55 protein-coding genes (1 of these 55 cut by a window edge) are annotated in these 56,719 nt (G+C 70.7%); 41 read left to right on the top strand and 14 right to left on the bottom strand.

The features are described 5' to 3' along the window. Both rbfA and OOZ19_RS22150 read left to right on the top strand, forming a co-directional pair. Positions 1-58, top strand: the final stretch of a protein-coding gene (rbfA, locus tag OOZ19_RS22155) for a 30S ribosome-binding factor RbfA (protein ID WP_266092067.1). 452 nt of this gene lie to the left of the window's left edge; only the last 58 of its 510 coding nucleotides appear in the window; its start codon lies beyond the left edge, outside the window; its stop codon occupies positions 56-58. A gap of 140 nt (positions 59-198) precedes the next feature. Next, the gene (locus OOZ19_RS22150) at positions 199-1,176 is read left to right on the top strand and encodes a DHH family phosphoesterase (protein ID WP_266092105.1); all 978 of its coding nucleotides are present in this window, start codon (positions 199-201) and stop codon (positions 1,174-1,176) included. 23 nt (positions 1,177-1,199) lie between these two features. On the opposite strand, the gene OOZ19_RS22145 is transcribed toward OOZ19_RS22150, so the two are convergent. Further along, complete coding sequence (locus OOZ19_RS22145) at positions 1,200-1,712, bottom strand: CGNR zinc finger domain-containing protein (RefSeq protein WP_266092066.1); 513 nt, start codon at positions 1,710-1,712, stop codon at positions 1,200-1,202. A gap of 94 nt (positions 1,713-1,806) precedes the next feature. On the opposite strand from OOZ19_RS22145, the gene OOZ19_RS22140 reads away from it, so the two are divergent. From OOZ19_RS22140 to OOZ19_RS22070, 15 genes are all read left to right on the top strand, one after another. Further along, complete coding sequence (locus tag OOZ19_RS22140; RefSeq protein WP_266092104.1) at positions 1,807-3,102, top strand: MATE family efflux transporter; 1,296 nt, start codon at positions 1,807-1,809, stop codon at positions 3,100-3,102. A 177-nt stretch (positions 3,103-3,279) separates the two neighbouring features. Next, entirely contained in the window at positions 3,280-4,215 is a 936-nt protein-coding gene (gene truB, locus OOZ19_RS22135) for a tRNA pseudouridine(55) synthase TruB (RefSeq protein ID WP_416309481.1), read from the top strand. Between the two features lie 37 nt (positions 4,216-4,252). Beyond that, positions 4,253-5,239, top strand: a complete 987-nt coding sequence (locus OOZ19_RS22130; protein WP_266092064.1) for a bifunctional riboflavin kinase/FAD synthetase — start codon at positions 4,253-4,255, stop codon at positions 5,237-5,239. Between the two features lie 131 nt (positions 5,240-5,370). Further along, entirely contained in the window at positions 5,371-5,856 is a 486-nt protein-coding gene (locus OOZ19_RS22125; protein WP_266092063.1) for a helix-turn-helix domain-containing protein, read from the top strand. A gap of 54 nt (positions 5,857-5,910) precedes the next feature. Further along, positions 5,911-6,507 carry an RNA 2',3'-cyclic phosphodiesterase gene (thpR, locus tag OOZ19_RS22120; protein ID WP_266092062.1) on the top strand — a complete coding sequence of 199 codons (597 nt, stop codon included), beginning with the start codon at positions 5,911-5,913 and terminating at the stop codon, positions 6,505-6,507. A gap of 330 nt (positions 6,508-6,837) precedes the next feature. Then, the gene (gene rpsO, locus OOZ19_RS22115; protein WP_184481475.1) at positions 6,838-7,107 is read left to right on the top strand and encodes a 30S ribosomal protein S15; all 270 of its coding nucleotides are present in this window, start codon (positions 6,838-6,840) and stop codon (positions 7,105-7,107) included. A gap of 232 nt (positions 7,108-7,339) precedes the next feature. Continuing rightward, complete coding sequence (locus OOZ19_RS22110) at positions 7,340-9,601, top strand: polyribonucleotide nucleotidyltransferase (RefSeq protein WP_266092061.1); 2,262 nt, start codon at positions 7,340-7,342, stop codon at positions 9,599-9,601. A gap of 111 nt (positions 9,602-9,712) precedes the next feature. After that, positions 9,713-11,089 (top strand): M16 family metallopeptidase, encoded by a 1,377-nt coding sequence (locus OOZ19_RS22105; protein WP_266092060.1) that lies wholly within the window; start codon positions 9,713-9,715, stop codon positions 11,087-11,089. Further along, entirely contained in the window at positions 11,086-11,859 is a 774-nt protein-coding gene (gene dapB / locus OOZ19_RS22100) for a 4-hydroxy-tetrahydrodipicolinate reductase (RefSeq protein ID WP_266092059.1), read from the top strand. The genes OOZ19_RS22105 and dapB overlap by 4 nt, the downstream gene beginning before the upstream one ends. Beyond that, positions 11,860-12,345 (top strand): tetratricopeptide repeat protein, encoded by a 486-nt coding sequence (locus OOZ19_RS22095; protein WP_266092058.1) that lies wholly within the window; start codon positions 11,860-11,862, stop codon positions 12,343-12,345. It abuts the gene before it with no gap. A gap of 620 nt (positions 12,346-12,965) precedes the next feature. Continuing rightward, positions 12,966-14,798 (top strand): hypothetical protein, encoded by a 1,833-nt coding sequence (locus OOZ19_RS22090; protein ID WP_266092057.1) that lies wholly within the window; start codon positions 12,966-12,968, stop codon positions 14,796-14,798. 162 nt (positions 14,799-14,960) lie between these two features. Next, positions 14,961-16,709, top strand: coding sequence for a hypothetical protein (locus OOZ19_RS22085; protein ID WP_266092056.1), 1,749 nt, complete (start codon positions 14,961-14,963; stop codon positions 16,707-16,709). A 17-nt stretch (positions 16,710-16,726) separates the two neighbouring features. After that, entirely contained in the window at positions 16,727-17,974 is a 1,248-nt protein-coding gene (locus OOZ19_RS22080) for a YeeE/YedE family protein (RefSeq protein WP_266092055.1), read from the top strand. A 207-nt stretch (positions 17,975-18,181) separates the two neighbouring features. Continuing rightward, positions 18,182-18,385 carry a hypothetical protein gene (locus tag OOZ19_RS22075; RefSeq protein ID WP_266092054.1) on the top strand — a complete coding sequence of 68 codons (204 nt, stop codon included), beginning with the start codon at positions 18,182-18,184 and terminating at the stop codon, positions 18,383-18,385. A 22-nt stretch (positions 18,386-18,407) separates the two neighbouring features. Next, positions 18,408-18,653, top strand: coding sequence for a hypothetical protein (locus OOZ19_RS22070; protein ID WP_184481458.1), 246 nt, complete (start codon positions 18,408-18,410; stop codon positions 18,651-18,653). 128 nt (positions 18,654-18,781) lie between these two features. Here the strand turns inward: OOZ19_RS22070 and OOZ19_RS22065 are convergent, their stop codons facing one another. Both OOZ19_RS22065 and OOZ19_RS22060 read right to left on the bottom strand, forming a co-directional pair. Next, the gene (locus tag OOZ19_RS22065) at positions 18,782-19,273 is read right to left on the bottom strand and encodes a YqaA family protein (protein ID WP_266092053.1); all 492 of its coding nucleotides are present in this window, start codon (positions 19,271-19,273) and stop codon (positions 18,782-18,784) included. A 307-nt stretch (positions 19,274-19,580) separates the two neighbouring features. Then, positions 19,581-20,147 carry a GNAT family N-acetyltransferase gene (locus OOZ19_RS22060; RefSeq protein WP_266092052.1) on the bottom strand — a complete coding sequence of 189 codons (567 nt, stop codon included), beginning with the start codon at positions 20,145-20,147 and terminating at the stop codon, positions 19,581-19,583. Positions 20,148-20,298: 151 nt separating this feature from the next. Here OOZ19_RS22060 and OOZ19_RS22055 point away from each other — a divergent pair, with 151 nt between their 5' ends. Beyond that, positions 20,299-21,528: a winged helix-turn-helix domain-containing protein gene (locus tag OOZ19_RS22055; protein WP_266092051.1), complete on the top strand. Its 1,230-nt coding sequence runs from the start codon at positions 20,299-20,301 to the stop codon at positions 21,526-21,528. On the opposite strand, the gene OOZ19_RS22050 is transcribed toward OOZ19_RS22055, so the two are convergent. Both OOZ19_RS22050 and OOZ19_RS22045 read right to left on the bottom strand, forming a co-directional pair. After that, positions 21,512-22,486 (bottom strand): DUF4097 family beta strand repeat-containing protein, encoded by a 975-nt coding sequence (locus tag OOZ19_RS22050; RefSeq protein WP_266092050.1) that lies wholly within the window; start codon positions 22,484-22,486, stop codon positions 21,512-21,514. The two genes, OOZ19_RS22055 and OOZ19_RS22050, sit on opposite strands and share 17 nt — an antisense overlap. A gap of 25 nt (positions 22,487-22,511) precedes the next feature. Further along, a complete protein-coding gene (locus OOZ19_RS22045) occupies positions 22,512-23,084 on the bottom strand; it encodes a toxin-antitoxin system HicB family antitoxin (protein ID WP_266092049.1) in 573 nt (190 codons plus the stop codon). 186 nt (positions 23,085-23,270) lie between these two features. Between OOZ19_RS22045 and thyX the strand changes: the two genes are divergently transcribed. From thyX to OOZ19_RS22010, 7 genes are all read left to right on the top strand, one after another. Next, positions 23,271-24,023: an FAD-dependent thymidylate synthase gene (gene thyX / locus OOZ19_RS22040; RefSeq protein ID WP_266092048.1), complete on the top strand. Its 753-nt coding sequence runs from the start codon at positions 23,271-23,273 to the stop codon at positions 24,021-24,023. A gap of 73 nt (positions 24,024-24,096) precedes the next feature. Beyond that, a complete protein-coding gene (locus OOZ19_RS22035) occupies positions 24,097-25,545 on the top strand; it encodes a serine/threonine-protein kinase (RefSeq protein ID WP_266092047.1) in 1,449 nt (482 codons plus the stop codon). 88 nt (positions 25,546-25,633) lie between these two features. Next, positions 25,634-27,103: a serine/threonine-protein kinase gene (locus tag OOZ19_RS22030; RefSeq protein ID WP_266092046.1), complete on the top strand. Its 1,470-nt coding sequence runs from the start codon at positions 25,634-25,636 to the stop codon at positions 27,101-27,103. Between the two features lie 19 nt (positions 27,104-27,122). Then, positions 27,123-27,749 carry a TIGR03085 family metal-binding protein gene (locus OOZ19_RS22025; RefSeq protein WP_266092045.1) on the top strand — a complete coding sequence of 209 codons (627 nt, stop codon included), beginning with the start codon at positions 27,123-27,125 and terminating at the stop codon, positions 27,747-27,749. A 277-nt stretch (positions 27,750-28,026) separates the two neighbouring features. Continuing rightward, positions 28,027-28,968, top strand: coding sequence for a 4-hydroxy-tetrahydrodipicolinate synthase (gene dapA / locus OOZ19_RS22020; protein WP_266092044.1), 942 nt, complete (start codon positions 28,027-28,029; stop codon positions 28,966-28,968). Between the two features lie 32 nt (positions 28,969-29,000). Further along, a complete protein-coding gene (locus tag OOZ19_RS22015) occupies positions 29,001-30,689 on the top strand; it encodes a ribonuclease J (RefSeq protein ID WP_266092043.1) in 1,689 nt (562 codons plus the stop codon). 158 nt (positions 30,690-30,847) lie between these two features. Then, the gene (locus OOZ19_RS22010; RefSeq protein WP_266092042.1) at positions 30,848-31,084 is read left to right on the top strand and encodes a hypothetical protein; all 237 of its coding nucleotides are present in this window, start codon (positions 30,848-30,850) and stop codon (positions 31,082-31,084) included. A 157-nt stretch (positions 31,085-31,241) separates the two neighbouring features. Here the strand turns inward: OOZ19_RS22010 and OOZ19_RS22005 are convergent, their stop codons facing one another. Next, positions 31,242-31,892, bottom strand: coding sequence for a hypothetical protein (locus tag OOZ19_RS22005; RefSeq protein WP_266092041.1), 651 nt, complete (start codon positions 31,890-31,892; stop codon positions 31,242-31,244). A gap of 135 nt (positions 31,893-32,027) precedes the next feature. Between OOZ19_RS22005 and OOZ19_RS22000 the strand changes: the two genes are divergently transcribed. After that, positions 32,028-32,639 (top strand): TetR/AcrR family transcriptional regulator, encoded by a 612-nt coding sequence (locus tag OOZ19_RS22000; protein WP_266092040.1) that lies wholly within the window; start codon positions 32,028-32,030, stop codon positions 32,637-32,639. Positions 32,640-32,686: 47 nt separating this feature from the next. On the opposite strand, the gene OOZ19_RS21995 is transcribed toward OOZ19_RS22000, so the two are convergent. The 3 genes from OOZ19_RS21995 to OOZ19_RS21985 form a co-directional block, all read right to left on the bottom strand. Continuing rightward, the gene (locus OOZ19_RS21995) at positions 32,687-33,427 is read right to left on the bottom strand and encodes a DUF4190 domain-containing protein (RefSeq protein WP_266092039.1); all 741 of its coding nucleotides are present in this window, start codon (positions 33,425-33,427) and stop codon (positions 32,687-32,689) included. Positions 33,428-33,728: 301 nt separating this feature from the next. Beyond that, positions 33,729-35,318 (bottom strand): alpha/beta hydrolase, encoded by a 1,590-nt coding sequence (locus OOZ19_RS21990; RefSeq protein WP_266092038.1) that lies wholly within the window; start codon positions 35,316-35,318, stop codon positions 33,729-33,731. Positions 35,319-35,626: 308 nt separating this feature from the next. Continuing rightward, positions 35,627-36,370, bottom strand: a complete 744-nt coding sequence (locus tag OOZ19_RS21985; protein ID WP_416309480.1) for a lysophospholipid acyltransferase family protein — start codon at positions 36,368-36,370, stop codon at positions 35,627-35,629. 235 nt (positions 36,371-36,605) lie between these two features. Here OOZ19_RS21985 and OOZ19_RS21980 point away from each other — a divergent pair, with 235 nt between their 5' ends. Both OOZ19_RS21980 and OOZ19_RS21975 read left to right on the top strand, forming a co-directional pair. After that, on the top strand, positions 36,606-39,104 hold the full coding sequence (locus OOZ19_RS21980) for an FtsK/SpoIIIE family DNA translocase (RefSeq protein ID WP_266092036.1): 2,499 nt from the start codon (positions 36,606-36,608) through the stop codon (positions 39,102-39,104). A gap of 194 nt (positions 39,105-39,298) precedes the next feature. Next, the gene (locus OOZ19_RS21975; RefSeq protein WP_266092035.1) at positions 39,299-40,579 is read left to right on the top strand and encodes a sialidase family protein; all 1,281 of its coding nucleotides are present in this window, start codon (positions 39,299-39,301) and stop codon (positions 40,577-40,579) included. 227 nt (positions 40,580-40,806) lie between these two features. On the opposite strand, the gene OOZ19_RS21970 is transcribed toward OOZ19_RS21975, so the two are convergent. Together OOZ19_RS21970 and OOZ19_RS21965 are read right to left on the bottom strand one after the other, a co-directional pair. Then, on the bottom strand, positions 40,807-42,024 hold the full coding sequence (locus tag OOZ19_RS21970; protein WP_266092034.1) for an alpha-hydroxy acid oxidase: 1,218 nt from the start codon (positions 42,022-42,024) through the stop codon (positions 40,807-40,809). 136 nt (positions 42,025-42,160) lie between these two features. After that, on the bottom strand, positions 42,161-42,727 hold the full coding sequence (locus tag OOZ19_RS21965; protein WP_266092033.1) for a phospholipase: 567 nt from the start codon (positions 42,725-42,727) through the stop codon (positions 42,161-42,163). 204 nt (positions 42,728-42,931) lie between these two features. Between OOZ19_RS21965 and OOZ19_RS21960 the strand changes: the two genes are divergently transcribed. The 3 genes from OOZ19_RS21960 (at position 42,932) to OOZ19_RS21950 (ending at position 45,671) form a co-directional block, all read left to right on the top strand. Continuing rightward, entirely contained in the window at positions 42,932-43,663 is a 732-nt protein-coding gene (locus OOZ19_RS21960; protein ID WP_266092032.1) for an alpha/beta fold hydrolase, read from the top strand. Between the two features lie 113 nt (positions 43,664-43,776). Then, entirely contained in the window at positions 43,777-45,090 is a 1,314-nt protein-coding gene (locus OOZ19_RS21955; protein WP_266092031.1) for an AAA family ATPase, read from the top strand. Further along, positions 45,087-45,671 carry an RloB family protein gene (locus OOZ19_RS21950; protein ID WP_266092030.1) on the top strand — a complete coding sequence of 195 codons (585 nt, stop codon included), beginning with the start codon at positions 45,087-45,089 and terminating at the stop codon, positions 45,669-45,671. The genes OOZ19_RS21955 and OOZ19_RS21950 overlap by 4 nt, the downstream gene beginning before the upstream one ends. A 6-nt stretch (positions 45,672-45,677) precedes the next feature. On the opposite strand, the gene OOZ19_RS21945 is transcribed toward OOZ19_RS21950, so the two are convergent. Then, positions 45,678-46,214, bottom strand: a complete 537-nt coding sequence (locus tag OOZ19_RS21945) for an amino-acid N-acetyltransferase (protein ID WP_266092029.1) — start codon at positions 46,212-46,214, stop codon at positions 45,678-45,680. A gap of 130 nt (positions 46,215-46,344) precedes the next feature. Between OOZ19_RS21945 and OOZ19_RS21940 the strand changes: the two genes are divergently transcribed. The 8 genes from OOZ19_RS21940 (at position 46,345) to OOZ19_RS21905 (ending at position 53,247) form a co-directional block, all read left to right on the top strand. Next, positions 46,345-46,533, top strand: coding sequence for a hypothetical protein (locus OOZ19_RS21940; RefSeq protein ID WP_266092028.1), 189 nt, complete (start codon positions 46,345-46,347; stop codon positions 46,531-46,533). Positions 46,534-46,580: 47 nt separating this feature from the next. Next, positions 46,581-48,023 carry a 30S ribosomal protein S12 methylthiotransferase RimO gene (gene rimO / locus OOZ19_RS21935; protein ID WP_266092027.1) on the top strand — a complete coding sequence of 481 codons (1,443 nt, stop codon included), beginning with the start codon at positions 46,581-46,583 and terminating at the stop codon, positions 48,021-48,023. After that, positions 48,020-48,646: a CDP-diacylglycerol--glycerol-3-phosphate 3-phosphatidyltransferase gene (gene pgsA, locus OOZ19_RS21930; RefSeq protein ID WP_266092026.1), complete on the top strand. Its 627-nt coding sequence runs from the start codon at positions 48,020-48,022 to the stop codon at positions 48,644-48,646. The genes rimO and pgsA overlap by 4 nt, the downstream gene beginning before the upstream one ends. Beyond that, complete coding sequence (locus tag OOZ19_RS21925; RefSeq protein WP_266092025.1) at positions 48,643-49,119, top strand: CinA family protein; 477 nt, start codon at positions 48,643-48,645, stop codon at positions 49,117-49,119. The genes pgsA and OOZ19_RS21925 overlap by 4 nt, the downstream gene beginning before the upstream one ends. 188 nt (positions 49,120-49,307) lie before the next feature. Further along, positions 49,308-49,799, top strand: coding sequence for a helix-turn-helix domain-containing protein (locus OOZ19_RS21920; protein WP_266092024.1), 492 nt, complete (start codon positions 49,308-49,310; stop codon positions 49,797-49,799). A 321-nt stretch (positions 49,800-50,120) separates the two neighbouring features. Beyond that, positions 50,121-50,942: a PspA/IM30 family protein gene (locus OOZ19_RS21915; protein WP_266092023.1), complete on the top strand. Its 822-nt coding sequence runs from the start codon at positions 50,121-50,123 to the stop codon at positions 50,940-50,942. 12 nt (positions 50,943-50,954) lie between these two features. Next, complete coding sequence (gene pspM, locus OOZ19_RS21910) at positions 50,955-51,794, top strand: phage shock envelope stress response protein PspM (RefSeq protein WP_266092022.1); 840 nt, start codon at positions 50,955-50,957, stop codon at positions 51,792-51,794. Between the two features lie 175 nt (positions 51,795-51,969). Further along, entirely contained in the window at positions 51,970-53,247 is a 1,278-nt protein-coding gene (locus OOZ19_RS21905) for a uracil-xanthine permease family protein (protein WP_266092021.1), read from the top strand. A 49-nt stretch (positions 53,248-53,296) separates the two neighbouring features. Here OOZ19_RS21905 and OOZ19_RS21900 read toward each other — a convergent pair whose 3' ends face one another. Continuing rightward, the gene (locus tag OOZ19_RS21900) at positions 53,297-54,067 is read right to left on the bottom strand and encodes a DNA-formamidopyrimidine glycosylase family protein (RefSeq protein WP_266092020.1); all 771 of its coding nucleotides are present in this window, start codon (positions 54,065-54,067) and stop codon (positions 53,297-53,299) included. After that, the gene (locus tag OOZ19_RS21895; RefSeq protein ID WP_266092019.1) at positions 54,067-54,954 is read right to left on the bottom strand and encodes a ParA family protein; all 888 of its coding nucleotides are present in this window, start codon (positions 54,952-54,954) and stop codon (positions 54,067-54,069) included. Before OOZ19_RS21895 ends, OOZ19_RS21900 begins: the two co-directional genes overlap by 1 nt. Positions 54,955-55,057: 103 nt before the next feature. Here OOZ19_RS21895 and OOZ19_RS21890 point away from each other — a divergent pair, with 103 nt between their 5' ends. Next, positions 55,058-55,783 carry a class I SAM-dependent methyltransferase gene (locus OOZ19_RS21890; protein WP_266092018.1) on the top strand — a complete coding sequence of 242 codons (726 nt, stop codon included), beginning with the start codon at positions 55,058-55,060 and terminating at the stop codon, positions 55,781-55,783. 254 nt (positions 55,784-56,037) lie between these two features. Further along, positions 56,038-56,454, top strand: a complete 417-nt coding sequence (locus OOZ19_RS21885; RefSeq protein WP_266092017.1) for an SCO2097 family morphological protein — start codon at positions 56,038-56,040, stop codon at positions 56,452-56,454. Positions 56,455-56,719 lie beyond the last annotated feature (265 nt).

The raw sequence follows: 56,719 nt of genomic DNA, 5'->3' as shown, positions 1-56,719 counted from the left end.
TGACGAGTCGCTGACCGGCACGGATGCCGATCTGCGGCGTCCGCCACACAGTGGTTGAACCGGCCGCTCGAATGCGGTGCGTTATGGGCGGCGTCGTGGTCGTGCGGCGCGTTCGGCGTGGAGGTGAACCCTGTGAACGGGCAACCCGGAACCGCTCAGCCCGGTGAGGGCACCGGCGCCGAGTCCCTCTCGGCGGAGGTGGCGGCGGCAGCGAAGCTGCTCTCCGGAGCCTCCGACGTCACGCTGCTCGCCCACGTCAACCCGGACGCCGACGCGCTGGGCAGTGCGTTGGCGCTGGGCCGGGCGCTGCGGGGCAGGGGAGCCCGGGTGCGGGTGTCGTTCGGGCATCCGGGTGCGGTTCCCCGGTCGCTGCAGGTGCTGGACACCGACGGCCTGATCGTGCCCGCCGACGAGGTGCCCGCGGCGCCGCCACTGCTGGTGGTGTGCGACGCGGGCAGCCTGCAACGGCTCGGGGCGCTGGCGGGCCGGGTGCGGGCCACCATCGACGCCGGTGGCTCGGTGCTCAACATCGACCACCACGTGGCGAACCCCCGGTTCGGCACCCACCACGTGATCGACGAGACGGCCGTGGCGACGGTGCTGCTGGTGCTGCGGCTGCTCGACGAGCTCGGCGCCCCGCTGGACCTGCCGATCGCGCGGTGCCTGTACGCGGGCCTGGTCACCGACAGCGGCAGGTTCCGCCGCGCGCAGGCGTCCACGCACCTGGTGGCGGCTCGTCTGCTGGAGGCCGGGGTCGAGCCGGACGAGCTGACCCGCTCCCTGATGGACACCCACCCGTTCGCCTGGCTGCCGATGCTCTCCGGGGTGCTGGGCCAAGCCGGGCTGGAACCCGCTGCGGCGCAGGGACTGGGGCTGGTGCACGCGGTGGTGCGGCTCGCGGAGTCCGAACCGGTGCGCAGCGAGGAACTCGACAGCGTGATCGACATCCTGCGGACCACGGCGGAAGCCGAGGTGGCGGTGGTGCTCAAGGAGATCGCCGCGGACCGCTGGTCGGTGTCGTTGCGCGCGGACCGGCGCGTCGACGTCGGCAAGGCCGCGAACCTGTGCGGGGGCGGCGGGCACCGGCTGGCGGCTGGGTTCACGGCGGACGGGTCCGCCGAGGACGTCCTCGAATCGGTGCGCGCGGCTCTGGAGCAGGCCCCGCTGCTGGAGTGAACGCCGGGCGTTCGCGAGAGGGGTCAGTTCTTGCGCCGGGCGCGGAAGGCGGCCACGTGGACGCGGTTCGCGCAGCGGGCCGAGCAGAAGCGCTTCGCCTGGTTCGTCGAGGTGTCCAGGTAGTACGTGGCGCAATCCGCGGCCTGGCAGCGTCCCCACCGGCCGGTCCCGTGCTGCACGACGCCCTGCGCCAAGCCCCAAGCCGCCGCGGCGGCGACCTCCGTGGCGGGCGGGGCGTCCGGGCCGGCCACGTGCACGTGCCAGCTCGGCCCGTGCCCGGACAGCCGAGGTCGGGGCGGGTGCCGTTCGAGCAGGTCGTTGGTCGCCGCCTGCACCCGCGCCACGTCGCCGTCGATCATGGCGTCGAACGCGTCGCGCAGGCCGGTCGCGACGGTGCGCAGCACTTCCAGGTCGTGTTCGAGGACGCGTTCCGACCACCACGGCTCGTCGTGCAGCGCCGCGCGCAGCCGGTCCAGGCCGGTGAGGTCGGCGTTCGCGAGCCGCAGTGCCAGCTCCGTGTAATCGGCGCTGTCCATCTGAGCTCCTTACCGATAGCCTGCGTCAGGGGCGGATGCCGGAATCACAGCTTACCGGGAGGGTGTCGTGAGCGAGGTCGCCGAGCGGGTGCCGATGCGGACGGTGCTCGGGCTGGCCGTGCCCGCACTGGGCGTGCTGGCGGCGGAGCCGCTGTACGTGCTCGTCGACACCGCGGTGATCGGGCACCTGGGCGCGGTGCCGCTGGCGGGCCTGGCCCTCGGCGGCACCCTGTTCACGCTGGTGTCCAGCCAGCTCACGTTCCTGTCCTACGGCACCACGGCGCGCACCGCCCGCCTGCACGGAGCGGGGCGCCGCAAGGACGCCGTCGCCGAAGGGGTACAGGCCACCTGGCTCGGCATCGCCGTCGGCGTGCTGCTGCTGGTGCTGGCGCAGCTGTTCGCGGTGCCCATCGCCGAACTGCTCGCCGGGGAGGGGCCGATCGCGGACGCGGCGGCGCGGTGGCTGCGGGTCGCGCTGCTCGGGGCACCGCTGGTGCTGATCACGATGGCGGGCAACGGCTGGATGCGCGGGGTGCAGGACACCCGGCGACCGCTGTGGTTCGTGCTCGCGGGCAACGGCACCTCGGCACTGCTGTGCCCGCTGTTCGTGTACCCGCTGGGCTGGGGGCTGGAAGGGTCGGCGGTGGCGAACCTGATCGGCCAGTCCATCTCGGCGGCGCTGTTCCTGCGGGCCCTCGTGGTGGAACGCGCCGGGCTGCGGCCCGACCCGGCGACGATGCGCGCCCAGCTCGGCATGGGCCGGGACCTGGTGCTGCGCACGCTGGCGTTCCAGGCGTGCTTCCTGTCGGCGACCTCGGTCGCCGCCCGCACCGGAGCCGAAGCCGCCGCCGCGCACCAGGTGGTGTGGCAGCTGTGGTCCTTCCTGGCGCTCGTGCTGGACTCGCTGGCCATCGCCGCGCAGTCGCTGGTGGGCGCGGCCCTCGGCGGCGGTGCGGCGCGGCGGGCGAAGGGCCTCGCGCGGCAGATCAGCTGGTACGGCCTCGCGTTCGGCGTGCTGCTCGGCGCGGTGTTCGCCGCGCTGGCGACGGTGCTGCCGAAGGTGTTCACCAGCGATGCCGCGGTGCTCGCGCAGCTGCCGTACGCGTGGTGGTTCTTCGTGCTGCAGCAGCCCGTCGCCGGAGTCGTGTTCGCGCTCGACGGCGTGTTCCTCGGAGCCGGCGACGCGCGCTACCTGCGGACCGCGACGATGCTCAGCGCCGCCGTCGGCTACCTGCCGCTGATCTGGCTGTCGCTCGCCTTCGGCTGGGGCCTGGCCGGGATCTGGACAGGGCTGAGCCTGTTCATGCTGCTGCGGTTGATCACCCTGCTGCTGCGGGCGCGGTCGGGGAAGTGGGCCGTGGTCGGTGCCGAGGTGGGCGCCGCGGCGTAGCGGGCGCGCGGATCGCGTTCGCCGCGCGTTCAGGGGTGGAGCACCGCTTCGACGGGCCGCCGCCACCGCGCCGGAACGGGTCGGGGATGATTGCCAGCCGTGTCCGAGCACTCCCGAACAGCACGCAACCGTCCCGCCGTCCCGCCAGGTCTGCTCGTGGTGGACAAACCGGCGGGCATGACCTCGCACGACGTGGTGTCCCGCGTGCGGCGCATCATGGGCACCCGCAAGGTCGGGCATGCCGGAACGCTGGATCCGATGGCCACCGGTGTGCTGGTGCTCGGCCTGGAACGGGCCACGAAGCTGCTGGGGCACCTGGCGCTGGACACCAAGGCCTACCTGGCGACGATCCGGCTCGGCGCGGCCACCAGCACCGACGACGCCGAAGGCGAGCTGCTCTCGCAGGCGGACCCGGACGGGGTGACCGAGCAGGCGATCCGGGACGGCATCGCCGAGCTGACCGGGGACATCCAGCAGGTGCCGAGTTCGGTGAGCGCGGTCAAGGTCAACGGCAAGCGGGCCTACGAGCTGGCCCGCGCGGGCAAGGACGTGGAGCTGGCCGCGCGGCCGGTCACGGTGTCGCGGTTCGACCTGCTGGCGATCCGCGAGCCGGAGGCGGTCCACGCCGAGGCGGAAGCGGGCGCCGCGGAACCCGAAGCCGCTCCCGTCGAGCCGGAAGCGGCGGCGGACGCCTCGCCGACCGCCTGGCCCACCCGGATGATCGAGCTCGACGTGATCGTCGAGTGCTCCTCCGGCACGTACGTGCGGGCGCTGGCGCGCGACCTGGGCGCCCGGCTCGGCGTCGGCGGCCACCTCGGCCAGCTGCGCCGGACCCGCGTGGGCCCCTTCGGACTGGCCACCGCCCGCACCCTGGACCGGCTCGAAGCCGAACCGGGCCTGTCGATGGACCTGGACCAGGCCATCTCCACCGCCTTCGCCCGCCATGACACCGACGCGAGCACGGTGCGCGCGCTCACCCACGGGCAGACCATCCCGGCGACGGGCGTCGCGGGCACCTGCGGCGTGTTCGGGCCGGACGGTCGCGCGGTGGCGCTGGTGCAGGACGAGGGGCGTACCGCGCGACCGGTGCTGGTGCTGACCCCGGCGGGCTGAACGACCTGTCCGGAGGCAGGCAGTAGGCTTGCCAGCCGTGCAGCGTTGGCGCGGTTTGGAGCAGCTCCCTGGCGGTTGGGGCCGGTGCGTCGTCACCATCGGCGTCTTCGACGGGATCCACCAAGGACACCAGCAGTTGATCACGCACGCGGTGCGGGCGGCGCGGGAACGCGGCGTCCCCTGCGTGCTGATGACTTTCGACCCGCATCCGGCCGAAGTGGTGCGCCCCGGCAGCCACCCCGCGCAGCTGACCACGCTGCGGCGGCGCGCGGAACTCGCCGAAGGCCTCGGCGTGGACGTGTTCTGCGTGCTGCCGTTCACCGCCGAGCTGTCCCGGATGCCCGCGGCCGAGTTCGTGCACGAACTGCTCGTGGAGCGGCTGCACGCGGCCGTGGTCGTGGTGGGCGAGAACTTCACGTTCGGCCACCGCGCGGCGGGCGACATCTCGGTGCTGGCGGAGCTGGGCGACCGCTTCGGCTTCGAAGTGGCCTCGGACCGCCTCGTCAGCGGCCTGACCGAACGCTCCGACGGGGCCACCGAGGCGCCGGTGACGTTCTCCTCGACCTACATCCGCTCGTGCATCGACGCCGGGGACGTGGTGGCCGCGGCCTCGGCGCTGGGCCGCTACCACCGCCTGGAGGGCATCGTGGTCCGCGGTGCCGGCCGCGGCGGCAGCGAGCTCGGCTTCCCCACCGCGAACCTGTCCAGCCCCGCGTACTCCGCGGTGCCCGCCGACGGCGTGTACGCCTGCTGGTTCACCCATCGCCGCCGCGGTTCCTCCGAGCCAGGTGAGACGCTGGCCGCCGCGGTCTCGGTGGGCAGCAATCCCACGTTCTCCGGTACGGAACGGACGGTGGAGGCGTTCGTGCTCGATGTGGACGCCGATTTCTACGGCGAGCACGTGGCGTTGGACTTCGTGCGCAGGCTGCGCGGCATGGAGCGCTACGACTCGGTCGACGCCTTGATCGCGCAGATGAACCAGGACGTCGTGCACACCCGTGAGATCCTCAGTGCGCGCGGTTGATCCACTCCGTGGGGGCGGAGGAATTTCGCAAACCGGTCCGGCGGCACGTTGCGACCTGGCAGTATTCAGTACCGGCCGCTTCCGGGGATCTTCCGGTGGCGGCGTTCGACGGTGGCACCGGGGGAGCTGAGGTGGCGGAACACAAGAGCGTCCAGCGCAATCTGGAGCTGCAGCGGGAGTGGTACGGCGAACCGCTGGGCGACCGGGTGCGCCGACTCGTGGTGGCGTTCCGGATCTCGCAGGCCCAGCTCGCGGAGGTGCTCGGCATCAGCGCCCCGATGCTCAGTCAGGTGATGAGCGGTCGCCGCGCCAAGATCGGAAACCCGTCGGTGCTGGCCCGGCTGGTGATGCTGGAGCGCAAGGTGCTCGTTCCCGGCGTGACCGCGGGGGAGTCGGAGGCGATCCGGGCGGCGCTGGCCGACGTGCGCGACTCCCGGCCCTCGGTGGGGCGGGACACGCTGCCGGTGATGGGCGCCAACGGCGAGGAAGCGGCGTGGCCGGTGCTGCGCGGCGCGGCCAAGCCGAGCGAGCTGGAGGCCGCCGCCGCGCTGATCGACGGGCGCTACCCGGCGCTGGCGGGCTTATTGCGCCGCGCGGCCAGCGGTGACCCGGCCTGAGGTCCGTCCGGCGTGGACCCCGCCGCGCCCGGCGACGCTGGGACACTGCGCGGTGTGAGGAGAATCGGTGACGAGCCAGGGCTTCCGCGCCTGTTCACGGCGGTGTGGCCGCCGCGGGAGGCGATCGACCACCTCCTCGGCGTGCTCGACGAGACCGGGCTGGAGCGGGCCGGAGCGGGATTGCGGCGCTTCCGACTCGTGCCGTCCCGGCAGTGGCACCTGACGCTGTGCTTCCACGGGCCCGCCGACCCCGCCGCCCGGGCGGCCCTGCTGGACGACCGCGTGCCCGAGGCGACGGCGCCGCGGCTGCGGCTCGCGGGAGCGGGGACGTTCCGCGGAGTCCTGTGGGCGGGCGTCGAGCCCGCCGCCGACTCCGACGCCCGCGCGCTGCGGGCGCTGGTGCTCGCGGCGGGAGGCGACCCGGACGGATTCCGGGCGCACCTCACCCTGGCCCGGTGGAACGCGGGCAGGCCGGACCGGCGCGCGCTGCTCGCCCGGCTCGGCGACTGCGCGGGCCCGTGGTGGGACGCGTCCGAGGTCGCGCTGGTGCGCAGCGATCAAGAGCCGGCCGGGTCGGTGTACCGGACCGTGCATTCGGTGGCGGTGCCACGCCGAGCCGCAGGGGAGCAGGGTGGACGGGGGAGCCCCTGATACCCTGGCCTCGGATCCGGCTGTAGTCCGTGGCGGCCGTGTCCGGTGTGCCTGTACCCGGTGAGACCGGCCGGTCCGGGGTTCCGGTCCGATCAGTGTCCTGGTCGGTGCCGAACCTGGGGGTCGGAGCCGTCGAAGACCGGGATCCCGGTGAGTCCGGGGTCGACGAATCCGGTGTGGGCCGCCCGGTGTGCGAGGTGTGGCGATGGCCGTGAGTCGTGTCCGGTGCGTTCCCACCCGGTGTTCATCCCGGCTTCGAGCTCGGCGCTCGGTGCCAGGCGCACCCGAAGCAACACTTGACACGGCACGCGAAACAAGGAGAGTTCACCCGTGGCGCTGTCCACTGCTCAGAAGAAGCAGATCCTGACCGACTTCGGTCTGCACGAGTCCGACACCGGCTCGGCGGAGGCCCAGGTGGCCCTGCTGACCAACCGGATCTCGGGCCTGACCGAGCACCTCAAGATGCACAAGCACGACCACCACTCGCGTCGTGGCCTGCTGCTGATGGTCGGTCGGCGTCGGCGTCTGCTGAACTACCTGACCAAGGTCGACATCGAGCGCTACCGCTCGCTGATCCAGCGGCTCGGTCTGCGTCGTTGACCTACGTCGGGGGAGCGATCCACAGTGGATCGCTCCCCCGATGCACAACTGAACGCATGAAGGCGGGCCACTAGGCCCGCGCACGAAAGTGGGTCCACGCCCACGGCGGGTCATCATCCGCCGGTCCTCGGTAGTGGCTTCCGGGCATCCGCCCGGTGGCTTCGATCGATGACCGGCCTCGTCGGAAAGATTCCCCCGCGCGACCGTGGACCCCTGAAACGAGGAGTTCCACTTGACACAAGCGCACAACGTTGACGAAGGCGTCTACGAAGCGACCGCGGTGCTGGACAACGGTGCCTTCGGCACCCGCGAGGTCCGGTTCGAGACGGGCCGGCTGGCCAAGCAGGCCGCGGGCAGCGTCGTCGCCTACCTGGACGACGACACCATGCTGCTGTCGGCCACCACGGCCTCCAAGCACCCCAAGGACAACCTCGACTTCTTCCCGCTGACGGTGGACGTCGAGGAGCGCATGTACGCGGCGGGCCGCATCCCCGGCTCGTTCTTCCGCCGGGAGGGCCGCCCCTCCACCGACGCGATCCTGACCTGCCGGCTGATCGACCGGCCGCTGCGCCCGTCCTTCGTGGACGGCCTGCGCAACGAGATCCAGGTCGTGGTCACGGTGATGAGCCTGGACCCGAAGGACCCGTACGACGTGCTCGCCATCAACGGCGCGTCCGCTTCCACCCAGCTGTCCGGCCTGCCGTTCTCCGGCCCGGTCGGCGGCACCCGGATGGCGCTGATCGACGGGCAGTGGGTGGCGTTCCCCACCTACGAGCAGCTCGAGCGCGCGGTGTTCGACATGGTCGTCGCCGGTCGCATCGTCGGTGACGACGTCGCGATCATGATGGTCGAGGCCGAGGCCACCGACAAGACCGTCGACCTGGTCGGCCAGGGCGCGCAGGCGCCCACCGAAGAGGTCGTCGCCGCCGGTCTCGAGGCCGCGAAGCCCTTCATCCGCACCCTCTGCCAGGCCCAGCAGCAGCTGGCCCAGACCGCGGGCAAGGCCACCGCCGAGTACCCGCTGTTCCCGGCGTACCAGGACGACGCCTACACCGCCGTCGAAGGCGCGGTGTCCGGCGACCTGGCGCAGGCGCTGGCCATCGCGGGCAAGCAGGAGCGCGAGTCCCGCCTCGACGAGATCAAGCAGGTCGCGCTGGAGAAGGCCGGCATCGAGGAGGGGCAGCCCTTCGCCGGTCGCGAGAAGGAGATCGGCGCGGCCTTCCGCTCGCTGACGAAGAAGCTGGTGCGCCAGCGGATCATCACCGAGAAGGTCCGCATCGACGGTCGCGGCCTGACCGACATCCGCAGCCTCTCCGCCGAGGTCGGCGTGGTGCCGCGGGCGCACGGTTCGGCGCTGTTCGAGCGCGGCGAGACCCAGATCATGGGCGTCTCCACGCTGAACATGCTGCGGCTGGAGCAGACGATCGACTCGCTCGGTCCGGAGACCAGCAAGCGGTACATGCACCACTACAACTTCCCGCCGTACTCGACCGGTGAGACCGGCCGGGTCGGTAGCCCGAAGCGCCGCGAGATCGGCCACGGCGCGCTGGCCGAGCGGGCGCTGCTGCCCGTGCTGCCGACGCGCGAGGAGTTCCCGTACGCGCTGCGCCAGGTTTCCGAGGCGCTGGGCTCCAACGGTTCCACCTCGATGGGCTCGGTCTGCGCCTCGACGCTGTCGCTGCTCAACGCCGGTGTGCCGCTGAAGGCCTCGGTCGCGGGCATCGCGATGGGCCTCGTGTCCGACGTCGTCGACGGCGAGACGCACTACGTGGCGCTGACCGACATCCTCGGTGCCGAGGACGCGTTCGGTGACATGGACTTCAAGGTCGCGGGCACGAAGGAATTCGTGACGGCGCTGCAGCTGGACACCAAGCTCGACGGCATCCCGTCGGCCGTGCTGGCGCAGGCGCTGGGCCAGGCCAAGGACGCCAGGTTCACGATCCTGGAGGTCATGGACGAGGCCATCGGCACGCCGGACGAGATGAGCCCGCACGCGCCGCGCGTCACCTCGGTCTCCATCCCGGTCGACAAGATCGGCGAGGTCATCGGGCCGAAGGGCAAGATGATCAACTCGATCACCGAGGAGACCGGCGCCGAGATCACGATCGAGGACGACGGCACCATCTACGTGGGTGCGGCCGACGGCCCGTCCGCGGAAGCGGCGATCGACAAGATCAACGCCATCGCGAACCCGCAGCTGCCGAAGGTCGGCGAGCGCTTCCTGGGCACCGTGGTCAAGACCGCGGCGTTCGGCGCGTTCGTCTCGCTGCTGCCGGGCAAGGACGGCCTGGTGCACATCTCCAAGCTGGGCAACGGCAAGCGCATCGGCAAGGTCGAGGACGTCGTGAACGTCGGCGACAAGCTGCGCGTGGAGATCGCCGACATCGACAACCGCGGCAAGATCAGCCTCATCGTCGTCGACGAAGAGGGCGACACCGCCGCGCAGGCCGAGGACACCCCGGCCGAGGCTCCGGCGGAAGCGCCCGCCGAGTGATCCGATGAATCGCTGAGATCAGCAGCGAGGCGAAGGCGGCCCGTCCCGGACAGCACGTCCGGGGCGGGCCGTATCGTGTGGCAGGGCGTACGGCGACGAGACCCGGAGAAGATGAAGCAGAACCAGACACGTGCGGGACATCTCCAGCGGCCGGGCACCACCCGCGTCCTGGGGCGCAGCGGAGCGGAATCGGTGCGGCGCACAGTGCTGCCCGGCGGCCTGCGAGTGGTGACCGAGGAGGTGCCGGGCGTGCGCTCGGCCTCCGTGGGCATCTGGGTGGGCGTCGGATCGCGCGACGAGACCAGGCCGCAGGCCGGTGCCGCGCACTACCTGGAACACCTGCTGTTCAAGGGCACCGCCCGCCGCACCGCCGTGGACATCGCCCAGGAGATCGACGCCGTCGGCGGCGAGCTCAACGCGTTCACCTCCAAAGAGCACACCTGCTACTACGCCCACGTCCTCGACGAGGACCTGCCGCTGGCCGTGGACATGCTCTGCGACGTGGTGTTCGACGCGGTCAACGCCGCCTCCGACGTCGACGTCGAACGCAGCGTGGTGCTCGAAGAGATCGCGATGCGCGACGACGACCCCGAGGACCTGCTGCACGAGCTGTTCTCCGCGGCCGTGCTCGGCGATCATCCGCTGGGGCGCTCGGTGCTGGGCACCGAGGAGTCGATCACCGAGATGAGCCGCAGCCGCGTGCACGGCTTCTACCGCCGCAGCTACGCGCTGCCGAAGATGGTGATCGCGGTCGCCGGCAACGTCGAGCACACCAAGGTGCTGCGGCTGCTGCGCAAGGCCGTCGGGGATCGCCTCGGCGGCGAGGACGCGCCCGCTCCGCCGCGCACCGGCCGCACCCGGCTGCCCAAGCAGCAGGCGCTGGTGCTGGAGCACGACGACACCGAACAGGCCCACCTGCTGCTGGGGTGCCGGGCGCTGAACCGGCACGACGACCGGCGATTCGTGCTGGGCGTGCTCAACGCGGCGCTGGGCGGCGGCATGAGCTCCCGGCTGTTCCAGGAGATCAGGGAGCAGCGGGGACTGGCGTACTCGGTGTACTCCGCGGCCACCGCCTACGCCGACGCCGGAACGTTCTCGGTGTACGCGGGCTGCCAGCCGGACCGGCTCGGCGAGGTCGCCACCGTGATTCGCGACGTGCTGGAATCGGTCGCCGCCGACGGGCTCAGCGAGGACGAGGTGGCGCGCGGTCGCGGCCAGCTGCGCGGCGGCCTGGTGCTCGGCCTGGAGGACACCGCGTCCCGGATGAGCCGCATCGGCAAGAGCGAGCTGAACTACGGGCGCCACCTCAGCGTCGAGGACACCTTGGCGCGCATCGAAGCGGTCACCGCCGACGACGTCGCGGAGCTGGCGCGGGACCTGCTGCGCCGCCCGCTGACCACCGTCGTCGTCGGGCCGTACGAGAACGTCGATGAGCTGCCGGACTCCATCAGCCGGCCGGACCAGACCAGAAAGGCGGCACGTTCGTGACATCTCCAGAGACCTCGGTCGCATCCCCGGTGCGAGTCGGTGTGCTCGGCGCCCGCGGGCGGATGGGCTCTGAGGCGGTGCGCGCCGTCGGCGAGGACCCCGGCGCGGAGCTGGTCGCCTCGGTGAACCGGGAGGACCCGCTGCAGGTGCTGGTCGACTCCGGCGCGCAGGTGGCGGTGGACCTGACGCACCCGGATTCGGTGCTGGAGAACGTGCGGTTCTGCGTGGAGAACGGCATCCACGTCGTCGTCGGCACCAGCGGGCTCGGTGCCGCGGAGCTGGAGACCGTCGGATCGCTGCTGGCCGAACACCCGCAGGTGGGGGTGCTCGTGGCGCCGAACTTCGCGCTCGGCGCGGTGCTGTCGATGAAGTTCGCCGAGGTCGCCGCCCGGTTCTTCGAATCGGTGGAGATCGTGGAACTGCACCACCCGAAGAAGGCCGACGCCCCGTCCGGCACCGCGGCGCGCACCGCCGAGGTCATCGCGCAGGCGCGCGAGTCGGCGGAGCTGGACCCGGCGCCGGACGCCACCACGAAGGAGCTCGACGGCGCCCGCGGCGCGAAGGTCGACGGGGTGCCGGTGCACTCGATCCGGATGGCGGGGCTCGTCGCGCACCAGGAGGTGCTGTTCGGCACCGAAGGGGAGACGTTGACCATCCGGCACGACTCCTACGACCGGCGGTCCTTCATGCCGGGCGTGCTGCTGGCGGTCCGCGAGGTCGGCGGGCGACCGGGCCTGACCGTGGGCCTCGACGCGGTTCTGGGGCTGTGAATGTCCGACGGTGAGCGGCGGCGCGGGCTCGGCCCGCGCACCGCGGCGTTCGTGGTCGCCGCGGTGCTGCTGGTGTACCTGGTGCTGATGGGCGGCCGGGCGATCACGATGATCGTCACCGGTCGGCCGATCTTCGTGGCGCTCGGCGTCGCGATCTTCGTGCTTCCGGTGCTGGGCGCGCTGCTGGTGGTGGACCAGCTCCGATTCGGGACGCAGATGGAGCGGCTCGCGCGGCTGCTGCACGACGAAGGCTCGCTGCCGGACGTGTCGCACCTGCCGCGCCGCCCGTCCGGCCGCGTGGAGCGGGAAGCCGCCGACGAGTGGTTCGACGCGAAGCAGGCGGAGCTGGAAGAATCCCCGCGCGATTGGCGGGCCTGGTTCGCCCTCGCGCAGGCGTACGACCTCGCCGGGGACCGCAACCGAGGGCGCAAGGCGATGCGCCGGGCGATCGAGCTCCAGCGGGGCGAAGCGGACGCGGAACGGTAGTTCGTCCGGCTCATCGCCGGTACCCGCATCCGGGTGATGGTTGCCGTTTCGCAATGCTTTCGCCTGGGATTCGCGGCCTTCATCTCATGCTGTGGTCGGTCAGTTGACATCGTCTGCGCAGGCGCCGCATGATCTATCGCATGTCGAGGTTCGCCACTCTGGTGGTCCGCCTGCACGTAGATTTGCAGCAGCAATCCAGCGCCCTCTGTCGTAGTTTCTGATTACTGCGTTCGCCGGGGTGGCGCGGTTCCGCGCATCCGCGGTCGATCCGCTGAGCAAACGCATTTCGCGGTCGTTTCCGATGACCTGACCAGCACCCGATCCGGACGAAATCCATCCCCGGATCGGCAGCCGCATGAACGGGTGCCGGACGCCGGGAAAGCAGCATCGGGCCGCATTCTTCCCTGATCCGATTTCGACCCCGTCGGCTCGTCGATTCATCCGATTCCGGAACGCGACCGCGTGGTCCGGTGACCCCGTGTGCCCTGAAGCGGTTTCCACTCGATTCTGATCATCGGGAAACCGGTTGTGGGGACACCTGCGTGTCCGAATCCCGTAGTCCGAATGAGAAGAAATGGTGTCGAGACGTTGGTGGAAATCAGTTACAGACCGGAGAGAAGATGAGAACCCAGTCGCGTGCATGGCGCAAGGGACTGACCGGGGTGGCCGCCGCGCTGCTCGCCGTCGGTGCCGTCACGCTGCCGGTCGGTGATACCGAGGCCTACGCGGACGTGCAGGTCACGACGCATCAGGTGCCCGGAGCCGACGGCAAGAACTACTCGGTCACCAACCATGTCGTGAGCCGGAACGCCACCAAAGCAGCCGACGGCAAGCGCAAGGAATGGCTGGTGGTGTGGGCCGGTGACGAGAACATCGCCGACACCGCCGTCAAGGACGTGAAGAATCTTCCCGGTTCGATCGGAAACCCCGTCGACAAGGTGAAGAACGCCCTTCCCGGTCCCGACTTCCTCGCCGTCATCGACGCGACCAAGGGTTCGTCGACCTACGGCAAGGTCGTCAACACCGCGACCGTCGGGCCGTTGGTGGAGAACGAGCCGCACCACATGCAATACGTGTGGCACAAGGGCGACACCATTTTCGCCGGTGCCCTGTTCCTCGGTGCCACTTACGCGTTCGACGTCACGAAACTGCCGAACCTGGAGCTCAAGGGCGTCAGCCTGCCGACCCAGACGCTCGGCGGTTCCGTTCCGGACGCGTATTGGACGCTGTCGGACGGCACTTCCTACGGCACCTACATGGGTGGTCCCGTCGCACCCGGTCCTTACCGGTACGACGACGGATCCGTGCACGTCGGAAATGGTTTCGCGGGCAGTCCCGGGGAAGTCGTGCGATTCGACCCGAACGGGAAGGTGCTGTCGCAATCCCCCGCGGCGACACCGCAGGGCGACGACCCGAAGCTGTGCGACAACCTGCCGCGACTCGGCAAGCCGACCTGCGCCAACCCGCACGGCATCCAGGCTCGCGAAGACCTGGACACGCTGATCACCAGTGACTACGCGGAACCCCGCAACATCATCCTGGACCCGGTCAAGCAGCCGTCGCCGTACCTGCGCAGGCCGACCGTCCGAACCTGGGACATCTCCGACCGCAACCACCCCAAGCTGCGGGCCGTGTCCTACCTGCCCGACGGGCCGCGGGCCGACCCCGCCGACCCGCTGCACTCCGAGAGCCGCGCGGTGATGGAAACGACCGTCACCAACCTGCCCGGTCACAAGGGTGCGTTCGCCCAGACCATGCAGGGCGGTGCGGTGTTCTACACGCCGGACATCACCGCACCGGCGCCGCGCTGGACCCAGGTCTTCGACGACGGGCAGGCGTTGAAGGCCATCGACCCGGCCAACAACGACGCCAGGGGCAGCAGCTCCAACGGCGGCTGGATCCAGACCAGCCCCGACGACAAGTTCCTGTACCGCGCGGTGCAGGGGCGGCAGAAGGGCGCGCTCGGCCCGGACGACCCCGGATCCACCGGTGGCGTCTACACCCTGGACGTCTCCAAGATCGTCAACGCCGGGACCGACTTCAAGTGCACCATCGACACCGTCGAGAAGGCGGAGAACGGTGGCGGCCAGGACTGCCCGACGCTGGCCGGCGCGGCACCCATCAACCCGGGACAGCCGGGCGCGGGGCCGCACTGGGGCGCCTACGACAACTTCACCGAAGGCGCCGACGGACGCTACGAGGAGACCAAGCAGCCGAGCAGGCTCGCCGTGTCGAACTACTTCGTGGCCCGTTCCGGACTCGACGGCGACCACAAGGTCAACATGGTCGACCTGGCCAAGGACGGCAAGGTCAGCGTCGACGAGACCTTCAAGGACGAAGTGACCGGTGAGACCGGGATCAACTTCAACCGGAAGTCGTGGCCGCACGGACCGTTCGGGAACGCCAAACCGCACTCCGAACTGTTCGTCGTCGCGGATGAGGATCTGAAGTAAGTCCGCGGCATCGGTGGGGAGCCGGTTCGACACCGCGCTTCCCACCGATGCCTGCCCGGAACGTGCGTCGCAAGCCCGGCACGCTGATCTCGCCAGGGCGCGACACCTGATTTCCCCCGCTGCGCCGGGAAATTCTGCTGGAGTGAGGTTCTCTCGATGGACATGAGCGGTATGCATTCGGGCACCGGGGTGGCCGGGGTGGACGCCGCGGGGCTGGTGCTGCGCGTGCTGCTGCTCGGGGGCACCGCCGTGGCCGCCGGGCTCGGACTGCTGCGCCCCACCGTCCGCGCGACCGGCCGCGCCACGACGTGGACGGCCTGGGCCGCGGCCGGAGCGGGCGCCGCGGCGAGCCTGCTGTCGATCCCCGTGCTCGACGTCAACGGCATCGTCGCGGTGCTGCACGCCGTGCTGCTGCTGGCGCTGCCGATCGCGCTGCGGTGGCCCACCCCCGCCGCCTACCTGGGCTTCGCGCTCACCGTGCTCGTCGTGGTGGAGAGCGCCATCGGGCACTCGCCCGCCGAGTTCTTCGTCACCACCATCGTCACCGCGGCCGTCGTCACCTGGTTCGGGCTGACCGGCATCGGGCTCACCGTGCCCCCCGAACAGCGCTCCGAAGGCGGCCTGCGGCCCGGACCGCTCGCCCTGGCGCTCGCCGCCGTGCTCGTCGTGGCCGCCGCCGTGCAGCTCGTGCTCATCGGCGTCGCCGACCGGCGGCTGCTGACCGGATTCGGCGCGGTGCTGCTGCTCATCGTCGTCGCCGCCCTGGTCGTGGCGGGCGTGGCGGTGCTGCTGCGGCGCGGCGACCCCTGGCGGATCTACCGGTACGGCGCCGCCGCCGTCGCCGTCGCGTTCGTCGCGTGGACCGTGCTGCCCGGCATCCCGAAACCGGGCGAACTGCCGCTGCCCGGAGTGCCGCGGCTCGCCCACGCCGTCGTCGCCGACCAGGACGTGCCGGTGCTGATCACCCCGCACCGCCCCGGCCGCAACCTGGTGCACCTGCCCGACAGCGTCACCGACGACATCACCGTCCACGCCGGCGGCACGCCCGTGCGGGCGCAGCCCCGGCCCGGCACCTCCGGGACGTGGGCCGAAGTGGACCTGCCCGCCGGGCGCAGCGACATCGAACTGCGGCGCACCGGCGGTGACGAGCAGGGCAGCGTCGAAGTCGACACCGGCGACGGACCGGCCGTGCCCGGCGCCACCGGACAGGACGGGCCGGAATGCGCCAGCGTCGCGCTCGCCGGACTCGTCGCCGGGCAGCGGGCACCGCTGCACTCCTGCCCCGCCGAGGCGCTCGCGGACGACGACGCCGAGGCGCTGCGCGGACTCGTCGGTTACATCCACCGCAACGGCGCACCCGGCATCACCGTGCTCGGCGACGACTCACCGCGCTCCCGGCAGGCGGCGGACGTCGTCCGCGCTGCGGCGGCGCAGGCCGGGCTGCCCACCGGCGACGCGCCGCACCCCGACCGCGCGCTGATCCTCGTGGGCGGCTGGACGCACGCGGCCGAACACCTCGATTCGATCGCGGCATCGCAGAACGAGGCACCGCTGCACCTCTACGGCGTGCACCTCGCGCCGTGGCTGATGCACAGCCCCGTCACGACGGCCACCGCCAGCTCCGCCGTGCCGCTGCGCTTCGACCCCCGCGACTACCGCTCCCTCGAATACGGGATGGCGCTGTCCGAGGCGTTCGGCGGCGAACCGCCGTCGGTCGCCGGGTTCGACACCTGGCTCGCCGCCCGCGGCCAGGTCGTCGACGACCCCGTCGTCGTCTACGCCTCCGCCAAGGTCGACGCGATGCAGATGAACATGCCGGGGATGAGTGGCGGAATGCACGGCTCCGAACCTGCCGGTCAGTGGGTTCCACGTGGCACCGTTGTTGCCGTCTCCGGCCCCCTGACCCCCTGAAACCAAGGAGAGCCCGCATGTCCGCAGTGGACACGATCAGCGAACAGAGAACCCCGCCGCCGGCACCGCCCGCGGCTCCGCCCGCGCGGCCCGGCGTCGTCACCATCGGCGTCCTGCTGGCCGTCGTCGTCGGCCTCGCCGTCGCCCACGAGGCGGGCTGGAAGCTCGCGGTGCTCTACGTCGTCGGCCTCGCCCTCGGCACCGTGCTGTTCCACTCCCGGTTCGGCTTCACCTCGGCGTGGCGGCAGCTCGTCGCCGTCGGGCAAGGCCGGGCACTGCGCGCGCACATGCTGATGCTCGCCGTGGCCTGCGCGCTGTTCGCGGTGATCCTCGGCGCGGGCCTCGGCCTGTCCGGCGCGCCCGAAGGCACCGTCGCCCCCGCTGGCCTCGGCGTGATCCTCGGCTCGTTCCTGTTCGGCGTCGGCATGCAGGTCGGCGGCTCGTGCGCCTCCGGCACGCTGTTCGCCGTCGGCAGCGGTCAGACCGCGATCCTCTACACGCTCGGCGGGTTCATCGCCGGATCCGTGCTCAGCGCGTTCCTCGCCCCCTGGATCAGCGCGCTGCAGAAGACCGGGCCCACCGTGTCGTTCGCCGACACCCCGCTGGGGTATCCGGGCGCGCTGCTGATCTCCCTGGTGATCATCGGTGCGGTCGTCGCCGTGTCGCTGGCCGTCGAACGCCGCCGCACCCCGCCGCCGGTCGAAGCACCGCCCACCGCACGAGGCCTGCTGCGGGTGCTGCGCGGTTCCTGGCCGCTGTGGGCCGGGGCACTGCTGCTCGCCGGGCTCAACGCGCTGACGCTGTTCATCTCCGGCGGACCCTGGGGCATCACCTCGGCGTTCGGGCTGTGGGGCGCGAAGTTCCTCGGCTGGATCGGCATCGACATCTCCGACGCCCCGTTCTGGGCCATTCCGGAGAACGCCGCGAAGCTCGACGCGTCCGTGCTGGCCGACAAGATCTCGGTGATGGATTTCGGGATCATGATCGGCGCGTTGATCGCCTCCGCCGCTGCGGGCGCGTTCGTCCTGCACCGCCGCATCCCGTGGCGGCTCGCCGTCGGCGCCGTGCTCGGCGGCGTCCTGATGGGAATCGGGGCTCGGCTCGCGGGCGGCTGCAACATCGGCGCCTACTTCTCCGGCATCGCCTCGTTCAGCCTGCACGGCTGGCTGTGGGGCGTGCTCGCCATCGCAGGCACGTACGCCGGGTTGCTGCTGCGTCCCCTGTTCGGCCTGGGAAACCCGAAACCCACCGACGCCGTCTGCTGAGAACCCGCCGTGCTCCGGCCGCTTCGCCGTTCGGGCGCTGAGGCGACGACGGCGGCGGCCGGAGCGATCGGTGCGCAACGAGCCGGACACGGGCAGGTCCGCCGCTCAGCGCACGGCTTGCCGAGATAGGCGCCGCACCGCCTCGGATCCACCGGGGCGCCGGAGACTTCCCGCCGCTCGGCGGGATGGAAGAAGAAGGAGAACACCATGTCGAGAAGTGCCGCCAGGGTGACGGCCGCGGTCGTCACGAGTCTCGCCCTGCTCGGGCTAGGGGCCGGTGTCGCGCAGGCCGAACCGCCGTCCATCTGGATCATCCCCGGCGTCGACGCGGGCGGCCTGCTCAGCCCGACCGTCGGTCTGCCCACCGCCGCCCTCAACCCCGTCGTCGGCCTGCTCGACGCGCTGAGCTGACCCTCCGGAAAGGAACCTCGCCATGAACGCCTCGTTGCGCCGCGGCCTCGCCGCCTCCGCACTCGTCGGTACCGCCCTGCTGGGGTCCGCCGCGACCGCCGTCGCCGCACCGCAGCCCGCCCCGGAAGAGGACGGTGTCGTGATCGTCGACCAGCCGGACACCGGGGACCTGCACAACAAGTGGACCTTCGCGCCGCTGGGCATCCCGGTGCTCGGGCTGCTCGATTCCGTCGCGGGAGTCCCCGGGAAGCTGCTGCCGCTGCCCTGACCCCGATGAGCACCGATCTCCCGTGCTGTCGCCGCGGCGCACCGCGCGGGATCAGGAGCGGACGGTCGCCGCCGCACTGGGCACGAACGCGTGGTCCACGTGCGGCGGCGTCCGTGCGTTCCCGGTCGTCAGAGCCAGGCGATCATGATGCCGGGGGCGACGGCCAGCGCGGCGAAACGCGCGAAGCGGCCCACCAGCCCGGTGATCAGGAAGGTGCTCACCGGCACCCGCGCCCAGCCGGCGATCACGCACGTCGCCAGGAACGGCGGCAGGCTCGCCGTCGCGCTGAGCAGCAGCACACCACCGGCCCACACCGGGCGGGTCTGACAGCTGAAGCGGAAGCGCTCCAGCCACGCGGCCCACCGACCCCGGTGCCGTCCAGGATCGCTCTTGCGCTGCATGAAGCGCGGTAGCTGAATCAGGCCGCGGGCCGCGTAGTAGTACAGCAACTTCCCGCCGATCTGGCCGACGGTCACGACCAGCGCCAGCAGCCACCACGGCACTTCCGGGCTCTTGAGGACCAAGCCGACCACGAAGATCTCGACGCTGATCACCGGCACCAGCGCGGAGGCCACGGACATGCCGAAGGCGGAGGCGATCAATCCGATCGAGGTCAGCACATGTCCACCCGAATGTCGGAGTGCGGTCCGCCACAGGCTAGCAACACAGCGGTAGCGCTACTCGGCGCACGGGTATTCGGCGCCGCGTTTCCCCGCCGTGGAACCAATTCCTCGAGTAGTTCCACTACGCAGCGAAAATTGCCATTCGTCCGGGAACCTGAGCGTTCGGGTTCAGCTCGATCGGTACTCGCCGAGAAGCGCGGCGAGCGCGTTGTGCATTTGTCGCCGGGTCGTGGTTTCGCGCCCGACAAGATGAATTTCCGGTGAATGCGCGGATTCGAGATCGCCGTCGTGCGCGGCGCCCGGATCATTCGTGGTGGTGCAATTGCAGGTCGAGCGGGCCGGAGAGTCGCAGCTCGCGCACCGGACGGCCGCCCGCGTCGAGAGTGCGCACCGTTCCGTCCGGGCCCCAGCCCGCGTGCTCGAAGAAGGCCTGGGACACCGAGTCGGCCTCCGGGATCCAGCTGATGCCGCGCGTCGCCCCGCCCTCGGTGAGGCGCCGCGCCATCGTCGCCAGCAGCCGCCCGCCGTGTCCGCGGCGGCCCCAGCGAGGTTCGACGAGCACCGCGCTCACCAACGCGACGGTCGCCAGGTCGGCCGGTGCCGCACCGTCCGCAGCCGCTGCTTCCTGCTCGGGAGCGGGGCCCGCCACGCAGAACCCGACGAGCCAGTCGCCTTCGGTGGCGACCAGCACCGTCGTCGGCCCGTCGCTGAGGGCCTCGGTCCACTGCTGAGCCGTTTCCGCTTCATCCAGTCCGGCGAGCACCTCCGGTGGCAGCAGCTCCCCGTACACGCTGCGCCAGGTCGCGAGCTGGATCCGGGTGATCTCGGGGGCGTCGGCGGGCGTCGCGGCCCGCACCTCGGCATCAGCCATGCGCGCCAACCTAGCGCCCGCGCTCCCCGGCGTGCGGGGGCAGGGGATCACCGGGGCTGCGTGAGCGGCGGACGTGGTGCCTCGGGGGAATCCGGCAGGACGGCCGGTTCGGGCGCCGGAACTGTCAGACCGGGATGGCACCATTCCGCGGATGCAGACCATGAGCGCCGCGGCGGCTCGGCGCACCGCGCTGGCAGCCCAAGGTTTCACCGATGCCCTGCCCACCGGGCAGGTGACCCGCCAACACCTGAACCGGGCGTTGGGCCGCACCAAACTGCTGCAGCTGGATTCGGTGAACGTCGCGGTCCGGGCGCACTACATGCCGCTGTTCAGCCGACTCGGCGCTTATCCCGCTGCGCTGCTCGACGACGCGGCCTGGTCGTCGACCGCGGCCAAACCGCGGTTGTTCGTCGAGTACTGGGCGCACGAGGCATCGCTGATCCCCGTGCGGGACTGGTCGCTGCTGCGATGGCGGATGCGGATGTACGGCGGATCCTGGCGCAGCCGATCACGGGAACTGCTGGAGAACTCGCCCGGCCTCGTCGATGACGTGCTCGCGGCCGTCAAAGACCTCGGCCCCGTCGGTGCGGGCACGTTGGAACGGGAGATCGGGGGCGACGTCCGCCAAGGGCGCGGTCCGTGGTGGAACCGCACCGACACCAAGCGGGTCTGCGAGCTCCTGTTCGCGATGGGCGAGCTCACCACCGGCAGCCGCAAGGGGTTCGAACGGCTCTACGACCTGCCGGAACGGGTGCTGCCGTCCGAGGTGCTCACCCACGACCCGGCAGAGGAGGACGCGGTTCGCGAACTGGTGCTGCGGTCCGCCGCGGCGCTCGGGGTGGCCACCGAGTCCGACCTCCGCGACTACTACCGGCTGAGCCCGTCGCAATCCCGGCGAGCCGTGGCAGAACTCGTCGACGGCGGCGAACTCGAACCCGTGGCCGTAGCTGGCTGGCGGCAGCAGGCGTACCTGCACACCGCGGCCCGCACGCCCCGCCGCGTGCGCGGGCGCGCCCTGTTGTGCCCGTTCGATCCGCTGATCTGGGAGCGGTCCCGCGCCGAGCGGTTGTTCGGCTTCCGCTACCGCATCGAGATCTACGTCCCGGAGCCCAAGCGGGAGTACGGCTACTACGTCTTCCCCTTCCTGCTCAACGGTGAACTGGTCGGCCGCGTCGACCTGAAGGCCGACCGGGCGGCGAAGGTGCTGCGGGTTCCCGGAGCCTTCGCCGAACCCGGTCAGGACCCCGCGGTGATCGCACCGGAACTCGCCGACGCCCTCACCGAGATGGCCGGTTGGCTGGGGCTGGACGGGGTCGTGATCGGGTCGCGCGGCGACGGTCGCCTGATCGACCCGCTGCGCGCCCTCACACGGCGGACGTGAGCAGCGCGTCCCCGCTGCCGCTGCGGCCGAAGATCCGCAACGCCGGTTCCTGAGCGGTGGGTTCCTCCGACACCGCCAGGTCGCTGTGCACGGACCCGGTGGTGGACGTGAGGTCGACCTCGGCGTCGATCCCGTGCCGCAGCGCGACCCGCAATCCACCCGACCCGGTGATGAGCTCGACCTGGCCCGCCGCGGCGTCGGCGATGGCGATGTCACCGCTGCCCGAACGCACCAGCACGTCCGATTCAACGGCGCCCAACCAGACCGAACCGCTACCGGTCACCACCGAGGACGCCGCCTGCACGGACACGATCTCCACATCGCCGCTGCCGCTGCGCGCCTGCACTCCGGCGGCCATGTCGCCCAAGCGCAGCGCCCCGGAGCCGGTGCGGGCGATCGCGTTGCCCGCGGCCTGCTCGACCGAGACCGCGCCGCCGCCGGACTGCACCTGCACCCGGCCCGCCGACCCGGTCACCCGCACCTCGCCGCTCGCCGAGCGGAGCCCGAGTTGGGATTCCGCCGGTGCCCGGACGGTGATCGCCAACGGGACCGTGCGCAGCGGCACCGTGCTCGGAGTGCGCACCGTGAGCCGGTTCCCGGTCATGTCGACGCGGGTCTGGCGCACCGCCTCGGCCATCGGTTCGCGGAGACCGCGCTCGCCGAAGGCGCGTTCACCGAGACCGCCGCGCTGCGCCGCGTCGCCGAACTGATCGCTGACCCAGCTCAGCAGGCCGGTGAGCCCGCTGCGCCAATCGGTACCGCCCGCCGCGGAGTCGTGGCGCACCTCGACGTGCGTGACGTCCGTCGTCGCCAGTTCGACCGTGATCGACCCGATGCTGTTGCCGATGTCGACCTCGATGGGAGCCGCGGTGTCGAAGTCCTGCGTCCGCACCAGATCGTTCGGTTCCCGACCGGCGGACTCCTCGGAATCCGGCCCGCCCGTGCTGTTGCCGCTCATCGCCTCTCCCGCCTTCCCGTCGCGCTCAGCCGTGCACCCAGCCGTGGAGCCGTGAACCGGGGCCGTCGTCCGGCCCGTCCGGCCGCCAGCGGCCGGATCCGGGCGGGCCTCCCCAACCCGGGCCGCGCCCAGGGCGGTGGTCCCACGGGCCGCGCGGCCGGCCGCCGTGCAGCGCGCCCTGCACGGCCTGCGCCACCCAGGTGTTGAGCGAGACGCCTTGCGTCGAAGCCGCCTGCTCGGCCTGCGACTTGATCTCGTCGAGCAGCCGCAGGGTGATCCTGCTGATGTCGCCGCCGTCGGCGCCGGGCGGCGGAGGTGGTGGTCGTTCCTCCTCGGCCGCGGTCGAACGCGCGGTGCCGCCACCGCTGACGACGACGCGGACATCGCGGCCGTCCAGTCGGACGTCGACGACCTGGCCGTCGAGGTGCGTCGTCACTTCCGCGGCGAGGTCGGAGAGCGCGTTCATGATCGCGAGCCGGGTGGCGGGCTCGATCGCCGCCGACAGCGCGGCGGCGGTCTGCCGGGTGTGCTCGTCGCCCGCCGACGCGGCGGAGCCGAGGTCTTCCCGAAGCTGGGCGATGTAAGGGCTGAGGTCCATGACGCCACTATGGCGTCGTCGATGACGTCGCGCAAGTGACACAATGGTGTCAGCGATCGTCATCGGAGCCGTCGTGGCGGTCGGGCCGGGACGTCGGTGCAGCCGGTTACGCTCGAAACCGCCAGCGCCCGGCCGCGGGCAAGCGGGCAGAACATCCGCACTCCAACCGAGAAGGGTCCGCGCACCGTGACCGACATCGTGCCGCCGAATGTCCAGCTGATCGGCAAGACCGAGTTCTTCCCGCCGGCCGACGTGGAGTGGTCCACCGACGCGGACGGCGGCCAGGCGCTCGCGGAGTTCGCCGGCCGGGCCTGCTACCAGTCCTGGCACAAGCCGAACCCGGCGACCGCGACCAACGCCGGGTACCTCCGGCACATCATGGAGGTCGGCCACCTCTCGGTGCTGGAGCACGGCTCGGTCACCTTCTACCTGACCGGGATGTCGCGGTCGCTGACCCACGAGCTGATCCGGCACCGGCACTTCTCCTACTCGCAGCTGTCCCAGCGCTACGTGCCGGAACGCGACGCCGCGGTGGTCGAGCCCGACGTGATCGCCGAGGACCCCGAGCTGCACGAGAAGTTCGTGCGGGCCACCGAGGCCAGCGTCGCCGCCTACACCGAGCTGCTCGACGCGCTGCAGGAGAAGTTCGCGGACGAGCCCAAGGCCACGCTGCGCCGCAAGCAGGCGCGGCAGGCCGCGCGCGCGGTGCTGCCCAACGCCACCGAGACCCGCATCGTCGTCAGCGGGAACTACCGCGCGTGGCGGCACTTCGTGGCGATGCGCGCCAGCGAGCACGCGGACGTCGAGATCCGCTCGCTCGCCGTCGAGTGCCTGCGGCAGCTGCAGAAGGCCGCGCCGAACGTGTTCGGCGACTTCGAGATCACCGCCCTCAAGGACGGCTCCGAGGTCGCTTCCAGCCCCTTCGTCAGCGAAGGCTGACGGGAACCGCGCTCGGCCTCCTTTCGTCCGATGGGATGAACGTTCTAAGACAAGGTCGGGGGAGGGGGCGGGCGTGGTGGAACGGACGGATGCGCTGACGCGCACCATCGGGCGCCGCTACCAGGTGACCGGTGAGCTCGGTCGCGGCGGCATGGGCATCGTCTGGCGGGCCTGGGACCAGGTGATCGGCCGCGAGGTCGCGATCAAGCAGCTGCACGTCCCGGACGGGGTGCCGCCGGCGGAGCGGGCCGTGTTCGAGGAGCGGGTGCTGCGGGAGGCGCGGGCCGCGGGCCGGCTCAGCGACCCGGCGGTGGTCACGGTGTTCGACGTGCTCAGCGAAGCGGGCGGCACCTTCATCGTGATGGAGCTGGTGCTGGCGGGCACGCTCGCCGAGGTCGTCGGCGAATGCGGCCCGATGCCGCCGGAGCAGGTCGTGGAGCTGGCCCGGCGGTTGCTGTCCGCGTTGGAGGCGGCGCACGCGGCCGGGATCGTGCACCGGGACGTCAAGCCGAGCAACATCATGATCTCGGACAGCGGGGTGAAGCTGGCCGACTTCGGCATCGCGCAGACCCTGGACGACACGCGGTTGACCACCAGCGGGAGCATCATCGGCTCGCCGTCGTTCATGGCTCCGGAACGCATCCAGGGCGCGGATGCGACGCCCGCGAGCGACCTGTGGTCGCTGGGCGCCACGCTGTTCTTCGCCGCCGAGGGCTGGTTGCCGTTCGATCGGCAGACCACCGCGGCGACCCTGCACGCGGTGCTGAGCGAGACCCCCAGGATGACCCGGACGCAGGGCCCGCTCGGGTCGCTGATCATGGGCTTGCTCATCGCCGACCCGCGCGCCCGGTTCACCCCCGCGCAGGCCCGCGCACTGCTGGCCGCCGGACCCGGTCCGACGGCGACGGCGCAGGTCCCGGCAGGTCCCGGTGCGGTGCGGTCGCGATTTCCCGCTCGCGCGAAGGACCTCGGCCGCGGCCCGCTGATCGCAGCGGCGGTGGTGCTGTTCGTGGCCGGTCTGCTGCTCGGCCGGTTCGCGCTGGTCCCCGGTGCCCCGGCGGCGGAGGAGGCGACGCTGAGCTACGGGCCGGGCGGTGATCTGGAGACCTTCGCGCCGAGCAAGTCCGACCCGTGCGCGTTCGGCAGGCCGAGTTCCGGTTCGACCGTGCCGGAGGGGAAGATCCGCCGGTGCTCGGAGCCGCACGACCTCGAGATCTACGCGACGGGAGATCCGTTCGGCAGCGGCTCCACCAACGACATCTCCTATCCGGGAGAGGCGGAGCTGGCCCGGTTCGGCGAAGGGATGTGCGCCGCGTACTTCGCCTCGGACAAGATCGTGCTGCCGGGCAAGGACGCCGCGCTGCGCTACGGCGCGCTGGTGCCCTCGGAGCGGTCCTGGGAGCTCAAGCGGCAGACCGCGATGGACGACGACAGCGACTCCGACGCCGGCTCGCAGGCCGTGCACTGCTACCTGCGCACCACCGACGGAGTGCAGCTGACCACCTCGGTCGCCACTGGTTGAGGCGGCCCGGAGGAATGCGCGAAACGGGATCGTCGCGCTACTCGTCGTGACATGATCCTCACTCCGCGATCATCGGGAGGGGTGTGCAGTGCCGGAGCGGATGGACGCGGGAATGCGTTTCGCCGGGGGCCGCTACGAGGTGACCGGTGAGCTGGGGCGCGGCGGCATGGGCATCGTGTGGCGCGCCCGCGACGCCAGGATCGACCGGGACGTCGCGATCAAGCAGCTCCACGTGCCGGAAGGCCTCCCGGCAGCGGAACGGCGCGTGCTCGACGAGCGCCTCAGGCAGGAGGTGCGGATCGCGGGCAGGCTCAGCGATCCCGGGGTGGTCACGGTCCACGACGTGTTCACCGAGAACGGCGCCACGTTCATCGTGATGGAACTGGTGGATCCCGTCACGCTCAGCGACGTCGTGGGACCGCAGCGGCCGATGCCCCCGGCGCGGGTGGCGGAGCTGGCCTTGCGGATGCTGTCCGCATTGGAGGCCGCGCACGCGGCCGGGATCGTGCACCGGGACGTCAAGCCGGGCAACATCATGATCTCGGGCAACGGCGTGAAGCTGGCGGATTTCGGCATCGCGCAGACGGTGGACGATCCCCGCCTGACCACGACCGGTGCGCTCATCGGCTCTCCGGCGTTCATGGCTCCGGAACGCATTCGAGGCCACGACGCGACGCCCGCGAGCGACCTCTGGTCGTTGGGGGCGACGTTGTTCTTCGCCCTGGAGGGCTGGTTGCCGTTCGATCGGCAGACCACCGCGGCGACGCTGCACGCGGTGCTGAACGAGACACCCCGGATGTCCCGGGACCACGGGGCGATCGGAGCGTTGGTCGCGGGTCTGCTCACCACCGATCCGCGTGCCCGGCTCACCCCGGATCAGGCCCGTGCGCTGCTGTCGGATCTGCCGGCCCGCGCGGAACCGGCTCGCGGGGCGATGTCCGGCCGGTCCGGCTCGCGCCGGTGGTGGCTGATCGGGGCGGTGCCCGCGGCGGTGGTCCTGTTCGTCGCAGGCCTGCTGCTCGGCAGGCTCCTGCCGGTCGCCGGTGCTCCGGGCGGTTCCCCGGCCCCGGACGGGGGCAATCCGCTCGTCGCGGGCCCCCAGCAGCCGACGCGGACCTACGGTCCGGGCGGTGATGTGGAGCCGTTCGACATGGGCGAGGACAACCCGTGCGCCGACACCGCGCTGGAGCCGGGCGACCGCGTCACGCAGCAGCGGTTCCGGCCGTGCGATTCCGCGCACGACGTGGAGATCTACACCAGCGGGGACGTGTTCGGCGGACGGTCGACCAGCGATGTCAGCTATCCCGGCCGGCGCGAACTGACGCGGTTCGCCGAAGGCATGTGCGGCGCGCACTTCGCCACCGACAAGATCGACCACCCGGACAAGGAGCGGGCGTTGCGCTACGGCGCGGTGATCCCCACCGCGCAGGCGTGGGAGGCCAAGCGGCGGACCTCGCTCGACGGCGACAGCTCCAACGACGAGGGATCGCAGATCGTGCACTGCTACGTGCGCAGCGCCGACGGCACGCCGCTGACGACGCCGGTCGCCGCGGACTGAACCCCGGTAAGGTGAGCGCATGGGTGTGGCCAATGACGAGCGCCGTGAACTGTGCGACCTGTTCGACCGGGTCGGGCCGGACGCGCCGACGCTGTGCGGTGAGTGGAAGACCAAGGACCTCGCGGTGCACCTGGTGCTGCGCGAGCGGCGCCCCGACGCGCTGGCGGGAAAGTTCGTCAAGGCGCTGGCCGAGCGCGGCGACAAGGTGGAGCAGGGTTTGCGCGAGCAGGCCTGGCCGGAACTGATCGCCACCGTGCGCGAAGGCGCGCCGAAGTGGAACCCGCTGGCCATCGGCGCCGTGGACGAGACGGTCAACACCGCCGAGTTCTTCGTGCACCACGAGGACGTGCGGCGGGCGCAGCCGGGCTGGCAGCCGCGGCCGTCCGAGCCGGAGCGCGAAGAGGCGCTGTGGAAATCGTTGTCCCGGGTGGCGAAGGTGTTCTACGGCCGCAGCCCGGTGGGCGTGGTGCTGCGCCGCCCGGACGGCACCGAGATCGCCGCGAAGCGCGGCCCGCGCACCGTGCGCATCAGCGGTGAACCGAGCGAGCTGCTGCTGCACGCGTTCAGCCGCCGCCAGGTGCGGGTCGACATCGACGGCAACGATGCCGACGTGCTCGCGGTGGAAGACCTGCGCCGCTCGTTCTGACGCTCGCCCGGCCCCCGCTCCGGTGCGCTGGAGCGGGGCGTCGGGTGCCCCGGCGGTGACCGCGCGCCGCTCCGCCGCCGAGACGGCGGGCCGAACCTGGATTTCGCCTCGTGTCCCGGAAATCCGGCTGCGGTGAACCTGATCTGCGGGAACTTGGACGGCTTCGCGGCGCTCGGAGCGCGAGGTTTCCGCGATCTTCGGTGCTGGGGCGCGGTGCCGCCCAGCACCGTCGATGCGGCGCGCTGACCAGTGGACTCACCAGGTAGCGTCAAGGGTTATGACCGTCTGTCCCACCGCCACTGAAGGTCGGCCGTTCGGCCGGGTCCTGACCGCCATGGTGACGCCGTTCGACGCGGACGGGAAGCTCGACCTGGCGCTGGCTCAGGAGCTCGCGACCTACCTCGTCGATCACGTCGGAAACGATGGCCTGGTCGTCAACGGCACGACGGGCGAAAGTCCCACGACCAGTGATGACGAGAAAGAGCAGTTGCTGCGCGCCGTCGTCGAAGCGGTAGGGGACCGCGCGACGGTGGTCGCCGGAGCGGGCACGAACAACACCGCGCACTCCGTGGATTTGGCCCGCACCGCGGAAAAGGCCGGCGCGCACGGGCTGCTCGTGGTGACCCCGTACTACTCGCGCCCCCCGCAGGAAGGGCTGCTGTCGCACTTCACGACGGTGGCCGACGCGACCGAGCTGCCGGTGATGCTCTACGACATCCCGCCCCGCTCGGTGGTGCCCATCCACACCGACACGCTCAAGCGGCTCGCGGAACACCCGCAGATCAAGGCCGTCAAGGACTCCAAGCACGACCTGTGGGCGGGCAGCGAGGTGCTGTCCAACAGCGACTTGGCCTACTACTCCGGTGAGGACCCGCTGAACCTGCCGTGGTTGTCGGTGGGCGCTGTCGGCTTCGTCAGCGTGATCGGGCACGTCGTCGGTGATCGGCTGCGCAAGATGCTCGACGCGTACGAGGCGGGCGACATCGCCACCGCCAGGGACGTGCACGTCGGCCTGATGCCGGTGTACCGGTCGATGAACTACGTGGGCGGTGTGATCTTCTCGAAGACGGCGTTGCGGTTGTGCGGCTATGAGACCGGGCATCCCCGGCTGCCGTTGCCGCAGGCCACCGATGAGCAGGTGCGGGTGATCACCAGCGATCTGTGGGACGCCGGTCTGGTCCTGGTCAATCCCGATGCCGCAGCAGAGGTGCACCGTTGAGCGCTCGCACAACTTCTTCCGAAAACCACCCCGTGACGCCGACCGCGTCGGCGCCGCCACCGGCCCTGCCCGAGGGCGGGCTGCGGGTGACCGCGCTGGGCGGCATCGGCGAAGTCGGCCGCAACATGACCGTGTTCGAGCACGAGGGCAAGCTGCTCATCGTCGACTGCGGCGTGCTGTTCCCGGAGGACGACTCGCCCGGCGTGGACTTGATCCTGCCTGACTTCGGGGCGATCGAGAACCGGCTGGACGACGTCGAGGCCGTGGTGCTCACGCACGGCCACGAAGACCACATCGGCGCGGTGCCGTTCTTGCTGCGGCTGCGGCCGGACCTGCCGGTCGTCGGCTCGAAGTTCACGCTGGCGCTGCTGGCGGCGAAGTGCAAGGAACACCGCCAGGATCCGGTGCTGGTCGAGGTCGCCGAGGGCCAGCACAGCAAGCACGGCGTGTTCGACCTGGAGTTCTTCGCGGTCAACCACTCGATCCCGGACGCGCTGGCGGTCGCGATCCGCACGTCGGCGGGCGTGGTGCTGCACACCGGTGACATCAAGCTGGACCAGCTGCCGCTGGACGGCAGGCTCACCGACCTGGCCGGGTTCTCCCGCCTGGGCGACGAGGGCGTGGACCTGTTCCTGGTGGACTCCACGAACGCCGAGGTCCCCGGCTTCGTCACCCCGGAGCGCGAGATCGGCCCGGTGCTGGACCGGGTGATCGGCAAAGCGACGCAGCGGCTGATCGTGGCCTGCTTCGCCAGCCACGTGCACCGCGTGCAGCAGGTGCTGGACGTGGCCGAGCAGCACGGCCGCAAGGTCTGCTTCGTGGGCCGCTCGATGGTGCGCAACATGGGCATCGCGAACGACCTGGGCATCCTGCGGGTGCCGCCGGGTCTGCTGGTGGAGCTGGACGAGGCGCTGGCGATGCCGGAGCACATGGTGCTGTTCGTCTCGACCGGGTCGCAGGGCGAGCCGCTCTCGGCGCTGTCCCGGATGGCCCGCGGCGAGCACAAGCAGATCCGCATCCGCGCCGGTGACACGGTGGTGCTGGCGAGCTCGCTGATCCCCGGCAACGAGACCGCGGTGTTCGGCGTGGTCAACGGCCTGGTGCGGCTCGGTGCGGACGTGGTGCACCAGGGCGGGGCGAAGGTCCACGTCTCCGGGCACGCGTCGGCCGGTGAACTGCTGTACCTGTACAACGCGGTGCGCCCCAGCAACGTCATGCCGGTGCACGGCGAGTGGCGGCACCTGCGCGCGAACGCCGAACTGGCCCGGTTGACCGGGGTGGCGGCGGAGCGGGTGGTGATCGCCGAGGACGGCGTGGTGGTCGACCTCGTCGACGGCATCGCGAAGGTCTCCGGCCGCGTTGAGGTCGGGCACGTCTACGTCGACGGCCTGTCCGTCGGCGACGTCGGCGAGTCCACGCTGTCGGACCGGCTGGTGCTGGGCGAGGGCGGCTTCATCTCGATCACCGTGGCAGTGGAGGCGGCGACGGGCCGGGCGGTGTCCAGCCCGACGATCTCCGGCCGCGGTTTCTCCGACGACCCGAAGGCGCTGGACGACGTGGTGCCGCTGGTGGAGATGGAGTTGGCGCGCACCGAGTCGGAGGGCATCGCCGACACCCACCGCATCGCGCAGGCCGTGCGCCGCGTGGTCGGCAAGTGGGTCGCGGACAAGTACCGCCGCCGGCCGATGATCGTCCCGAACGTGCTGCCGGTCGGTTCCTGATCCGTCGCCGCCGTCGGAAATCCGGTGCGCACACCGGGTTTCCGACGCGGCGATCGGAGGATATCCCTGCGCGGAAGCCAGGAGCCTCCATCGGGGTCTCCGGCGTCGTAGCGTGTCCGCATCCCGATCGGGAGATGTGGAAGGGGCACGACAACACGATGAAGCGATTCACCACAGCGGCGGTCGTCGCGGCGGCTGCGCTGCTGGCGGCGCCCGCCTCGGCACTGGCCGCGCCGACACCGGCGGTGCAGGTCCAGGGCGACGGCGACGTGCCGCCGGACCTGACGGCCCCGGGTAGCGATGTTCCGCCGGATCAGACGGGCCCGGGTAGCGATGTTCCGCCCGACCAGACGGGCCCGGGTAGCGATGTTCCGCCCGACCAGACCGCTTCCTAGCCGCCGTGCGGCGACGGTGGCAACGAGCCCACCGCGGTGGCCGCGCTCCAGGACGACGACAACGTCGGCGCTCTGACCCGAACCGTCGCTTCCGATGCCCCGAGCCGAGTTCCGGCTCGGGGCACGCGCGCGTCAGGACCGGACCACCCGGAGGGGATCAGTTCCCGGCGGCGTCGAGCAGCCAGTGGTAGCGCATGCGCAGCGCTCGTTCCGTGCTGGCCAGCGCCGCGCCGAGGGTGAGGGCGATGTTGAGCCACATCGGCAGGTGCAGCGGTGATTCGAAGATCCCGATGTTCTCCGCGATGGGAGGTACCCGGGAGATCGGCTCGGCGATCTGGATGACGAGCAGGATCACCCCGATGACCAGCAGCACCACCGAGAGGAAACCGACCGCGCGGCTCATGACCGGATGGTCGCGTTCGAGGCTGGCGCGGCGTCCTTCCGCGGATTTCGGGTCCGGGACGAGTTGGTGCTCCGCGCCCGCCGCGGTGACGTAGTGGCAGCGCTTGAGCCCGACCTGGCTCGTCGCGACCTCGATCGTGCCGCCGTCGACGGGGAAGGCGGCGGGGACCTTGGATACGGCGTGGTGCCTGCCGTCGCGGAACAGGTGCGCTTTGACCTCGCCGTTGCTGTCGCCCATGTGCCGGACCTCGACGGCGTACACCGTTCGGCGTCCGTCGCGGTCGTCGAGCGTGAGATAGCACAGTGCTCGGCTGAACTGTTGCCACCAGCGGAAGGGCTTCAACGGACGCCCGTCGCCGCTCTTCACCCGTCGCGCCGCCCGATCCCGCCGCCACTCCTCGAGCATGCCGCCCCTTCGCCGAGTCCCCCGGAAAGCCGTCTAACACGCTGTACTAGCGCGTTGAGTGTCAAGCTAGCACAGCGTGTTAGAACAGCGCTATCACGGTGTGCTAGTACTGTGCGGAGCGGAGCGGAGGTGGACATGGACGACTCGGACGACCCGGTGATGAGCACTCGGCACCGGATCCTGGTGGCCGCGGCGACGATGCTCGGCGAGGACGCGTCCGCGCGGCTGAGCGTGCGGGCGGTCGCGGCGCGGGCCGGGGTGAGCACGGGCTCGCTGCGCTACCACTTCCCGACCCAGCGCGTCCTCCAAGACGCCGTGCTCGCCGGCATCTACGACATGGTGGCCTCCGGCGACGCGATCCACGACCGCTCGGTGCCGCCGCGGGATCGATTGGTCGCCTGCCTCCGGGAACTGATCGCGCCCGCCGGGGTGGGGCAGGAGGCGCGCGCGGCCTTCGGGAATGTCTACGAGGGGTTCATCGCGCCGGAACCGACCGAGGAGATCAAGGCGGTCTACCTCGGCATGGAACGCGAAGGCCGACGCCGCACCGAGCACTGGCTGGCCGTCCTCGTGGACGAAGGGGTGCTCGCCGCGGGCGACAACGCGCGCCGCGCGAGGTTCCTGATGACGGTCCTCAACGGCCTCTCGCTAGAACGGGCGCTGCCCGCCGAGGACTCGCTGCTGGCCGCAGAGACGAACACCCTGTACCTGGCCGTCGACGCCGTCCTAGACGCCGGATTTCAGTGAGGTTCGGACAACGCCCCGGCTCAGGCCGGGGCGTTGTCCGGTGCAACTCAGAAGTCGCCGTGGAAGTACGCGGTGTCGGTGGCGAAGGCGCTGGGCGCCACCGAGATCCGCAGGTCGGCGGTGCCGGGTGCGACCTGGAAGATCCGCGTGATGGTGAGGGCCCCGCCCGGCGGGATCTGCGCGTTGGTGAACGGGCGGTCCTCGATCGAGAACTCGGCAGGCCGTCCGCCGTGGGTGGCGGTGACTTCCCAGGAGATCGGGTTGATCTCGTGCTTCGTGCCGTTGGTGATGGTCAGGTCCACCGCGACGCCACGGGAGTCGGAGTCGATCAGGTACGGACTGCTCGGCTGGTGCTCGGTCGGCGCGGCGACCCGAACGGCTTCGCCGCCGCGCCAGGTGTGGGCCTCGCCGAAGCCCAGCTCGATCACCTCCGGTGTCGCGTCACCGGCGGGAACGGGGCTGTGCTGGGGTTCGATGCCGAGGGACTCGGACTGCTCGGCGGTCTCGTTCGCGACGCTGCCGACGACACCGACCCAGGCGATGCAGATCAGCAGCCCGATTCCGGCGAGCACGGTGCCGGTGATCGCCATGCCCTGGTTGTTCGCCTGGCCGTTGCGCGCGCGGACGATGCCGAGGACGCCGAAGACGAGACCGAGGATGCCGAGCGGCCAGGCGACCACACCGATGAACGGGATGAACGAGAACAGTAGGGCGAGCAGGCCGAGGACGAATCCGGCGGTGCCGAGACCGTTCTTCGGGGTCGTCGGCGGCGGAACCACTGCGGACATGGGTGTTTCCTTCCGGGGAGAACGTGGAAATCGCGGGGAACCGCAAGATCGTTCCAACGGGAGGGCGCCGTGTCCGCGCTTTCACGCCGAACTACACGGTGGGGTGGATTCAGTGGATCACCGGTGCGGAATCTGCTAACTGAAGCGGTCTGCGAGATCTCGGGATGGGCTCGGTCTGCGGCTTCTCGCGTCCGCTCCTAGGGCCCGGCACCACTCCGGGAACGCGCGGTGGCCGGTCCAGCGGCCCCTGAACGCACGCGAGGGCCGCACCGGGATCCGGTGCGGCCCTCGTCGGTGTTGATCAGCGCCAGTGGCGCAGTGCGTCCTGGAGCACCTTCGGCTGCTCCGTGCGCTCCGGGCCGATGGTCGCCGCACCTTCCGGCGTCGGCTGGGGGAGGGGTTCGCAGGTGACGTCCGAACCCTCGCCGGGCTTGCGCTCGGGCAGGGCGCCGGTGGTCAGGTACTCGGCGATGCGGTCGTCGACGCAGCCGTTGCCGGACAGCGAACCGGAGTGCGTCGTGCCGCCGGGCAGGCTGATCAGGCTCGCGTTCGGGAACCGCTCGCGGGCCTCCAGCGCTCCGGGGAACGGGGTCGCCGCGTCCAGTTCCTCGCTGATCAGCAACGCGCCCTCGACGTTGCCGCCGTCGACGTTCACCGGCGTTCCCGCCTTCGCCGGCCAGTCCAGGCAGGAAGCGTTGTACCAGGCGTTCGCCCAGGTCTCGAACGGTGCTTTCGCGTGCGTGACCCAGTTGTCGGCGCGCCAGCGCCCCCACTGCTGCGGCCATTGCACGTCGGTGCACTGGACGGCGTTGTAGACGGCGAAACCGTTGTCGTCGCCGGGCGTGTTGGACGCGTCGTAGATGTCCACCAGCGGCTGCCAGTCACCGTGGTGCACCCAGCCCGCGAACGCCTTGGCGCGCTTGTCCCACCCGGTCTGCCCGTAGCCCGCGGACAGGAACAGGTCGGTCCACTCCGACGAGCCGATCTCGCCGCCCGCCGGTTGTGCGTCGAGCTTCGCGCGCTGCTCGTAGTAGAGCCGCTCGACCTGCGCTCCGGTGGTGCCCAGGTGGTACACCGAGTCGTAGCGGGCGACCCAATCGAAGAAGATCTTGATGTTGCGATCGAACGCGACGTCCTGGTTCAGGTTCGCGTCGTACCAGACGTCCTCGGCGTTGACGACGCCGTCCATCACGACCCGGCGCAGCCGCTCGGGGTGCAGCGTGCCGTAGACCTGCCCGAGGTAGGTGCCGTAGGAGAAGCCGTAGTAGTTCAGCTCCTCCTGGCCGAGCGCCTTGCGGATGCTCTCCATGTCCTCGACGGAATCCGTCGTCTTCATGTGGTCCAGCAGCGCCCCGCCGGTCTTGCCGCACGCCTCCGCGTAACCGGAGGTGCGGGTGAGCCACTCCTGCTCCTTCTCCGGAGTGGTCGGCAGGTAGTCGGGCCGGTCGTGGCCGAAGTAGTTCGGGTCGCAGGACAGCGCGGGCCTGCTCGAACCGACACCGCGCGGATCGAAACCGACCCAGTCGTAGGCGGCACCCGCGCCGTGGGGAACCGACTCGCCCAACGTGGCCAAGTACAAGCCGGAACCGCCGGGACCGCCGGGGTTGAGCAGCATCGCGCCCTGGTACTGGTCCGCGGGCACGGTGTGCTTCACCTGCGACACGGCGAGTGAGATCTTCTCCCCGTCCGGATTCGCGTAGTCCAGGGGAACTTCGAGCATTCCGCATTCGGCGCCCGCTTTCTGCAAGGACTCGTCCTCGCAAGGACCCCAGGAGATCGGGGCGGGTTCGAAGGGAGCCGGGGCGGTCGGGGCGGCGGAACTCGCCGGTGCGAACAGCAGGCTGGCGGCCAGCAAGCCGGTCGCCGCTGTCGCGGTCGCTGTTTTCTGCACTTCATTCCTCGATGTCCGTTTCGGCGCCCGCGGCGGGTGCCGATCGGCTCAGTCTGCTCAGGGCGTCCGCATTCCACCAGGTGTTTCGCGAATCCGCACGATTACGCGCATTCCCAGTTGAACGGTATTGGTGACCCAAGACGTCCGGCCGATCGCGGGCAGTGGCGAATCCGATGGGAACGCCGCTCGATAGCGCCGGCTGGGGGAGACGAAACCTGTCGCATTCGGTCGTCGCGAGTGGTGCCGAGACCAACCGGCTGCCGGCCTGTCGCGTTCGACGAAGGACGAGCCCGTAGCCGGCGAGTCCGTCACGGACGCCAGGGGCTGCGCTTGCCGGTGACCTCGCGGGTCGGGTCCTCGTGGCGGGGCGCGTCCGGCTCGTCCGCGCGCAGCGGCACGAGGCCCGCCGTGATCGCGCGCATGATGCGGTCCCTGGCGCGCACGGCGTCACCGGCGCGGTCGGCGGACAGGTCGCTCAGGTCCACCGGGTCGCCGAAGTGCACCTTGAGCACCGGGCGGCGGCGGATCGCCGCGAACCACGACGACAGCAGCACCCGCACGTCGCGGGAGCTCTCGACGCGCAGCATCCCGTAGCACATGGCCTCGTGCGCGCCCCACTGGCTGATCGGGATCACCGGTGCACGCGAGGCGAGCGCCATCCGGGCCACCCCGGTCTTGCCGCGCTCCGGCCACAGACCGGGCTCCAGGCTGATCCGGCCCTCCGGGTACACCAGCACCGGGCGGTGGTCCTCCTCCAGCGCGCCGACCACGTGGTCCAGCGCCTGCGCCGCGTTGGCCTTGCCTCGATCGGCGCGCACGTGGTGGCAGTGGCGCAGCATCGAACCGAGCACCGGGGTGTCGAACAAGCCGCCCGTGGCGAGGAAGCGCAGCGCCAGCCGCCGACGGCCGCACGCCGCCATCACGACCAGCGCGTCGATGTTGCCGACGTGGTTCGAAGCCAGCAGCAGCGGCCTGCCGCGCAACTCGTCCGGCACGTCACCGGTCACCTCCAGGCGACCCGTGAGCAGGATCAGCGCGCGGTCCACTCGCAGCAGCGCCCGCCACAGCAGCGGCGCCTCCCGGAACAACCGGGTGCGGGACCGCTGGGACGCCTGCGGGGTGCGGCGTGTCGGCTCTACTGGATCTACGGGCTGGGCGACCATGACGAGTGAGGATCGCACAAGGGCGGAAACGGTGGACGCAAGACGTGAAATTCCCGGGCCCGACACCCCCGTGGCCGCTGTGCCACCTGTGACGCAAGGGGCCGGTCAAGATACCGTAAGTCCCATGGCGGGCCGGACCACGAGCGGCGCCCAGCGCAAGAACCAGTCCCAACCCGGTTCGAAGAGCAGGGCCCAGAGCTCAACACGCAGCTCAGGCGGCACGAAGAGCAACGGCAGTGCCGCGAAAAGCCGCAAGACCACCTCCAGCGGTGGCTCTTCCCGCGGCTCCACCCACGCGCCGCGCCGCGCCCCGGCGAAGAAGCCCACCGCGCAGCGCGGCCAGCCCAGAACGGGCGGTGTGCTGCGCCGCGCCAAGGACATCGACCCCGCGCACGGGCGCACCGGGCTCGCGATCATCGCGCTCGCCGCCGCCGTGATCACCGCGGCCGGCATCTGGTGGCACGCGGGCGGCCCCGTCGGGCAGTGGCTCGACTGGGGGCTGCGGTTCGTCATCGGCAACGCGGTGCTGGTGCTGCCGATCGTCGTCGCCGGGGTCGCGGTGTTCTTCGCCAGCACAGACAACAACCCCGAAGCCCGGCCGCGCGTGGTGCTCGGTTCGGTGCTGCTCGGCTGGAGCGCGCTGGGCGTGCTGCACATCGGCTCCGGCGCGCCGAGCGGCTGGCAGGACTGGCCCGCCGCGGGCGGCGTGCTCGGCTTCCTCGCCGGCGGGCCGCTGGCGCAAGGGCTCACCGGCTGGGTCGCGGTGCCCGTGCTGGTGCTCGTGGCGCTGTTCGGGCTGATGCTGCTCACCGACACCACGCTCGCCACCGTGCGCAACCACCTGCTCGGCAAGCCCGTCGAAGACGGCGAACCCGCCGCTGAGGAGGTCGCGCCCGAGACGGTGAAGCTGCGCCGCCCGTCGCGGCGCCGCCAGGCCTCGACGCCCGTGGACGAGGGCACCGCCAAGAGCGGCGGCAAGGCCAAGAGCGATCAGCTCTCCATCGACGACGTGCCCGAAGAGGCCCCCACCAAGCCGCGCGGGAAGGCGAAGGCCGCGGCGGCCGAGGTGCCCGCCGCCGACACGGCCGACGAGCCCGCCGACACCGGCAAGCTCACCATCAGCCGCGCCGTCGAAGGCGACTACAAGCTGCCGCCGCTGGACTCGCTCACCGGTGGGGACGCGCCGAAGACGCGCAGCAAGGCCAACGACTCCATGATCGAGGCGATCACCGCCGTCCTGGAGCAGTTCAACATCGACGCGCAGGTCACCGGCTTCGTGCGCGGCCCGACCGTCACCCGCTACGAGGTCGAACTCGGGCCCGGCGTGAAGGTCGAGAAGATCACCGCGCTGACCAAGAACATCGCCTACGCCGCCGCCACCGACAACGTGCGGCTGCTCGCGCCGATCCCCGGCAAGTCCGCCGTGGGCATCGAGGTGCCCAACAGCGACCGCGAAATGGTGCGGCTGGGCGACGTGCTGCGCTCCACCACCGCCTCCGGTGACGAGCACCCGCTCGTGATGGGCCTGGGCAAGGACATCGAAGGCCACATGGTCACCGCGAACCTCGCGAAGATGCCGCACCTGCTGTGCGCGGGTTCGACCGGTTCGGGCAAGTCCAGCTTCGTGAACTCGATGCTGGTGTCGCTGCTGGCGCGGGCCACGCCGCAAGAGGTCCGGATGATCCTGATCGACCCGAAGATGGTCGAGCTCACCCCGTACGAGGGCATCCCGCACCTGATCACGCCCATCATCACCCAGCCGAAGAAGGCCGCCGCCGCGCTGGGCTGGCTGGTGGACGAGATGGAACAGCGCTACCAGGACATGCAGGCCAACCGGGTGCGCCACATCGACGACTTCAACACCAAGGTCCGCTCCGGTGAGATCACCGCGCCGCCCGGCAGCGAACGCGAATACCGGCCTTATCCGTACATCCTGGCCATCGTCGACGAGCTCGCGGACCTGATGATGACCGCGCCGCGCGACGTGGAGGACGCGATCGTGCGGATCACGCAGAAGGCCCGCGCCGCCGGGATCCACCTGGTGCTCGCCACCCAGCGGCCCTCGGTGGACGTCGTCACCGGCCTGATCAAGACGAACGTGCCTTCGCGGCTCGCGTTCGCCACGTCCTCGCTCACCGACTCGCGGGTCATCCTTGACCAGCCGGGCGCCGAGAAGCTGATCGGCATGGGCGACGCGCTGTACCTGCCGATGGGCGCCGGACGGCCGCAGCGCGTGCAGGGTTCCTTCGTCAGCGACGAAGAGATCCACCGCGTCGTGTCCTACACCAAGGAGCAGGCCGAGCCGGACTACACCGACGGCGTCACCGCGGCCAAGGCGGGCGAGAAGAAGGAAGTCGATTCCGACATCGGCGACGACCTCGACGTGCTGCTGCAGGCCACCGAACTGGTCGTCACCAGCCAGTTCGGCTCCACGTCGATGCTGCAGCGGAAGCTGCGCGTCGGGTTCGCCAAAGCGGGCCGGCTCATGGACCTGCTCGAATCGCGCGGTGTCGTCGGACCCTCCGAAGGGTCGAAGGCGCGCGACGTGCTGGTGAAACCGGACGAGTTGGAAAACGCTCTGTACTCAATTCGCGGCGGTCCGCCACCGGATTCCGAGGAGTGATCGACGGCCCCGCCTGATCAGGTGGGGTCGTTGCCGTATTTACCGGTGATTTTCGTCGCGGCAATGACTTCGGCGCGTATTTTTCACGACTACGACACCGCCACTCGGGGGAGTGGTGGAAATGTGCCACGAGGGTTCACGGACTGATCATCGCGAGATATATTCTGCGCCGCTCCTCGACCGAAAGGTTCGCGATGAACGGCAAGAAAGCACGAGCCGGTGCCGCCACCGCGCTGTCGGTGCTGCTGCTCACCGGCTGGTACCAGGCCGCGGCCTGGGCCGAGCCGCCGGCCGGTGACGTGACGCCGATGGACATCTCGAAGGGCGAGATGTTCCGGCAAGGCGGCAGCAGCTACCCGCGCCTGGTCCGGCTCGAGAACAGCGGTGCCGCCAACGGGCGCGTCATGGCCAGCATGACCACCTACGTGGACAACGCCGGACGTGCGGTGATCTACGAGAGCACCGACGACGGCAAGTCCTTCCAACCGGTCGGCGAGATCCGCGACCCGGCGGGCGAGGACACCAAGGGCATGTGCTGCTCCACGCTCTACGAACTGCCCCGGCAGGTCGGCGACATGCCCGCGGGCACCCTGCTGTGGGCGGGGACCGCCGGAGTCGGCGCGGATGAGGAGACCCGGACCAGCAGCGTCCGGCTGTGGCGCAGCGACGACCAAGGGCGAACCTGGTCGTACATGTCCGACGTGATCTCGAAGCCACCGGGACCAGGAATCTGGGAGCCGGAATTCACCGTCTCCGAACAAGGTGACCTGGTCGCGTTCTACTCCGACGACATGGATCCGAACCACGATCAGAAAATGGTTCAGATCCGCTCCAAGGACGGCATCACCTGGACCGACGAGCGTGATGCGATCAAGCAGGACGAATTCCGGGTGCGCCCCGGGATGGCCGGTGTCCGCCAATTGCCGGACGGCACCTATGTGATGACCTACGAAATGTGCAACTTCGACCCGGTGCACACGTGCACGGTGTGGATGCGCGAATCCGAGGACGGCTGGGACTGGGGCGACCCCCGCGACCCGGGCACCGAAATCGTCTCGGAGACCGGCGGGCAGCCGCTGGGCACCCCGACGATCACCTGGGCTCCCGGTGACGACCCCAACGGCAGGCTCGTGCTCGCGTACCAGATGCTCGCGGGCGACGAAGGCGGCTGGGCGCCCGGCAACGGCAAGACCCTGATGGTCAACGACCACCCGTCGGACCTGTCCCGCGGCTGGCGCGAGATCGACGCGCCGGTGCACATCGAGTACAACCAGGGCAGCACCTGCCGCGGCTTCAGCCCGTCGGTGGTGCCCACCGAGGACGGCGAGTCGCTGATCCACGTGGTCACGGACTTCGAGAAGTACATCGGCGGGCCCTGCGAGGCCTTCTTCGGCACCGGATCGATCGACGGTTCCGGCGACGCCGCCACGGCGAACACCGAGCGCACCCCGCTCGACCCGCGACCGGGGCGTTGATCTCTCCGGGCGGAGCTGGTCGCTCTGCTCAGGGGTGAGGTAGCGGAACCTCAGTGGTCTTCTCGCTGCGGGATCAATTTCGCGAGTGGCTTCCGCCACGCGCGCAATTGCTGCCCTCGTGAGAAGGCCACTGAGAACCCGCCGGTGGTCGTCTTGCTCTGGTGGTCGCTGCTCAGCGGCTTCGCCGGTGACCGGACGATGGTCGGCCGGGTGGCGCGGCCTCTCCGTCAGTGGGTGCGCAGGGTCGCGTACGAGTCGTCGAGCTTGGCCAGGGAGTCCACGCCGAGCAGGCGCATCGTGCGTTCGATCTCCGTGCGCAGGATGTCGACGGCGCGCTGGGCGCCGCGCTCGCCGCCCGCCATCAGGCCGTACAGGTAGGCGCGGCCCACCAGGCAGGAATCGGCTCCGCGCGCCACCGCCGCCACGATGTCGGCGCCGTTGAGGATGCCGGTGTCCAGCATGATCTCGCCGCGGTCCCCGATCGCGTCGCGCACCCGAGGCAGCAGTTCCAGCATCGTCGGCGCCCGGTCCAGCTGGCGGCCACCGTGGTTGGACAGGACCACCGCGTCCGCGCCGAGCTCCACGACCTTGCTCGCGTCCGCCGCGTTCTGCAGCCCCTTGATGATCAGCGGGCCGTCCCAGATCTCCCGCAGCCACTCCACGTCGGCGAAGCTCAGCGACGGGTCGAACATCTCGTTCATCAGCTCGGCGACGGTGCCTTCCCAGCGGGTGAACGACGCGAACCGCAACGGCTCCGTGGTGAGCAGGTTGATCCACCACGCCGGGTGCAGCGCGCCCTCGGCGATCGTCTTCGCCGTCAGCGACGGCGGAATCGTCAAACCGTTGCGCACGTCCCGCATCCGCGCGCCCGCGACCGCCGTGTCCACGGTGAGCATCAGCGCCTCGTACCCGGCCTCCTTCGCCCGGCGCACCAGTTCCAGGCCCGCGGACCGGTCGCGCCACACGTAGAGCTGGAACCACTTGCGCGCCCCTGGCGCCGCCGCGGCGAGGTCCTCGACGGACGTCGTCCCCATCGTGGACAGGCTGTAGGGGATGCCCGCGCGCTCGGCCACCCGCGCCACCGCGGGCTCGCCCTCGTGGTTCATCATCCGCGTGAAACCCGTGGGGGCCAACGAGAACGGCATCGCCGACGGCTCGCCGAGGATCGTCCTGCTCGTGTCCACTGTAGACACGTCTCGCAGCACCGACGGGTGGAACTCGATCTCGCGGAACGTCCGCCGGGCCCGTCGCAGGCTCGTCTCGCTCTCCGCCGCGCCGTCGGTGTAGTCGAACACCGCGCGCGGGGTGCGGCGACGCGCGATCGTCCGCAGGTCCGCGATGGTGTGCGCCTGCGACAGGCGCCGCTCCGTCGGGTTCAACTTCGGCGGTTCCACCCGCAGCAGCGGGCGCAACTCGGACCAGCGTGGAATCTGCCGCCGCACCATCGAGCACCGTCTCCTCTACGTCGTCATCGCCGGACGCGGGCGACATTACCCAGCCCAGCGGCGGCGAAACACCGTCCGGCGGCAACGGGCGCGGTCACCCAGGAACCGGTGACCGCGCCCGCATCGGCGAATCGGATCAGGAGTCGAAGCGCATCGTCTCCCCGGTGCGCGTCTTCGCCTCGAAGCCCACGACCTGGCCGGACTCGGCGTGGACCGGCTTGACGTCGGCCTGCTCGACCGCCTCCGCCGTGGACGCGCTCATGTTGCCGAACTGGCGCACGGCCTCGTAGTAGACGTTCGCGGCGGCCTCGCACGTCGAGTCATCGGCGCAGCCCGAGTACATGTCGGCCTTGAAGTTGTCGTCGATGCGCAACCGGTTGTCCTCGGAGAACCGGTCCTGCGCCTTGTAGTTGCGGTAGCCGAAGTCGTGCCGGTCGCAGCTGGTGGAGAAGTCGTAGCCCAGCGGCTCGTCCGGCGACCAGGAACAGCTGTCCGACGACCAGTCCAGCTGGCCGGAGTGCGGCTGCTCGGACCGCAGATCGATGAAGTCGCTCAGCGAGGTCTCGAACAGGTACTGGTCGGTGACCTGCCGCAGCTCGTCGTCGGGGAGGTCCGCGTAGGCGGTACCGACGGACAGCAGCATCGCGGCGCCCGCGGCGACGGACGCGACGAGCCCGCGGCGGGAAGTGGCGGAACGGAACACGGGATCTCCTCGTGATCAGGGTGGGGCCTGCAAGGATCAACACCGGTGTTATAGCCGTTTCGCGTGGTACGCGCGGGATCAGGCGGGTTTTCGCCGCGTGAAGCTCGGATGATGTGCCGCCATCGGGTGTCTGGTGGTCTCGGGAACGGCGACACCGGAGCCGCCTAGGCTCGGTGCCGATCACGCGCTCGGAGAAGGACGGCGATGAAGCTCAACACGACGACGTTCGGCGGCGGACCCCGCACCGTCGGCCTGGTGCACGGCCTGGGGCAGTCGGGCGAGCTGTGGCACGACTTCGCCGCGCCGCTGGCCGCAGGCGGTGAGCACACCGTGATCGCGGTCGACCTGCGCGGCCACGGGGACAGCCCGCGCGGCGGCTCCTACCTGATCGACGACTTCGCCGCGGACCTGGTCGACACGCTGCCGACGGGGCTGGACGTGCTGGCCTGCCACTCGCTGGGCGGCTCGATCGTGCCCCGCGCGGTCGAAGCGCTGGCGCCGAAGCACGCGCTGTACCTGGATCCGGGGTTCCAGCTGGCGCTGCCGACGAGCGGCTGGCGGGCCCGGCTGTTCTGGGCGGCCCCCACGGTGAGCCTCGTGATCAGCGCCCTCGCTCGCCGGGGCCACCAGCAGCAGGCCGCCGCCGCGCACACCCCGCGCACCCGCGAACTCACCGAGCGCGCGAAGCGCAGGTTCGACAAGAAGATGATCGGCGAGGTCTACCGCGACATCGCCCACCACCCGTTCGTCCCGGCGGTACCTGCCGTGCCCAGCACCGTGGTGCTCTCCGCCGAAGGCGACGCGGTCGTGCCCCCGGCACTGGCGGCCGACCTGGAACGCCTCGGCTGGGACCTGCGCCGCTTGGACGGCATCACCCACGAGTTCTGGTTGGAGAACGCCCCCAGAACCACCGAAGCCATCGCCGATCTCTTCTGAGCGGTGATCGCCCGATGGTGTCGCTGCGAACACGCCTGCTGCGGTACCCTCAGGCCGTTTTTTGCGGTTAACTTGCACGATAAGGCTCGAAGCTCGACCTCGGAAGGTGTCCCATGCTCCGGAGCTTCCGGCTCGGCAACCACCGCTCGTTCGCGAAGGAGCAGGAGCTGCTCCTGATGCCCGCCTACGACAAGACGCGTGAAGTCCTGCCGGTGGCGGCGATCTACGGGGCCAACGCGTCCGGCAAATCCAACCTGCTGGACGGGTTGCGGTTCATGCGGTCGGCAGTGGTGGATTCCTTCGGCCACTGGGACGCGGACGGTGACGATGGTGTGCCGAGGCGACCGTTCCGGCTCGACCCCGCGCTACGAGCAGAACCCTCGACCTTCGTCGTCGAGCTGGTCATCGAGTCCGTCCGTTACACCTACGGGTTCGTCCTGGACGACTCCGCCGTGCGCGAGGAGTGGCTCTACTCGTATCCGGAGAACCGGCGCCGGGTGCTCTTCGAACGCGAAGGCCGTGAGGTGAAGTTCGGCTCGACCGTCCGGACGGCGAAGGTCAAGCGCGAGGTGCTGGAGGAGATGACTCGGGAGAACGCCCTGCTGCTCTCCGTGGCAGGGCAGTCCCGGTTCGATGAGATCCAGCCGGTTCACCGGTGGTTCGTGCGCACCCTGCGATTCCGGAGCTCAGCTGCGAGCCGCCCGGCGATGCTCGGAGCTAGACGACTAGCCGAGCTCTTGGAACGTGGTCACACCTCTCGGGAGCAGGTGTTGAACCTGATCCGAGCGGCGGACCTCGGCATCGCGGATGTCCAGGTGGAGCGACGCGAAGATCGCAGCCGCATCGAGTCGTACCTGTGGCGCGCGAAGCGGGCTGAGGAAGCGGGTGAGTCCGAAGAAGCAGACCGCTGGAAATCCCGGGTGGCCGAACTGGAGGCCCGTGGCCCGGATGTGGAGACGCTGCTCAAGTTCGCGCACGCGGAAAGCGGCGAGGAGCTGTTCGATCTCCGCGACGAATCACAGGGCACGCAGCAGTGGATCGGGCTGCTGCCGGTAGTCTTGTCCGCGCTCCGCGCCGGCTCCGTCCTCGTCGTCGACGAGATCGACACCAGCCTGCATCCGTTGCTCAGCTCCCGGCTGATCGGACTGTTCCGGGACGAGCGGATCAACACCAGCCAGGCCCAGCTGATCCTCACCACCCACGACACGAGCCTGCTCGGCACGATGCTCGACGAGGAATCGCTCCCGCGTGATTCGGTGTGGTTCGTGGAGAAGGACCGCGCCGGGCGGAGTTCGCTCTACGCGTTGTCCGACTTCAAACCGCGCAAGAGCGAGAACTACGAACGGCGCTACCTGCACGGCAGTTACGGCGCGGTCCCGTTCACAGCGGCCGAGCGATTCGCGGAGGCGTTCGGGGTCGACCGGTGACCCGTCGGGAGAACAGGGGCGGACGTCGTCGGCCCAAGCTGACCTCGAAGCCCCTGGTGCTGGTGCTGTGCGGCGCGGCGGAGACCGAGCGCCAGTACTTCTGCGCGCTGCGCTCGCACCTCCGAACCCTGGCCGTCGACGTGCAGTTCGAGAGCGAGGCGGTCGATCCGGTCACGCTGGTGTCGAAGGCCAAGCGGTGGCGGAACAGGAATCCCGACGCCTACGACGAGATCTGGTGCGTGGTCGACGTGGACGAGTTCGACATCGACGCGGCGCGCGCCGCCGCCAAGCAGGCGAAGATCAGGCTGGCTGTGTCCAACCCGTGCTTCGAGTACTGGCTGCTCCTGCACTTCGAGGACTACGACGGCGCGTTACCCGACTGCGCGACGGCTGAGCGCAGGCTCAAGCGTTACGTGCGGCACTACCGGAAGGCGTCGATCGTCTTCGACGATTACAAGGAGGGTTTGGCCGATGCGCGGGCGCGGGCCGAGCGCAGGTGCGAGCACGAATGCGAGCACCAGCGCAATCCGTCCAGTGGTGTCTGGCGGCTGGTCGACGTGATGGACGGGCGTGCGACGTGACGCTCGTCAGCCGGGGAGGTCGAGGAGCATTCGGGTGTTGCCGAGGGTGTTGGGCTTGACGTACGGGAGGTCGAGGAATTCGGCGACGCCTTCGTCTGCGGAGCGGCGCATCTCGTCGTAGACGTCGGGGGAGACCGGGGCGCCGTCGATCGGGGCGAAGCCGTGGCGGTGGAAGAACGCGGTCTCGAAGGTGAGCACGAAGACGCGGGTCAGGCCGAGTTCGACGGCGAGCTCCACGAGACGACCGACCACGCGGTGGCCGACGCCGTGACCGCGGGCAGCCGGATCGACCGCGACGGTGCGGATCTCGGCGAGGTCCTCCCACAGCACGTGCAGCGCGCCGCACCCGACCAGCTGGGGTGGCCTGTCGTCGGGCGCGGTGAGCTCGGCGACCCAGAACTCCTGGACGTGCTCGTAGAGCGTCACGAGCTCCTTGGCCAGCAGCACCTTGCCCGCGTACGAGTCGACCAGGGCCTTGATCCCGCGGACGTCCCCCACCCGTGCCCGCCGAATCGATATCGCCTCGGCCGCATAATCATGCATGGACGAGATGCTACCTTTCCGGCACGCTGGAGTCGATGTGCCCTCGGATTGCGCACGGTGATCGGAAGACCTCGCTCGGTGGTCAGATCGTTACTGGCGGTGGTGCTGCGCGCTAGGCTCGGACCAGGAGGTGGGGCTGACGCGGGCCGGAATACCCGTGTACCTCATCGGCGACCGCCGCCACGGAGAGGCGAAGGTGCTGTGGCGCCCGGAGGGCGGCGAGCACCGTAGTGCCGCCACCTACGCCCCCGGTGAAACGCTGAAGCTGCCCGGGGACGTGGCCGCGGAGATCCCCGTCGACGTCCTGCCGCAACGCTGACCGGGCGCGGGCGAAGCGGAGCTCAGGGCGGCGGCTAACCTCGGGTCATGCCTGCTGGGTCCACACCGCGCCGAGTGTCCATGGTCACTCTGGGATGCGCGCGCAACGAAGTCGATTCCGAAGAACTCGCCGGGACCCTCCACGAGCGCGGCTGGAACCTGGTCGACGGCGAGGATTCCGCGGACGTCGTGGTCGTCAACACCTGCGGCTTCGTCGAATCGGCGAAGAAGGACTCGGTGGACACGCTGCTGGCCGCGGCCGACACCGGCGCGAAGGTCGTCGCGGTGGGCTGCATGGCCGAACGCTACGGCCAGGAACTCGCCGAACAGCTTCCCGAAGCGGACGCGGTGCTCGGTTTCGACCACTACGCGCAGCTCGCCGAGCGGCTCGACGACGTGGTCGAGGACCGCCCGCTCGCCTCGCACCAGCCGCGGGACCGCCGCACGATGCTGCCGATCACCCCGGTCGAACGCCCCGCCGCCGCCACCGAGGTCGCGGTGCCCGGCCACGGCTGGGTGCCCTCGACGCGGGTGACGCGCCGCAGGCTGGACAACGCCCCCGTCGCCTCGCTGAAGCTGGCCTCCGGCTGCGACCGGCGCTGCACGTTCTGCGCCATCCCCGCCTTCCGCGGCTCCTTCCTGTCCCGCAAGCCCGACGAAGTCCTCGGGGAAGCGGCCTGGCTGGCCACCCAGGGCGTGCGCGAGCTGTTCCTGGTCAGCGAGAACTCCACCTCCTACGGCAAGGACCTCTCCGACGCCCGCGCGCTGGAGACCCTGCTGCCCCGGCTCGCGGGCATCGACGGCATCGACCGCGTCCGCGTGTCGTACCTCCAGCCCGCGGAGACCCGGCCCGGCCTGGTCCGCGCCATCGCCACCACGCCCGGCGTCGCGCCCTACTTCGACCTGTCCTTCCAGCACGCCAGCGGATCCGTGCTGCGGCGGATGCGGCGCTTCGGATCCACCGAATCCTTCCTCGGGCTCATCGACCAGATCCGCGAGCTCGCACCCGAAGCCGGGATCCGAAGCAACGTCATCGTCGGCTTCCCCGGCGAGACGGAGGAGGACTACGCGGAACTGCGCGACTTCCTGACCCGCGCCCGCCTCGACGCCGTCGGCGTCTTCGGCTACTCCGACGAGGACGGCACCGAAGCCGAAGGCTTCGACGGCAAGCTCGACGAAGACGTCGTCGCCGAACGCGTCGCCGGGATGTCCGCGCTCGTCGACGAACTCACCGACCAGCGCGCCGAGGACCGCATCGGCAGCGAGGTCCGGGTGCTGATCGAACGCGACACCGAGCACGAGGACGGCTGCGCCGGGCGCGCCGAACACCAAGGCCCGGAGGTGGACGGCGAATGCCTCGTCACTGATCCTGGGACGGTCGCCGTGGGCGACGTGCTGCACTGCCGGGTGATCGCCAGCGAAGGCGTCGACCTCGTGGTGCGCCCGATCGGCGACGAGCCCGAACGGCAACGGTCCGGGGAGACACCATGACGACCGAAGGCGCGGCCTCGGGATCATCCGCCCAAAGCGGGGAGCCCCGCCAGGTGCCGCTGCTGAACATCGCCAACGTGCTGACCGTCTCCCGCCTCGCACTGGTACCGGTGTTCCTGGTGGCGCTGCTGTGGGAGGACGGGCATCAGCCGCTGTGGCGGTGGGCCGCGGTCGTCGTGTTCCTGGTCGCCGCCATCACCGATCGCATCGACGGAGAGCTCGCCCGCAAGCGCGGCCTGATCACCGACTTCGGCAAGATCGCCGACCCGATCGCGGACAAGGCGCTGACCGGGGCCGCGCTGATCGGCCTCAGCGTGGTCGGCGACCTGCCGTGGTGGGTCACGCTGCTGATCATCGCGCGTGAGCTGTTCGTCACACTGCTGCGGTTCTGGGTGATCCGCCACGGCGTGATCCCCGCCAGCCGCGGCGGGAAGCTCAAGACCCTGCTGCAAGCCATCGCGATCACCGCGTACCTGGTGCCGCTCGGCGGGCTGATCGAACCGGTGCGCTGGATCGTGATGGGGGCCGCGGTGCTGGTCACCGTGGTGACCGGAGTGGATTACGTGGTGCAAGCCGTGCGGCTGCGGGCGCGTGGTCGCCGGACGACGGCGACGCGCTCGTGAACGACTCGCCCGCCGGCGCGGCGGACGTGCTGGAGCTGCTGCGCCGCCGCGGCGAGACCGTGGCCACGGCCGAATCGCTGACCGCGGGACTGCTGGCGGTGGCGCTGACCGACGTGCCCGGCGCCAGCGCCGTGGTGCGCGGCGGTCTGATCGTCTACGCCACCGACCTGAAGGCCGACCTCGCCGGGGTCGACCCCGCGCTGCTGGCGACCGGTGGCGCGGTGCAGCCGAAGGTGGCCGAACAGCTCGCGGCCGGAGCGCGCGACCGCTGCGGCGCTACCTGGGGAGTGGGCTTGACCGGGGTGGCAGGGCCAGACCCGCAGGACGGGGCCGCGCCGGGCACCGTGCACCTGGGATTCGCGGGAGCGACCGGCACGACCGTGCTCTCCACGCGGCTCGACGGTGATCGCGCGGCCGTGCGGACGGCGGCCGTTCGAGTGGCGTTGGAACACTTCGCCACGATTCTTCGTTGAGGTTGCGGAGTGCCCAGACGGCCCAGTGCTGCGGAATCGTCAACGATTCGCGCTTGCGCGCCGGAGCGGGGACGTTCGCCCTCGGCGGATTAGAGGGTGATCGCTCTCGTAAACCGCGTCGCGATGAGTAACGTAGGGGGCGTTGACGCGTAGCGCACGATGTAAGCGACGAAGGAGGGAGGCGCGCGATGACCGTGTTGTTGCGGGAAGCAGTCGGTGAAAGGCTGCGCCGCGCCCGGACCGCTCAGTCTCGTACGCTGCGAGACGTCTCGCGCGCCGCCCGGGTGAGCCTCGGCTACCTCTCCGAGGTGGAACGGGGGCGCAAGGAGGCGTCGAGCGAGCTGCTGTCCTCGATCTGCGGCGCGCTGGACCTGCCACTGCCGGAACTGCTGGTCACGGTCGCCGGTGATCTCGACGGCTCGGGCTCCGTGCTCGCTGCGGCGATGGTCGAGCAGCGGACCGCGGACTTCGACGGTGGTCGCCTGGTGCCGAGCCTGATGGGGGCCGACCTCAGCGAGGCCGACCTGTCCGGCGCCGACTTCGCCGACACCGAGGCAGCGGGAATCGACGCGCAGCTCTCCAGCGAAGACCTCACCGAGGAACACCGGTTGCAGCCGGTGCTCAGCCAGCGGATCAGCCCGCCGCTGCGCAGCTCCGGCGGCGTGGTGGTCGCAGCCTGAAGGAACCTTGCGGGGCTCCGCCGCGTTGATCAGGTGGACCGTGCGGACCGTGGCCGCCACCCGGGCGAAAGCTCGGGTGGCGGTGCTGGTTCGATCATGTCGTGACCGTTCGTGGTCCCTGGGGGAATTTCCCGGAGATCTACGCATCCTGGTGGAACCGGACACCGCGCCCTGACACGATGGGTGCGGCGGCATCATGAGGACAGGACACGACGTGGCTGAAGCCGGCTCCGCGCCGGACCTCAGGCGTCGGGTCGAGGTTCGCGGCGGTCGCACAACGCGCACGGGCAGCACCGGCAGGAGAGAAGGCAGGCGGAGGAGATGGCCAATCCGTTCGTGAAGTTCTGGAAGTACCTGATGGCGTCGTTCTCGTCGAAGATCGACGAGAACGCCGACCCGAAGGTGCAGATCCAGCAGGCCATCGAGGATGCGCAGCGCCAGCACCAGGCACTCTCCCAGCAGGCGGCCTCGGTGATCGGCAACCAGCGGCAGCTGGAGATGAAGCTCAACCGCCAGCTCGGCGAAGTCGAGAAGCTGCAGTCCTCGGCCAGGCAGGCCCTGGTGATGGCCGACCAGGCGCGCGCCGAAGGCGACGTCACCAAGGCGCAGAAGTACGAGGAGACCGCCAGCCAGCTGGCGAGCCAGCTCGTCACCGCCGAGCAGGGGGTGGAAGACCTCAAGTCGCTGCACGACCAGTCGCTGCAGTCCGCTGAGCAGGCCAAGCAGGCCGTCGAGCGCAACTCCCAGATGCTGCAGCAGAAGATCGCCGAGCGCACGAAGCTGCTCAGCCAGCTGGAGCAGGCGAAGATGCAGGAGCAGGCGTCCAACTCGCTCAAGCAGATGAGCGACATGGCCGCGCCCGGCACCACGCCGTCGCTGGACGAGGTCCGCGACAAGATCGAGAAGCGCTACTCGACCGCGCTCGGTGAGGCGGAGCTGGCGCAGAACAGCGTGCAGGGCCGGATGATGGAGGTCCAGCAGGCCTCCGTCGACGCCGCTGGCGCGAACCGGCTGGAGCAGCTGCGCGCCTCGATGGGCGGCGGCCAGCAACAGGTCACCGGGGGACAGCAGGCGAGCGGGGACGTGGCCGAGCCGGCCACCCGCCCGCAACAGCAGCAGAACCCGCAGACCGGCCAGGCCTGATCGGCCAAGACGATGCCGCCGCGGAAGAACGAACTTGCGGAATGGGGCGAGGCCGCGCTGCGTGAGCTGCGCGGCCCCGTCGTCGGTCAGGTCCGCCGCAAGCTCGCCCAGTGGCGGGATCCTCGTGCGCGGCTGCTGCGCAAGCGCAAGCGCGCACGGCAGAACGCCACCGCCGGGGCGGTGAGCACGGGTGGACTCGGTGCCGGCGCGTACGTGTCGTTCGCGCCGCACCAGTTCGGCATCCCGGTGGCTCCGGGCGTGCTGGAGACCTCGCTCGACGTCGCCGCGTTCGGCCTCGGCGGTGTCGCCGTCGCGGCGGCGTTCGGTTCGTTCGCCGAGTGGCGGCGCTACCGGCGGCTGCTCAAGACGCCGCTGCCGGAACCGGCGCCCGAACCCGTGGAACTGCCGCCGAGCGGCTCGCGGGCGCGCGAACCCATGCGGTTGCTGCGCGACGCCGAGCAGAGCATGCACCAGGCGTTGACGCAGCTCACCGTGGACGGCTTCGGCGAAGCCGAGGACGCTCGCGTCACCGCGAACCGGGCGGCGACGGCGCTGCGCGAGGTCGCGTCCCGGTTGCAGGCGGTGGAGGCGGCGCTGCCGCACGTGCCCGCGACCGAGCAGGACGAGCTGCGCGCCGACGCGAAGCGCCTGCGCGACGAACTCGACGAAGGCATCGAGGGATACCGCTACCTGGTCGCCGCCGCGGGTCGAGCGGTCGCGGCCAGCGGGGCACCGGAGCAGCGCCACGCGGTGCAGGACGCCACGGACCGGTTGGCCGGGCTCGCCACCGCGTTGCACGAGCTGGGCTGGGCGAGCGGCACCGCGGGTTCCGCGGACTCGTCCCGCCAGTGACGAAAGCACCGGTCAAGCACGACGCCCTGATGACTCCACGTCAGCACGCGTGATTCATTTTTCACTCGAATGAGCCCATGACGGGTTGATTATGTGATGCCGAATAGTAATCTTCCCACTGTCGCTACGTTACGTGGCAACGTTCCCCGGGGAGGGGAAAGTCGGGGAGGGCAATGTGGCGTTGTGGACCGTGCACGGCGACGGTCGTCAGCTGGTGGACGAAGCGGTCGTGGGGTCCGGTGAACGGCTCAGCTGGCCGCTGACAGTCGGGTTCGGCCTGCAACACCTGATCGCCATGTTCGGCACCACCATGCTCGTGCCGCTGCTGACCGGATTCCCCGCCTCGACGACGCTGCTGCTCTCCGGCCTCGGCACCTTGCTGTTCCTGCTCATCACCCGCAACCGGGTCCCCGCCTACCTGGGCGCCTCCGTGGCGTTCGTGGTGCCGATGGGCGCCGCCGTCGACCACGGCGGCGCCGGTCAAGGCGCGCTGCTCGGCGCGATCATGATGGTGGGCCTCGTCGTGTTCACCTTCGGAGTGGCGGTCAAAGCGCTCGGCGTGCGCCTGCTGGAAACTGCGATGCCCCCGGTCGTCACCGGGGGCATCGTGCTGATGATCGGGTTGAGCCTCGCACCGCAAGCCGTGTCCTCGTTCGGTGTCCAGCCGGTGCCCGCGGCCATCACCCTGGTGATCGTGGTGCTCGCGACCGTGCTCAGCCGCGGGATGCCGAGGCGGCTCGCCGTGCTGCTGGGCGTGCTCGGCGGCTGGATCTGCGCCGCGCTGCTCGGCCAGGTCGACCCGGCCCGCCTCGACGCCGTCGCCCGCGCACCCTGGTTCGGGCTGCCCGAGTTCGTCACCCCGCAGCTGCACCTGTCCGCGGTGCCGTTCGTGGCGCCCATGGTGCTGGTGGTGCTCGCCGAACTCGTCGGCAACGTCAAAGCCGTGGCCGCGATGAGCGGGCGGAACCTGGACGGCCAAGTCGGCGACGCGCTCATCGGCGGCGGCCTCGCCACCACCCTGGCCGGCGCCGGTGGCGGCTCCGCGCTCAGCAGCAACGCCCCGAACGTGGGGGTGATGGCCGCGGCGCGGGTGTACTCGACCGCGGCGTGCATGATCGCCGCCGTCGGCGCCGTGCTCCTCGCGTTCTGCCCCAAGCTGAGCGCGCTGATCAGCACCATGCCGCTGGGCGTGTTCGGCGGAGCGCTGTTCGTCGTCGTCGGCGTGCTCGCGCTGGTCGGGGTGCGGATCTGGAGCGAAGCGGGCGTGGACTTCGCCGATCCCGTCAACCTCACCGTGCTCGGCACCGCCCTCGTCGCCGGAGTCGGCGACCTGACGCTGTCGCTGGGGGCGCTGCGCCTGACCGGACTCGTGTGGGGCTCCATCGGCATCGTGCTCGTCTACCCCGTGCTGCGCGGCCTGGCCGACGCCGTCTCAGCCCACCGCGAGGCGTGACGTCCCTCCTCGCTCGAGTGCCCGGGTGCGAGAACGGCCGGTCCGGGCATCAAGGCTGGCAGTGCGGGCAGTGGTAGGTGATCCGGTCGCCGGGGCGCGCGTCAAGGGTCACCGCGCCGCCGCAGCGCAGGCAGCGGCGGCGGCCGTACACCCAGTGGCGGGCGTCGCGGCGCGGATCGCCGGTGGTGGACTGCTCCGGGTTCCAGGCGTTGCGCAGCAGCAGGCGGCGGCTCAGCAACACCGCCCGGTCCGCGTCGATCTCGGCCACCGGCGTCGACGGCGCCCGCCGCAGCAAGAAGCACACCTCGGTGCGGTAGATGTTGCCCAAACCCGCCAGCACCGCCTGATCCAGCAGCGCCGCACCGATCTCACGGGCGGGATCCGCGGTGAGACGGCGCACCGCTTCGGCGTGCGACGCCGCGTCCCACCCCTCGGCCAGCAGATCCGGCCCCAGGTGCCCGACGAGCTCGCCCTCGTCCGCCGTGCGGATCCAGCGCAGCTCGTGCAGCTCGAAACCCACCGCGCTGCGCCGCGCCACGGTGAGCACCGCGCGGACCTGGTGCGCCGGGCGCCGCCACCGGGCTCCCGGCGGATACAAGTGCCAGGCGCCCTCCATGCGCAGGTGGCTGTGCAACGTCCAGCCGTCCTCGAAGCGCACCAGCAAGTGCTTGCCCACCGGGCGCACCTCGCGCACCGTCCGGCCGGTCACGTCCACCTCGGCCAGCCGCGGGTGGCGGAACTCGCCGCGCAGCACCACTTCCCCCGCCAACGCCTGGTGCAGGCGATGGCAGGTCAGGAACACCGTGTCCCCCTCGGGCATCAGGCCCCCGGCAGCGACCCGTCGTCGAGCTCGGGGTCGTGATCGCCGGGATCGTCGTCGAACGAATCGTCCAGCGCCGGCTCGGTGCCCTGCCTGCGCCGCCCCGCGCGCAACGTGCGGGCCAGCAGCAGGTTGAAGCCCAACGCCACCTCGCGGGCGCCTGGCGTTCCCCACTGGTGGATCGGCAGGCACGCGCCCTGCGCCTGCTGCACCGCGAGCCGATCCGGCAACGCCACCGGCATCACCAGCGGTCCGAAGATCTCCCGCAGCTCCTCGATGCGGAACTGGTGCTCGTGCGACCGCGGTCGCACCCGGTTGACCACCACGCCCAGCGGTTGCAGCCGCGGGTTGTTCGCCGCGCGCTCCGCCTGCACCGCCTCGAACGCGCGCTGCACCCCGGACACCGCGAAGATCGTCGGCTCGGTGACCAGCAGCGCGCGATCAGCGGCGATCAACGCCGACCGGGTCAACCTGCCCAGCGACGGCGGGCAGTCCAGCAGCACCAGCTGGTACGGCAGCTCCCCCTCGGCGATCAACGAGTCCAGCGCGGACAACGCCTCGGTGAGCTTCGCCAAGCCGCCCTTGCCGTCGTCGGGACCACCGTTGTAGAGCTCGGCGTCCTCCGAACCGACCAGGACGTCGACCTCCTCGCCCCACCCGCTGGGCGCGACCGCCGAACGCACCACCTCCGCCCGCGGGTCGGCGAGGACATCGCTGAGACCGAGGCGGGTCTCGTCCGGTTCCAGCGCGGCCGTCGCGTTGCACTGCGGATCAAGATCGACCACCAAGGTCCGCGCGCCGCGGCGCATGGCCGCCGAAGCGAGCCCGAGCACCACGGTCGTCTTCCCGACACCGCCCTTGAGGCTGAGCACTGCCACCGTTTGCACGCCCGTAGCCTACGGAACAGGCCCGATCTCGTGTGCTGCTGCGCCCCGGCGTCCCGCCCCGCCGGTGCGTCGCCCGGTCTGACCCGCCATTACGCTGCTGCCCATGAGATCCGACGCCGTCCACCGGGTGCTGGAAGAAGAGATCGCCGAGGCCCGTGCGCGCCGGGACGGACGCCCGCCCCGCGTCCTGGACGTCGGCGGCGGCAGCGGAGTCTGGGCCGTACCGCTGGCTTCCGCGGGCTGCGAGGTCACCGTCGTCGACCCCAGTCCGAACGCGCTGGCCACCTTGCAACGCCGCGCCGCCGACGCCGGAGTGGCGCAGCTGATCACCGCGCTGCAGGGCGACACCGAAGCGCTCCACGCGTTCGCGCCGCCCGGCGGCGCCGACCTGGTGCTCGGGCACGGCCTGCTGGAATACGTCGACGACGTGGCCGCCTCGCTCTCCTCGCTGGTCGCCGCCACCGCCCCCGGCGGCGCCGTGTCGGTGCTGGTGTCCAACCGCTACGCGGCGGTGCTGGCCCGAGCGCTGGCCGGACGGCCCGCCGACGCGCTGCACGTGTTCCGCGACCCCGACGGCAGGCACGACGGCGACGGGGACACCGTGCTGCGCCGGTTCGACGGCGACGAACTCGCACTGCGCATGCGGGAAGCGGGCCTCGTCGTGGACCTGGTGCAAGGGCAAGGCGTGTTCACCGACCTGGTGCCCGGATCGGTCCACGAAGGGCAAGGCGCCGACACCCTCGCCGAACTCGAACGCGCGGTCGCCGCCACCCCGCCGCTGCGGGACATCGCGACCCGGCTGCACGCGATCGGACGTCTCCCAGGGTGATCGGAGAGGCCCGACGCGCAGCGGCGAACCGGGACGGAAGTACGGGTCGAATCCCAGGTGCTGGGCCGTTCGGTTGATCCGAGGGGATGATGTCGGCAACCTTGCATCCGTCACCTGACCCCTGCGGGTAGTCGTGGCGTCGCGGGAACCGTATCCTCGACGGTGACGCCCCCAAGCGTTCGCCGGGTTCCCACTCGGAGGTGTGCCCTCCGAGTCTCCGGCGCCACTGAGTTACCTGTGCCGGAGGAGGAGCCATGCCACTCTCCGAGCACGAGCAGCGACTGCTCGACCAGATCGAGCGCGCGCTCTACGCCGAGGATCCGAAGTTCGTCTCCACCGTGCGCGGTGGACGGTTGCACCGTCCGTCGCGACGGCGTCGCCTGCAAGGCATCGCCGTGTTCGCGCTGGGGTTGATCCTGCTGGTGCTCGGCGTGGTGATACCGGTCAAACCGGCCGATATCCCCGTGGTGAGCGTGGTCGGCTTCCTCGTGATGTTCGGCGGAGCAGTACTAGTGCTGTCCGCGATGCGTGGTGGCAGCCAAGAAGCGGAATCCGAAGGGGAGGGAAGCGCAGGCTCATCCGGCGGCGACCGGAAGAAGCCCGAACCACGGGAACGTGGATCCTTCACCCAACGGATGGAAGAACGCTTCCGGAGGCGGTTCGAGCAGTAGTCCTGGACGAAAGCCCAGACAACAGCCCACTTACACCATCAACCCGGTGACCTTGGATCCTCGGTCGCCGGGTTTGTTGGGTTCTAAGGCCGGGTTCGGTTTGGCGTGTGGGTTGGTTTGGGGTCTCGCTCGGCTTGGCGTGTGGGGTGTTCTTAGGGCCTTCCCCGGTTTGGGCGTGTGGTTGGTGTGGTGCGGTGGAAGGTCTTCTTCAGTGATTGCTTCCACGGCTCTTTTTGCTCTGGTGTCCGGGTAGCGGAACCTCAGC

Source organism: Saccharopolyspora sp. NFXS83 (genome assembly GCF_026241095.1).
Classification (GTDB): Bacteria; Actinomycetota; Actinomycetes; order Mycobacteriales; family Pseudonocardiaceae; genus Saccharopolyspora_C.
The sequence above is the reverse complement of the archived record's forward strand: the minus strand, read 5'-3'. Positions and strand labels throughout refer to the sequence as shown.

Coding starts and splice junctions, on each gene's coding strand:
- OOZ19_RS22050 (WP_266092050.1), bottom strand. CDS start 22,486: ATGAGCGGCAACAGCACGGGCGGGCCGGATTCCGAGGAGTCCGCCGGT.
- OOZ19_RS22140 (WP_266092104.1), top strand. CDS start 1,807: ATGCGGACGGTGCTCGGGCTGGCCGTGCCCGCACTGGGCGTGCTGGCG.
- pgsA (WP_266092026.1), top strand. CDS start 48,020: ATGACGACCGAAGGCGCGGCCTCGGGATCATCCGCCCAAAGCGGGGAG.
- OOZ19_RS21960 (WP_266092032.1), top strand. CDS start 42,932: ATGAAGCTCAACACGACGACGTTCGGCGGCGGACCCCGCACCGTCGGC.
- OOZ19_RS22045 (WP_266092049.1), bottom strand. CDS start 23,084: ATGGACCTCAGCCCTTACATCGCCCAGCTTCGGGAAGACCTCGGCTCC.
- OOZ19_RS21890 (WP_266092018.1), top strand. CDS start 55,058: ATGAGATCCGACGCCGTCCACCGGGTGCTGGAAGAAGAGATCGCCGAG.
- OOZ19_RS22025 (WP_266092045.1), top strand. CDS start 27,123: ATGGGTGTGGCCAATGACGAGCGCCGTGAACTGTGCGACCTGTTCGAC.
- OOZ19_RS22105 (WP_266092060.1), top strand. CDS start 9,713: ATGAAGCAGAACCAGACACGTGCGGGACATCTCCAGCGGCCGGGCACC.
- OOZ19_RS21945 (WP_266092029.1), bottom strand. CDS start 46,214: ATGCATGATTATGCGGCCGAGGCGATATCGATTCGGCGGGCACGGGTG.
- OOZ19_RS22085 (WP_266092056.1), top strand. CDS start 14,961: ATGAGCGGTATGCATTCGGGCACCGGGGTGGCCGGGGTGGACGCCGCG.
- OOZ19_RS21955 (WP_266092031.1), top strand. CDS start 43,777: ATGCTCCGGAGCTTCCGGCTCGGCAACCACCGCTCGTTCGCGAAGGAG.
- rimO (WP_266092027.1), top strand. CDS start 46,581: ATGCCTGCTGGGTCCACACCGCGCCGAGTGTCCATGGTCACTCTGGGA.
- OOZ19_RS22060 (WP_266092052.1), bottom strand. CDS start 20,147: ATGGCTGATGCCGAGGTGCGGGCCGCGACGCCCGCCGACGCCCCCGAG.
- OOZ19_RS21995 (WP_266092039.1), bottom strand. CDS start 33,427: ATGTCCGCAGTGGTTCCGCCGCCGACGACCCCGAAGAACGGTCTCGGC.
- OOZ19_RS22005 (WP_266092041.1), bottom strand. CDS start 31,892: ATGCTCGAGGAGTGGCGGCGGGATCGGGCGGCGCGACGGGTGAAGAGC.
- OOZ19_RS22145 (WP_266092066.1), bottom strand. CDS start 1,712: ATGGACAGCGCCGATTACACGGAGCTGGCACTGCGGCTCGCGAACGCC.
- OOZ19_RS21885 (WP_266092017.1), top strand. CDS start 56,038: ATGCCACTCTCCGAGCACGAGCAGCGACTGCTCGACCAGATCGAGCGC.
- OOZ19_RS21915 (WP_266092023.1), top strand. CDS start 50,121: ATGGCCAATCCGTTCGTGAAGTTCTGGAAGTACCTGATGGCGTCGTTC.
- OOZ19_RS21975 (WP_266092035.1), top strand. CDS start 39,299: ATGAACGGCAAGAAAGCACGAGCCGGTGCCGCCACCGCGCTGTCGGTG.
- OOZ19_RS21900 (WP_266092020.1), bottom strand. CDS start 54,067: ATGCCCGAGGGGGACACGGTGTTCCTGACCTGCCATCGCCTGCACCAG.
- OOZ19_RS22070 (WP_184481458.1), top strand. CDS start 18,408: ATGAACGCCTCGTTGCGCCGCGGCCTCGCCGCCTCCGCACTCGTCGGT.
- OOZ19_RS21970 (WP_266092034.1), bottom strand. CDS start 42,024: ATGGTGCGGCGGCAGATTCCACGCTGGTCCGAGTTGCGCCCGCTGCTG.
- OOZ19_RS22090 (WP_266092057.1), top strand. CDS start 12,966: ATGAGAACCCAGTCGCGTGCATGGCGCAAGGGACTGACCGGGGTGGCC.
- OOZ19_RS22055 (WP_266092051.1), top strand. CDS start 20,299: ATGCAGACCATGAGCGCCGCGGCGGCTCGGCGCACCGCGCTGGCAGCC.
- truB (WP_416309481.1), top strand. CDS start 3,280: ATGACCTCGCACGACGTGGTGTCCCGCGTGCGGCGCATCATGGGCACC.
- OOZ19_RS21980 (WP_266092036.1), top strand. CDS start 36,606: ATGGCGGGCCGGACCACGAGCGGCGCCCAGCGCAAGAACCAGTCCCAA.
- OOZ19_RS22075 (WP_266092054.1), top strand. CDS start 18,182: ATGTCGAGAAGTGCCGCCAGGGTGACGGCCGCGGTCGTCACGAGTCTC.
- OOZ19_RS22095 (WP_266092058.1), top strand. CDS start 11,860: ATGTCCGACGGTGAGCGGCGGCGCGGGCTCGGCCCGCGCACCGCGGCG.
- OOZ19_RS22080 (WP_266092055.1), top strand. CDS start 16,727: ATGTCCGCAGTGGACACGATCAGCGAACAGAGAACCCCGCCGCCGGCA.
- OOZ19_RS22010 (WP_266092042.1), top strand. CDS start 30,848: ATGAAGCGATTCACCACAGCGGCGGTCGTCGCGGCGGCTGCGCTGCTG.
- OOZ19_RS22000 (WP_266092040.1), top strand. CDS start 32,028: ATGGACGACTCGGACGACCCGGTGATGAGCACTCGGCACCGGATCCTG.
- dapA (WP_266092044.1), top strand. CDS start 28,027: ATGACCGTCTGTCCCACCGCCACTGAAGGTCGGCCGTTCGGCCGGGTC.
- OOZ19_RS21920 (WP_266092024.1), top strand. CDS start 49,308: ATGACCGTGTTGTTGCGGGAAGCAGTCGGTGAAAGGCTGCGCCGCGCC.
- pspM (WP_266092022.1), top strand. CDS start 50,955: ATGCCGCCGCGGAAGAACGAACTTGCGGAATGGGGCGAGGCCGCGCTG.